Below are 55050 nucleotides of genomic sequence, written 5' to 3'. Positions count from 1 at the left end.
TGCGCATGTCGTAGGGGCGGTTGCCGTCGGCGGGGACGAGGTCGAGGAGGGTGTCGTTGCGGCGCTCGACGGGGTCGTCGTTGACGGCGGGGGGCGGCATCTCGCGGTTGTTCTGGGGGAGCAGCGAGAGGAGGTAGCGGACCTCCTCGATGCAGGACTGCTCGTCGTCGTAGACGAAGTGGGAGACGCCGGAGACGCCGGCGTGGACGTCGGCGCCGCCGAGGCCGTTCTGGGTGATCTTCTCGCCGGTGACGGCCTGGACGACGTCGGGGCCGGTGATGAACATCTGGGAGGTCTCGCGGACCATGAAGACGAAGTCGGTCAGCGCGGGGGAGTAGGCGGCGCCGCCGGCGCAGGGGCCGAGCATGACGGAGATCTGCGGGATGACGCCGGAGGCCTTGGTGTTGCGCTGGAAGATGCCGCCGTAGCCGGCGAGGGCGGTGACGCCCTCCTGGATGCGGGCGCCGGCGCCGTCGTTGAGCGAGACCAGGGGCGCGCCGGCCGCGATGGCCATGTCCATGATCTTGTGGATCTTCTGCGCGTGGGCCTCGCCCAGCGCGCCGCCGAAGATCCGGAAGTCGTGCGCGTAGGTGAAGACGGTCCGCCCGTGCACGGTGCCCCAGCCGACGATCACGCCGTCGGTGTGCGGCTTCTTCGCCTCCAGGCCGAAGCCCTGGGCGCGGTGCCGGCGCAGCGGCTCGACCTCGCGGAAGGAGCCCTCGTCCAGCAGCAGGTCGATGCGCTCGCGGGCGGTCAGCTTGCCCTTCGCGTGCTGGGCCTCGGTGGCCTTGTCGCTGGGGCCGCGCCGCACCTTCTCGCGCAGTTCGTGCAGCTCGGCGACCCGCCCGCGGGCGTCGGCCGCGACCTCGGGGACCTCGCCGTCGACTGGCGCCTCATGCACAACCGTCATCTCGAACCACTCCAAGGGTGAGGGAACTGTCCGACAGCCAACGTCTGCTGTGCCCCCGGCTGCGAATCACTTTCTTCACTTATGACTGTACGAGGGGCCGTGCGTTGGTTTCGGCGTCGATTCCGTACAAGGTCAGGTCCGTTTAGATGTCAGGCCTGGACAGAAGCGGTGGTGTCGAAGCCGGAGCGCTGGGTGTCCGTTCGCATACCGGGGGCTGTCGGTCAGGTGATGGCCCGATGATCTGAACATGAAGAAAAGTGCAGGTCAGGGCCGTCGTTCAGTAATGTAGGGCGGCTCTCTTGCGCCTTGCTCAAGCCCTGCTCAAGTCCGGTCGGGCACCGGTGCGGATCCGTGCTAGAGGGCGCCGAGTCGTAGGGAAGCGCCAAAAACGCCACAGCCCACCCGATGCCGTCCGGGTGGGCTGTCCGGGGGATCCCCCCAGTGGCTCCGATCAGCTCTTTCGGCCGTCCTCGGGCTCGTCCTCGCCCCGAAGCTCCTGCTCGCGGCGGCGCAGATCGGCCTCCCACTGCTTCAGCATGTCCTCGTGATCCTTGTCGCTCTTCTTCAACGAGGCGAGGAATTCGGGGTCGTCGTCCGGTGCGAGCGGGCGGCCGTCGCGCCGGACCGGCTGCCCCGGACGGACGTCGGCGTCGTCGGGCGCCCCGGTCCGCAGGAGGCCGCGCTGCTTGCCGGCCACCAGCCAGGCGATCGGACCCACCGGCGGGAACAGCAGCACGATGAGCACCCACACCGGCTTGGGCAGGTGCTTCACCTGGTCCTCGGGCGTGGTCAGGCAGTCGATGAACGCCCACACCCAGAGCGCGAGCGGAAGGATGATGGTCAGAAGAATTCTCAGCACGGCGGCGATCTCCCTGCGGGGCGGTCGGGGCGGGTGCCTTCCCGGGGCCCTTGACGGAGCCAGGCTATCCGGTGGCGGATACTGACAGGCATGGCATACGACGATCTCCGCTCGTTCCTGCGGGCACTCGACCGTGAGGGCGACCTCAAGCGCATCAAGGCAGAGGTGGACCCGCACCTGGAGATCGGCGAGATCGTCGACCGGGTCCAGAAGGCCAAGGGCCCCGCGCTGCTCTTCGAGAACGTCAAGGGCTCGACGATGCCGCTCGCGATGAACGTCTTCGGCACCGAGCGGCGCCTCGCCAAGGCACTCGGCCTCAAGGGCCCGGACGACATCGCGGAGAAGATCGCCGGCCTGCTCAAGCCCGAGCTGCCGCAGGGCTTCACCGGCTTCCGGGACGCCTTCGGCAAGCTCGCCTCGATGGCGCACGTGCCGCCCCGGCACGTGAAGTCCGGTGACGCGCCGGTCCAGGAGGTCGTGCTCACCGGCGACGACGTCAACCTGGACGAGCTGCCCGCCCTGTTCACCTGGCCGATGGACGGCGGCTCCTTCTTCAACCTGGGCCTCACCCACACCAAGGACCCGGACAGCGGCATCCGCAACCTCGGGCTCTACCGGCTCCAGCGGCACGACCGCCGCACCATCGGCATGCACTGGCAGATCCACAAGGACAGCCGCAACCACTACGCGGTGGCCGCGAAGCGCGGCGAGCGGCTGCCGGTCGCGATCGCCTTCGGCTGCCCGCCCGCCGTGACCTACGCGGCCACCGCGCCGCTGCCCGGCGACATCGACGAGTACCTGTTCGCCGGCTTCGTCGCCGGGGAGCGGGTGAAGATGGTCGACTGCAAGACCGTCCCGCTCCAGGTCCCGGCCGACGCCGAGGTCGTGCTGGAGGGCTGGCTGGAGCCCGGCGAGATGCTCCCCGAGGGCCCGTTCGGCGACCACACCGGCTTCTACACCCCGCAGGAGCCGTTCCCGGCGCTGAAGATCGACTGCGTGACGATGCGCCGCCGTCCGATCCTCCAGTCCATCGTGGTCGGCCGCCCGCCGACCGAGGACGGCCCGCTGGGCAAGTTCACCGAGCGGTTCTTCCTGCCGCTGCTGAAGATCATCATTCCGGACATCGTCGACTACGACCTGCCCGAGGCCGGCGGCTTCCACAACTGCGTGATCGTCTCGATCGACAAGAAGTACCCCAAGCACGCCCAGAAGACGATGCACGCCATCTGGGGCGCCCACATGATGTCGCTGACCAAGCTGATCATCGTGGTGGACTCCGACTGCGACGTGCACGACTACCAGGAGGTCGCCTGGCGGGCCTTCGGCAACGTCGACTACAGCCGCGACCTCACCGTCGTCGAGGGCCCGGTCGACCACCTCGACCACGCCTCCTACCAGCAGTTCTGGGGCGGCAAGGCCGGCATCGACGCGACCCGCAAGCTCCCCGAGGAGGGGTACACCCGGGATGGCGGGTGGCCCGAGATGGTCGAGTCGGACCCGGCCACGGCCGCCCTGGTGTCCCGCCGCTGGAAGGAATACGGACTGTGAGCACCGCTGCCGTCGAGACGCCCGGGCGTACGAAGGCCTTCCTGCGGCTGGTGATGATCGAGCACTCGGTCTTCGCCCTGCCCTTCGCCTACACCGCCGCACTGACGGCGATGTTCCTCGCCGACAAGCGGGTGCACTGGGGCGAGCTGTTCATCGTCACCGTCTGCATGGTCGGCCTGCGCACCTTCGCCATGGCCGCCAACCGGATCATCGACCGCGAGATCGACGCCCGGAACCCGCGCACGGCCTCGCGCGAACTCGTCACGGGCGCGGTGTCGCTGAAGACGGCGTACGCCGGGTCGGCCGTGGCACTGATCGTCTTCCTCGGCGCGGCGGCGATGCTCAACCCGCTCTGCCTGGCGCTCGCGCCGGTCGCCGTCGTGCCGATGGTGGTCTACCCGTACGGCAAGCGCTTCACCGACTTCCCGCAGGCCATCCTGGGCCTCGCCCAGGCCATGGGCCCGGTCGGCGCCTGGCTCGCGGTGACCGGCACCTGGTCGTGGGACGCCCTCGTGCTGGGCGTCGCGGTCGGCGTGTGGATCGGCGGCTTCGACCTCATCTACGCCTGCCAGGACGTCGAGTCCGACCGGCACGGCAAGGTGCGGTCGGTACCGGCCCGCTTCGGCATCCCGGCGGCCATCTGGGGCGCGCGGGTGTGCCACGTCGTCACGACCCTGCTGCTGGGGTGGTTCGCGATCCTGACCCACGCCGGCGCGGCGTTCTGGGTCGGCCTGGTCGTCGTCGCGGGCGCGTTCGTCTACGAGCACACCATCGTCAAGCCGAACGACCTGTCCAAGCTGAACCGGGCCTTCTTCCAGACCAACGGCTTCGTGGGCATCTCGCTGTTCGCCTTCGCCCTGCTGGACCTGATCATCCGGGGCCTGGGGATCTGAGCGGCCCGGCCGCCGGCCGGGCACGCCCTAACGGAACAGGGCGGCGTGATCCGTGGCCCAGGTGCGGAAGTTGCGGGGTGGGTGGCCGGTGAGGTCCTGGACCGTCGTGGTGGCCGGGTTCGGGGTGGTGATGCGGGCGTGGATGAAGTCCAGTGCGCTGTCGACGGCCGCTCCGGGCCGGCCGGCGGCGGACATGCGGCGGCGGGCCGCCTCGCGGGGGATCTCCTGCCACTTCACCGGGCGGCCGGCGGCCTCGCCGATGATGTCCACCTGTTCCGCCTGGGTGGGGCACTCCGGGCCAGTGAGCAGGTAGCGCGCGCCGTCGTGGCCGTCCTCGGTGAGGGCGCGGACGGCGACCGCCGCGATGTCCCGCTCGTCCACCGGGTTCAGTCCGGCCGCGCCGCCGTAGCCCTGCACCGCGCCCCCGGAGCGGATCTCCTCCGCCCACTGGAGCGCGGCGGTGAACCCGTGCGCCCGCAGCACCGTGTGCCGGACGCCGCTCCCGGCGAGCAGCGCCTCCACCTCGGCCTCGGCCCGGACGGCCGTCGAGGAGAGGAGCACCACCCGCCCGGCCTCCCGGGCCAGCACCCCCACCGCGTCCGCCGCCTCGTCCGCCGTGGGGAACGGCCACCCCAGCAGTACCGCGCCCGCCCCCTGGACCGCCGCCTCCAGCGATGCCGGGTCGAGCAGGGCCCGCTGCGTCAGCGTCCGCACCCGCACCCCGGCGGCGGCGAGCTGCAGCCCGACGTGTCGCTCGACCGCTCCGGGGACGCCGACCGCCAGCACAGATGACGTGTCGTCAACTCGCTTCTCTGTCATGTCTCGAACGTAGGCGAGAACCATGAGACGCCCCATGCTTGCGGGTCTCCGGTTCATGCGCCATCGTCTACCGGGCGTGCGCCAACTCGCGTGCGCCCCCGAGTGCTTCGCGCGCTGATTGATCGTCAATCCGGTTAACACCAGCTGCTATCAGCGTGTTACGTTCCGTGGCGCAAGCGGAAAAGAGAAGACCCCGGCGGTGCTACCAACACCCCGGGGCCTGGCACCAGGAGCAAACCCTCCCCATGCAGATTCATCGTAGCGCGCACTCGCGCTTTTTCTCCGTCCTTCCGAACGGACTCCTCCAGGACCGCGGCCTCAGCTACACCGCCCGAGGACTCCTCGCGGACCTCCTCTCCCGCCCGGACGGCTGGCGCGAGGACGGCCGGGCCATGGCCGACAGCAGCCCGCAGGGGCGTGGCGCGATCCGCCGGACGCTCAACGAGCTGAAGGACGCCGGGTATTACCGGGTCGAGAAGGTCCGGATGCCCGACGGCACGATCCGGACCGAGGTGCACGTGTACGACACTCCTCAGCGTCCGGGGCCGCCGAGTGCCCCACCCCCGGCCTCCGGTGAGCCCGATACCGGCCCCTCTGACGCCCCTCCCGTAAAGAACCCGGAAGAAGTACCCACCCTCCCCGCCGCGTTGACCGAGACCGATCCACACGTCCGGGAGGCGGTGGCCGCGCTCCACCGGGTGATCCGCCGGGAGCCCCGACTGCGCCTCGGCGAGGCCGAGGCCGCCGCCCTCGCGCCCCTCGTCGCCGAATGGCTGGCGAGGGGCCACACGGACGCGGACCTCGCCCACGCCCTGCTCCCCGATCTGCCGCGACCCCTGCACTCCCCGGTCGGCCTGCTCCGCAACCGCTTGCAGCGCAAGCTCCCGCCGCCGCGTGAACCCGCCGTCGCCGCACCTGCCCGCTCCGAATGCGCGGAGTGCCGCGATCCGGTGCCCCGCCCCGGCATCTGCCGCTCCTGTGCCGGCCTCGTCCCCCGACGAGTCGCCCCGGACCCGGCCACCGCCCGTACCGGCGCCGCCCGAGCCCGCGGGGTTCTCCTCGCCGCCCGCAGACTCGCCCTGGCCCCCGTCACCTGACCGGCTGTCGGCTGCGCACAGGAAGTCGGCGAGTCCGACTTCCTGCGCGCTCGCCTGGGGCGGCTACTCCGAACGGTCGGAGAGGAAGGCCTCGTACTGGGCGGCCGTGAGCAGCTGCTTCAGCTCCTCGGGCTTGGTGACGGTGAGCTCGACGATCCAGCCGTCGTCGTACGGGTCCGTGTTGATCAGCTCGGGTTCGTCGTTCAGGTTCTCGTTCACCGTGGTGACCGTTCCGGTGAGCGGCATGAAGATGTCGCTCACCGACTTGACCGACTCCACCGTGCCGAACACGTCGCCGGATTCGATCGTCTTCCCCAGGGTGGGGACGTCGGCGAAGACGATGTCACCGAGCTGCTTCTGCGCGAAGTCGGTGATGCCCACGCGGGCCTTGTCCTTGCCGGTCGTCCGAACCCACTCGTGGTCCTTGGTGTACTTGAGGTCTTTCGGGATGTTTGCCATGGGGATCTCCGCGAGGTCGAGGTGACTGCACTGACGGGTCGTCAGTCATGCGGAGGAGCCTGCTACAGGTCTCCGCCCCCGGCCGTGAAGCTCGCCCGAACGGCCGGTCGCCGACCTGTACGGCGGCCGGCTAGGCCGTGGGGCGCCGGGCGAAGGCCGGGGCGTGTTCGGGGCGGGGGCCGAAGGCGATCAGGCGGGAGATGCCCAGCCGGACCGCCGGGACGTGGCGGACGAGCGCGGCGAATCCCATCGGCGGGCCGGACCGCCGGCCGGTGAGCGCCGGGACGAACATCACGCCGTGCAGGATCCGTTGCAGCCGCTGGATGACCACGGTCGGCATCTGCCGCCGCTGCTGCACCCGGGCGAGCGCGGCGGTGGTCGGGCGGCCGCGCAGCAGCGGCTCGGCGAGCAGCGTGGCGGCCGCGACGGCGTCCTGGATGGCGAGGTTGATGCCCACCCCGCCGGCCGGGGACATCGCGTGGGCGGCGTCGCCGATCAGCAGCAGTCCGTCGGTGTACCAGCGGTCCAGCCGGTTGAGCCGGGCGTCGAGCATGTGGACGTCGTCCATGCCCGCCAACTGGTCGACGCGGTCGGCGTACTGGGGCAGCAGCCGGGCGATCCGCTCGCGGAAGCGTTCCACGCCCTCGGCGCGGAGCTGCGGGTCGGAGCCCTTGGGCTTGAAGTAGGCGATCTGGAAGTAGCCGTCGCGGGCGATGCTGAGGGCCAGTTCGCCGTTGCCGAAGCCGGCGACGAGGCTGGGCGGCGCGGCCTGCTCCTCCGCGTGCCGGGGCAGCCGGAACCACCAGACGTCGAAGGGCACCGGGTACTCCTCGGCCACCAGCCCGGCCGCCTTGCGCAGGGTGGAGTGCCGGCCGTCGGTGCCGACGGTGAGGTCGGCGCGGAGCTCGCCCTGCTCGCCGTCCCGGGTGCGGTAGCGCACGCCGGCCACCCGGCCGTTCTCCTGGATCAGCCCGGTGGCCTCGGTGTTCATCCGCAGGGTGAAGGTGGGTTCCTGCCGGGCTTCCTCGACCAGGAAGTTGAGCAGGTCCCACTGCGGCATCATCGCGATGTAGTTGTACGGCGCGGGCAGCCGGTCGTAGGCGCTCAGCGGGACCTGGCCGACGCCGGGCACCGGCACCACCAGGTTGCCGAGCCGGCTCTGCGGCAGTGCGGCGAACTTCCGGCCGAGGCCGAGTTCGTCCATCAGTCGCACGGTGGAGGCGTGGACGGTGTCGCCGCGGAAGTCCCGCAGGAAGTCCCCGTGCTTCTCCAGCACGGTCACCTCGACACCCGCCCGGGCCAGCAGCAGGCCCAACATCATTCCGGCCGGTCCGCCCCCGGAGATCACGACGCTCATGGCTCTCTCCCTTGCTGTGCTCGGTTGATCACCTTCCGTGTGGAACTTGCATTTACAGAGTCTCTGGAACTGTCTCAGGTGTCAAGTAGTATGCTGCTTCACATGAAGGATCTGGTGGCGGCCGCCCTCGCGGCGGCGAAGGACCGGGGCCAGGACGTCGCGGACGTCCCGCTGACGGCGATCGCCGCGACGGCCGGCATCTCCCGCAGCACCCTGCTGCGCAGGCTCGGCGGCTGCCGGGCACCGCTGGACGAGGCGGTCCGACAGGCGGGCGTCGACCCGGGCGGACGGCCGCCGGTACGGGAGCGCGCGATCGCGGCGGCGGCCGGGCTGGTGGCCGAACGCGGCCTGGGCGGGGTCACCCTGGACGCCGTGGCGGACCGCGCCGAGTGCTCGCTGCCCAGCCTGCACACCGTCTTCGAGGGCCGGGACGGCCTGCTCACCGCCGTCTTCCTCCAGTACGGCCCGCTGCCGGACCTGGAAGCGCTCGCCGCGAACCCGCCGGAGTGCCTGGAGGACACCGTCCGGGCGCTCCACCGCGCCTTCGCCGCGGCCTTCGACCGCCGGCCCCGGGTCATGCCGGCGGTCTTCGCCGACCTGTTCGCCCGCCCGGACGGCCCCGCCTCCCGGATGATGGCGGCCCACCTGCCGCGGCTGTTCGACGGCCTCGGCCGGCTGCTGCTGCCGTACATCGAGGCCGGACGGCTGCGTCCGCTGCCGCTCCCGGTGCTGGCCCAGCTGCTGTTCGGCCCGCTGGTCAACCACATCCTGCTGCGGCCGGTCCTTGAACCGGCCTTCGGCGCCGGGCTGCCCTCGCTGGAGGAGTCCATCGACCTCTTCGCCGAGACCTACCTGCGGGCGGTCGCCCTGCCGTAGCGGGGCCGGGAGACTGCCTGATCCGTTTCCGGGGCGCACCTCCCGGAAAACGCCGAGCCCCGGCTCGCCGGGCGAAGCCGGGGAGCCGGGGCTCGGACGGGGGCGGTCAGGCGCTGCGGCGGCGGCGCGCGACGAAGAGCGCGCCGATGCCGCTGACGAGCAGGGCGGCGGCGCCCGCCGCGGTCTTGATGACGCCGTCCGACCCGGTGTGGGCGAGCTGGCCGCCCGCCAGCTGGGTGCCGACGGTGCCGGTGGTGCCCGTGGTGGCGGCGGTGTCGGTCTCGTCGGCGGTGCCGGTGGTGTAGGTGGTCCGGATGGCGGGGCCGGTGCCGATGCCGGAGGTGTCGGCGGGCGCGGCGGTGAGCTGGATCGCGGTGCCCTGCGGGCCCGCGCTGGCGGCGTGGGCGGTGCCCTCGTTGATGTGGGCGGACGGGTTGACGGCGGTCTGGCCGAGCGGGGCCTCGGCGGTGTAGGCGAGGCGGACGTGCTTGGTGATGGTCGCGCCTGCGGTGAGGCCTTCGCCGCTGATGAGGTAGCGGACGGGGCCGCCGGACTGGGGGCCCGGGGTGCCGGGCACGGTCTCCCAGGCGCCGTCGGCCTTCTGCAGCTCCAGGGTGCTGTGCGGGTCGGCCCACAGGATGGTGGCGAGCTTGCCGAACCGGGAGGCGCTGGGGTTGTTGACGGCGACGTCGAACTCGACCGGGGCGCCGCCGACGACGGCGGTGGTCGGCGCGTTCTTGAGCTGGACGGCCAGCGACTTCACCGCGACGTCCTTGGTGTCCTCGGCGAGCACGGTGTCCTCGGCCGCCGGGTCGACGGCGGCGGAGTAGAGCTTGGTCGGCTGGTTGTAGCCGCTCGCGTCGTTGTTGCCCACGGCGGCGAGCCGCAGCTGGAAGGTCTTGGTGGCGCCGGCGGGGACGGTCAGGCCGGCGACCTTGCCGCTGAAGTCGAAGGTCTTGTCGCTCTGCTTGAAGGTCAGCTCGACCGGCTTCCAGGTGCCGTCGGCGTCGCGGTACTCGATGGCGAACGCGTCGTGCACCCGGGCGTGCACGTTGCTGACGTTGAGCTTCAGGGTGCACGGCGCCTCGGCGGTGCCCGGGTTGGTGACGGTCTCGGAGAACTCGACGGGCTCGCCGCCGAACCCGATCGAGGACGGCTCCTGGATGGTCAGCGCCGGCTTGGTGGCGCCCAGAGCGGGGGTGGCCGGGGCGGCGGTGACGTCGATCGCGACGAACTGGGGGCCGACGATCGCCTGCATGGCCCCGGCGCCCTGGTCGAGCATCGCCCACGGGTGGATGTAGGCCGTGCCGAGCGGGGCGTCGGCGGTGAAGGCGAAGCGGACGTGCCGGGTGTCGCTGCTGCCGGCGGCGATGGTCCTGTCGTCGGTGAGGTGGTACGTGACCCGGTCGGAGCCCGGCTGGCTGCTGGGGGTGCCGGTGATGTTCTCCCAGCTGCCGTCGGCCTTCCGCACCTGGAGCGTGCTGTGCTTGTCCGCCTCCACGACCTTGTCGACGCTGGTGTAGCGGGAGGCGCTGGGGTTGTTGACGGTGACGTCGAACTCGACCGGGGCGCCGCCGGCGACGGCGGTGGTCGGCGCGTCCTTGACCTGAAGGGTGATGGCCTTGGCCGCGACCTGGTCGGTGCTCTCGGCGAGGACGGTGGTGCCGGTCGCGTCGAGGACGGCGGAGCTGAGCGTGACGGTCGAGTCCTGGTTGGACCAGTAGGCGGCGAGCTCCGTGGTGAGGCGCAGCTGGACGGTCCTGGTGGCGCCGGCGGCGACGGTCAGGCCGGGAACGGTGTCGGCGACGGGCTTCCAGGTGCCGTCCGCGTCGCGGTAGTCGACCTTGATGGCGTGCGTCGCGATGGGGCCCGCGCCGCTCGTGCCGATCTTCAGGGTGAAGGAGGCCTCGGTGGTGCCGGGGTTCGTGATGGTCTCGGTGAACTCGACCGGCTGTCCGCCGCGGCCGACCGTCGCCGGCGCGTTGACCTTCAGCGCGGGCTTGTCGGCCGTGGCCTGGGCGGTCGGCGCGGCGGGGGCGGTGGCCGCGGTCGGGGCCTGGGCGGCGTACGCGGCCGGGGAGGACAGGACCGCGCCGGTGGCCAGCAGCACGCCGAGGGTGGCGGCGGTGAGGACGGTGGAGCGGGAGCGACGGGCGCGGACAGCAGGCATGGAAATACCCCCCAGGGTGTTCTGCCGTCGGCATTTCAGCCGCCGGCCGGTGCATGTGGTTGAAGTCGGACCCGAAGTTCGAGGGCGTCGCCCCCAGCGCCTCTCGCGGTCCGGGTTCGGCGGGCTTCCCCGCCTCTCACTGACATAGACGTGCGACGGCCGCTGGGGTTGCAGCTGATCCAAAAGTTTTTTCGAGAATCTCCGAGACCGCTCTGACCTGCGGTTCTTCTCCGCAGCTCCCGTCGGTCTCAGTGCAGCGCGAGCTCGTCGCCCACGCTCAGCCGCCCGGGGGCGGCGACCTCGGCGAGGGCGTCGAGCCGGCCGTCGTGGGCGTGCACGATCGCCTTGAGGATCTCGGGGGCGTGTGGCAGCCCAGGCTGCGGGGCGCCGGTCATCGCGCAGCGCTCGCTGGAGCGGACGAAGGCGAGGCGGGCGCCGGTGCCGCCGTGGCCCTCCCGGCCGAACCAGTCGTCCTCGACGAAGGGCGGGGTGCCGGGGGGAGTCCGCAGCAGGATGTTGGGGCGGAACCGGCGCTCGTCGACCACCGTGAAGGGGGCGGCCTCGCGGACCCAGTCCAGGGTGGCGGTGGTGAGCACGCTGACCGGCAGCTGGTCGAAGTGGGAGACGGCGTCCTCGCGGGCGAGTTCGACGTCCTCGCGCTGGAGGTAGGCGCGCAGGAACGCGGCCGGGTCGGTGACCGGGCGGCCGAGCGGGTCGAACAGCTCGGGGCCGTCTATCCGGTGGCCGAGGCGGGCGGAGAGGCGGAGCAGGCCGTCCATCCGGCGGAAGCGGCGGGTGTTCTTGCCCGAGCCGAGCTTGCCGTCCGCGTCGCGGACGGCGTAGAGGCGGTCGCCGGCCAGGCCGCGCTCGTCCACCTCGACGGAGTCGAGCCGTTCGCCGCCGGTGGACTTCACGGGGTAGCGCCAGAGTCGCTCGATCACTCCGATGATCTCTGCCATGGGCGGACAGCGTAGCGGCGGCGCCGGGGGATGGTCTAGACCAAGTCCCGTGCGGTGACTGGCCGGAACGGCCCGGGGTGTGTCCTCGGACGCCCGCTTGCACGCCGACGACACGCCTCAGCCCAGCCGCGCCACCGCCCGGACCGGCGCACCGTCCGCCGCCGCCAGCCGCAGCGGGAACAGCGACACCTCGACCGGCCGCCCGGCCTCCTGGGCGTCCAGCAGCGCCCGCAGATCGGTCAGGTTCTCGGCGATCACCCCGCCGCCGGGCGCCCCCAGCAGCACCCGGTGCGCGGCGAGGGTCGGCTCGTCGGCCCCGGGCTGGTCGTGCTCGTCGGTGAGGTCCGCGAGCAGCGCGGCGACCGCCGGGTCGCCCGGGCCCGGGTCGGGGGTGGGGTCGACGCTCAGCGCGTCCACCCCGACGGTCCGCACCCCGGCGGCGACGATCGCCTCGGCGGCGGCCGCGGTCAGGCTGGGGTGGGCGAGGTAGGCGTCGGTGCCCCAGTGCCGGGCCCAGCCGGTGGCGAGCAGCAGGACGGACCCCTCGCCGACGCGCGCCAGGGCGGGCGCGAGCAGCTCGGGGGTGACGGCGGCCCGGGGCTCCAGCCCGCGCAGGTCGGCGAGCACCGCGGGGCCGGTGAACCGCTCCAGCGGCAGCCCGTCCAGGGTCGGCCAGGTGACGTCCACGTGGTACGGCGCGTCCACGTGCGTCCCGGACTGCGAGCCGAGGTGCAGGGCCAGCACGTTCACCCCGGCGGTGGCGGTGGTGAGCGCGGGCTCCAACAGGACGGCCGGATCGCCGGGGTAGACCGGCATCGCGGTGGTCACCTGATGGGTGAGGTCGACGAGGGTCGCTGCCATGCCCCCATCCTTCCAGGGGAGCCCGCGGATGAGGCCCGACCGGGTGAGTCCGGATAGAAATGGGACATGGGAACAGTGAAGCGTCAGCCGTGGGTGGTCGGGGTCTCTGGTGCGTCGGGGACGCCGTACGCCGCCTCGGTGATCCGGGCGCTGCTCGCCGCCGGGGAGCCGGTGGACCTGATCGTCAGCCGAGCCGCCCGGCTCACCATCCTCGACGAGACCGGCATCTCCTTCCGGGACGCCCACTGGCGCGCCGACCTGGCCGCCTGGCTGGGCTCCGACGAGGGCCTGGACGACGTCCGCTACTGGCCCGCCGGGGACTTCGCGGCCGGCCCGTCCAGCGGCTCGTACCCGGCCAAGGGCATGCTGGTGGTGCCCGCGACCACCGGCGCGGTGGCCGGGATCGCGCTAGGCCTGAGCAAGGACCTGCTGCAGCGGGTGGCCAGCGTCACCCTCAAGGAGCGCCGCCCGCTGGTCGTGTGCGTGCGCGAGACGCCACTCAACGGGGTGACGTTGAAGCACCTGGTGGAGCTCGACGCGCAGGGCGCCGTCGTCGTCCCCGCCTCGCCCGGTTTCTACGCCGGCGGCTCGACCGTGCGGGAACTCGTCGACTTCGTGGCCGGCCGGGTGCTGGACGCGGTCGGCGTCCCGCATTCCCTGTACCTGCGCTGGGAAGGGGAGTTGGGGGCGGCGGTCCGCCGGGCCGACGAGAACGGCAGCGTGTCGACTGAGGGGGAGTGAGGAGGCCTGGGGCGGGAGAGTATCTTCTCTGCGATATCCGGGTTGTTCCGCGCATGGCGCCTTGGAATCCGGATAATGATCTGTGGGTCTGGTGAGGTTCGGAAGGACGCGGACGGTATATGGACACGGTGGACAGACAACTCATCCAGGCGCTCCGGGAGAACGGCCGCGCGTCCTACGCCGAGCTGGGCCGACTGGTCGGACTCTCCGGCCCGAGCGTCACGGACCGGATCAACCGACTGGAGCAGGCCGGCGTCATCACCGGCTACCGCGCGACGGTCAACCCGGCCTCGCTCGGCTTCGGCGTCACGGCCCTGATCGGCCTTCAGCTGACCGACGCCGCCGATCACGAGGACGTCGCGCACCGGCTCAAGGACCTCAACGAGGTCGAGGACTGCTGGTTCATCGCGGGTGACGACTCCTACATGCTCAAGGTCCGGGTGGCCGACGTGGCGGGCCTGGAGTCGGTGGTCAAGCGGATCTCGGGCACGAAAGGCGTGGCCCGCACCCGCACCACCGTCGTACTCTCCACGAAGTGGGAGAACCGGGTGAGCGAACTCCCTCCCGAAGGAGAGTGACGGATGGCACTGGTCGGTCTGGAGGAGCTGCGCGCCGCTCGGCAGCGGATCGCGGGGGTGGCCGTGCGCACCCCGCTGGTTCCCGCCCCGTGGGCGGACGAGGGGGAGCGCCGGCTCTGGCTGAAGCCCGAGAACCTCCAACCGACCGGGGCCTTCAAGACCCGCGGCGCGTACAACCGGCTGGCCGCGCTCACCGAGGCCGAGCGGGCCCGCGGCGTGGTCGCCCAGTCGAGCGGCAACCACGCGCAGGCGGTGGCGTACGCGGCGGCGCTGCTCGGCATCAAGGCCGTCATCGTGATGCCGGACACCTCGCCGGCCGTGAAGGTGGAGTCCACCCGGGGGTTCGGCGCCGAGGTCGTCCTGGTGCCGCCGGAGGAGCGGGACACCCTGCCCGCCGAGCTGGCCGAGCGGCACGGCTACGTCTGGGTGCCGCCGTACGACGACCCGTTCATCATCGCGGGCCAGGGCACGGTCGGCCTGGAGATCGCCGAGGACGCCCCGGCCGGGCTGGACACCGTCCTGGTGCCGGTCAGCGGCGGCGGCCTGATCTCCGGGACGGCGGCCGCGCTCAAGCTCACCCGCCCGGGCATCCGGGTGATCGGCGTGGAACCGGAGCTCGCCGCCGACGCGCAGGCCAGCTTCCGGGCCGGCCGCCGGCTGGCCTGGCCGGTCGCCGACACCTACCGGACCATCGCGGACGGGCTGCGCACCCCGTCGGTCGGCGAGCTGCCCTTCGAGCACCTGACCGCGTACGTGGACGACATCGTCACCGTCACCGAGGACGAGATCCGCGCCACCGTCGCCCTGCTGGCCCGTCGCGGCCGGCTGGTCGCCGAGCCCTCCGGCGCGGTCGCCCCGGCGGCCTACTTCCACCGCGCCGCCGAGACCGGGGGCCGGACGATCGCGGCCGTGGTCAGTGGTGGCAACATCGACCCCGCACTGCTCGCCGAGCTGCTGTCGGACCGTCCCGAGCCGAAGGGCGCGCCGGTGCCGAAAGCGACGAGCGACTAGCGACGCAGGAGCGCCGGAGCGAGGAGTGTCGGCACCGGGTCGGAGCGGTCCGGAGGCGAGCGGACGAGTGACGTACGCTCGGGTCCGGCAAGGAATCGAAGTCGGAGGAGGCGGGGCACCGCATGGACGCAGGGCTGAAGCGCGAGCTGGAGGCGAAGGTCTACGCGGGTGAGCGGCTGACCCGCGAGGACGGGATCGCGCTCTACGAGAGCGACGACCTGGCCTGGCTGGGCGGTCTGGCCCACCACGTGCGGACGCGGAAGAACGGCGACGTCGTCCACTTCAACGTCAACCGCCACCTCAACATGACCAACGTGTGCAGCGCGTCCTGCGCGTACTGCTCGTTCCAGCGCAAGCCGGGCGAGAAGGACGCCTACACGATGCGCATCGAGGAGGCCGTCCGGCTCGCCAAGGCGATGGAGGTCGACTCCCTCACCGAGCTGCACATCGTCAACGGTCTGCACCCGACCCTGCCCTGGCGCTACTACCCGCGCTCGCTGCGGGAGCTCAAGGCGGCCCTGCCGAACGTCTCGCTGAAGGCCTTCACCGCCACCGAGATCCACTGGTTCGAGAAGATCAGCGGCCTGCCCGCCGACGAGATCCTGGACGAGCTGATCGACGCCGGCCTGGAGTCGCTGACCGGCGGCGGCGCGGAGATCTTCGACTGGGAGGTCCGCCAGCACATCGTCGACCACGACACCCACTGGGAGGACTGGTCGCGGATCCACCGCCTCGCCCACAGCAAGGGCCTCAAGACGCCGGCCACCATGCTGTACGGCCACATCGAGGAGCCCCGCCACCGGGTGGACCACGTGCTGCGGCTGCGTGAGCTGCAGGACGAGACCGGCGGCTTCCAGGTCTTCATCCCGCTGCGCTACCAGCACGACTTCCACGACTCCAAGGACGGCGTCGTGCGCAACAAGCTGATGGCCCGCACCGAGATGGCCACCGGCGCCGAGGCGCTGAAGACCTTCGCGGTCTCCCGGCTGCTCTTCGACAACGTCCCGCACGTCAAGGTCTTCTGGGTGATGCACGGCGTCACCACCGCTCAGCTGGCGCTCAGCCACGGCGCGGACGACATGGACGGCTCGGTGGTCGAGTACAAGATCACCCACGACGCGGACAACTTCGGCACCCCGAACAAGCTGGGCCGCGACGACCTGCTCGACCTGATCCGCGACGCCGGCTTCCGCCCGGTCGAGCGCAACACCCGCTACGAGATCATCCGCGAGTACGAGGGCCCGGACCTGGGGCGCCGCGAGGCCCCGCAGGCCATGCGCCTCTGACCCTCGACCTCCCCGCCGCCCGGGCCCCGGCCCGGGCGGCGGCGTTTCTTCACCGCCCCCGCACCTGCCCCGGGTTTACCAACCGGTACACCGTTTGGCAGGATCGGCGGTATGTCCGGTTCTCATCGCGCCACCACGTACCCGTCGTACGAGCCGATACCGGAGCCGGTGTACGGGGTGCCGCAGCAGCCGTACGGGGCGGGAGAGGCGTACCAGCAGCCCGTCCGGCAGGACCACTACGGCGAGTACGGGCAGCCCCCGCAGGCCCCTGACGGGTACTTCGAGGCGTACGAGCAGCCGTTCCAGCCGTCCCAGTCGTACGCCGCCGGGCCCGAGCCGGTGTACGCCCCCGAGCCCGCGTACGTCCCCGACCCGGCGTACGACGCCGGGTCCGTGTACGACGCCGAACCGGTGTACGCGTTCGAGCCGGAGCCCGTCCGGCAGCCCGCGCCCCTGCCCGTCGCGGCGCCCGTGGGTGCCCGGGCGGCCGCCCGGGGGCACCGCCGGAAGGCGAAGAAGAAGCGCCACGGCAAGGCGGTGATGGCCGGCACCGCGCTGCTGGTCGCGGCCACCGCCGGCTGGTACACCGTCGGCCAGGACGACGCCAAGCCCGTCGCCGCGGCCGCCGACGGCCCCGGCCCGGAGGGCGTCAGCACGCCCGACCAGCCGGCGCCCGCCGCCCGGGCCGCCGCCGACCGGCAGGCCCAGACCCCGGCCGCAGCCCGCAGCCAGGTCCGTTCGGACGGCTCGGTCGCCGCGATACCCGGCCTCGGCGCCGACTTCGTCGCGAAGATCCCCGCCGAGACCACCCAGGTGGTGCTCGCCTCCGGCCAGGACAAGAACGGCAACAAGAACACCGTCACGCTCTGGACCCGCACCCCCGAGGGCCGCTGGCTGGCCGGCGAGACCTGGCAGGGCCACAACGGCAACAACGGCTGGACCGCCGACCACAACGAGGGCGACCTGCGCAGCCCGATCGGCGTCTTCGCGCTCACCGACGCGGGCGGCCGCAAGGCCGACCCGGGCAGCAAGCTCCCGTACGACAAGGACCCGAGCTTCGTGGTCTCCGGGACGGGCTTCTTCGGCGACCAGCTGGCCGGTTCCTTCGACTACGTGGTCGCGATCAACTACAACCGGGTGCCCGGAAACTCCCCGCTGGACCCGCGCCGCCCGATGGGGGCGAAGAAGGGCGGCGGGATCTGGATCCACGTCGACCACGACGGCCCCACCCACGGCTGCGTCTCGATCCCCGAGGACAAGATGGCCGAGCTGATCCGCACCCTGGACCCGGCGGCCCACCCGGTGATCGTGATGGGCGACGCCACCTCGCTGGCCGCCTGACCCCGGCGTTCCGACCCCACCCCGACCCTGGCCCGCCCCCGGCCCGACACCGGCGTTGCGGCGGCGTCCGCGCGGCGTTCCGGGCGGTGCGGGGCCCGTCAACGGCGGCGGTGCCCGCCCCCTCGTCCGCCCCGGCGTCGATCCCGGCGCGCCCGGAGGCCAGTCGCCGCAACGCCCCTTGTCGGGCTCCTACAGATCGCGGGGGCGGATCCTGTAGCCGGGCGCGCCCAGCTGACCAGTGGGTAACCCGGTTCCATGGCACTATGAGCGGTTCGCGCATTGTGGCACTCGGCCACTACCAGCCCCCCAAGGTCCTCTCCAACGACGACCTGGAGGCGCTCGTCGACACCAACGACGAGTGGATCCGTAGCCGGGTGGGGGTCAGAACCCGGCACATCGCCGAGGGCGAGACCCTGGTCGACCTCGCCACCGAGGCCGCGCAGAAGGCGCTCGCCAAGAGCGGTCGGACGGCCGACGAGATCGACCTGATCGTGGTCGCCACCTGCACCGCGATCGAGCGCAGCCCCAACACCGCCGCCGCCGTGGCCGCCCGGCTCGGCGTCCGGGCGCCCGCCGCGTACGACATCAACACGGTCTGCTCCGGCTTCTCGTACGCCCTGGCCACCGCCGACCACGCGATCCGGGCCGGCGCGGCCCGCCGCGCGCTGGTGATCGGCGCCGAGCGGATGTCCGACACGCTGGACTGGACCGACCGCACCACCTGCGTGATCTTCGGCGACGGCGCCGGCGCCGCGGTGGTCGAGGCCCAGGAGGACGGCGCCGAGCCCGGCATCGGCCCGGTGGTCTGGGGCTCCGAGCCGGAGAAGGGCGACGCCGTGGTGATCACCGGCTGGGACCCGGTGATCAGCCAGCAGGGCCAGTCGGTGTTCCGCTGGGCCACCACCCAGCTCGCCCCGCTGGCCCGCCGGGCCTGCGAGCAGGCCGGGATCGACCCGTCGGAGCTGAAGGGCTTCGTGCCGCACCAGGCCAACCTGCGGATCATCGACTCGATCGCCGCCAAGCTGGGCCTCACCGACGCGGTGGTGGCCCGGGACGTGGTCGACTCCGGCAACACCTCGGCCGCCTCGATCCCGCTGGCCTTCTCCAAGCTGGTCGAACGCGGCGAGCTGTCCCCGGGCGACCCGGTCCTGCTCTTCGGCTTCGGCGGCGGGCTCGCCTACGCCGGCCAGGTGGTCCGCTGCCCCTGACGGCGCGGAGCCGGGCGTACGGGGCCCCTGGGGCCCCTTAGGGCCCCTGAGGGGCCGGAACGTGAACATGCCGGTGGGCGGGCACCCTGTGTGAGGGGTGCCCGCCCACCGGCATGTCTGGCGCGCGTGCGGTACGTCGGCGGACCTCCCCCGAGGACACGGCCGCCGTCCGTCGTACCCCGGACAGGAGGCCGGGGCTGCGCGCGGAGCGGATGGTCGGTTGAGCGGATGGTCTACTTGGGCGGCTTCTTGCCGGTGACGCCCAGGTACACCAGGGGAGCGAGGTTGGGCTTGAGGTCCTTGACCTTGACGCCCCAGGAGGTGAAGGCCTTCTGGTGCTCGGCCGCCGAGGCGAGCAGCGAGACCAGGGCCCCGGCGACGGCGTTCGGGTCGAGCGACTTGTCGGCCTGGCCCTTCGCCTGGAGTTCCTTGACGGCCTCCGCGAGCGGCTTGGCGACCGCGTTGAGGACCGTCATGCGGATCTTGAAGAACCGCTTGTCCCCTTCGGCGGCACCGAGCGTGACCACTCGGAGAATGGCGTCGTTCTTGCGCCAGAAGGCGAGGAATCCGTCGACCAGTTCTTCCGAAGTGGTCGGACCGGACTTCCCTGCCCAGGACTTTCCGGCCACCAGCTCTTTGAGGGTGTCGGCGTCCTTGGCCATTTCCTCGGCGATTTCGAGGACAGCGCCCTCGACATCCGGGAAGTACTGGTAGAAGGTCGCGGGGGAGGTACCCGCCATACGGGCGACGTCGATGACCTTGACGTCCCGGTACGGCGACGTGCTGAGCATCTCGCGGAGGCAGTCGAGCAGCTTCTGCCGCGTTTCCTGTCCGCGTCGCCCGGCGACGCGACCGTCGACGGTGCGAACTTGTCCTGTCATGCCGTCAGCTTACCGTGGCACGATCTTGGCGCGATTCGGTGATGCGACTATTACTCCGCACGGGGGGTTGCTATAGGGGCATGAACCACTTCGGACGGATATTCACCGCGCTCCGCAGGTGTCGTTGAAGCCCCCCCGTGTGCTTTTGACCCCACAGCGTGACGGCGAGTCCGCTGAGGGGTGGTCGAGTGACAGAGCGTGACGACGGGCGGCGCCGAAAGATCGGCGCCGAAGTGGAGGGTCAGGACGTCCGGGTGCAAACCGCGGCCGGAACGGGCGTCAGAATCCGGCCGTTCCGTCATCACCGGCCGGACGGCGGCGCTCCCGGGGCCGCCGTCGGCTCTGGGCGGGGGAGGTTGGAGATGCGCCGGGCGGCATTGGAGAATCGGGTCCGGCACCACGCGGCGGGTGCGGAAAACGGGGAGGTGGCAGCGGAGTGGACCAGCTGACGGCGCACGATCCGAGGCGGATCGGGCCCTTCGAGGTGCTGGGGCGGCTCGGCGCGGGTGGGATGGGGCTGGTCTACCTGGCGCGCTCCGCCTCCGGCCGGCGGGTGGCCATCAAGACCGTCCGGGCGGAACTGGCCGAGGACGAGCTGTTCCGCGTCCGCTTCGCCCGCGAGATCGAGGCGGCCAAGACGGTCGGCGGTTTCTACACCGCGGCCGTGGTGGACGCCGACGCGGACGCCCGGGTGCCCTGGCTGGCCACCGCGTACATCCCGGCCCCCTCCCTGGAGGACCTGGTCGAGGAGTGCGGTCCGCTGCCGGTGGACGCCACCCGCTGGCTGATCGCGGGCATCGCCGAGGCGCTGCAGTCCATCCACGCGGCCGGGCTGATCCACCGGGACCTCAAGCCCTCCAACGTGCTGGTGGTCGAGGACGGCCCGAAGGTGATCGACTTCGGCATCGCCTCCGGCGTCTCCAGCACCCGGCTCACCATGACCAACGTCGCGGTCGGCACCCCCGCCTACATGTCCCCCGAGCAGGCCAAGGACAGCCGTAACGTCCGGGGCGCCAGCGACGTCTTCTCGCTCGGCTCGCTGATGGTGTTCTGCGCGACCGGGCACCCGCCCTTCGGCGGCTCCAACCCGGTCGAGACGGTGTTCCAGCTGCTGCGCGAGGAGCCGGACCTGTCCGGGATGCCGCGCGAGCTGATGGACCTGGTCCGCGCCTGCATGCGGCCCTCGCCCGAGCACCGGCCCAGCCCGGCGCAGATCCAGGCCGAACTGGCCCCGCACCTGTTCTCCCGGGACGACGCCGCCGGCGAGGTCGGCGACTGGCTCCCCGTGAACGCGCTGGAGCTGATCGAGCGCAAGCGCGGGCGCCGCCCGAGCGCGCCGCCCCGGGCCGTCCAGCTGCCGGCCGGCGCGCCGCCGCCCCCCGCCGGGCCGCCGCCCGCCGGCCCGCTCCAGCCCCACCAGCCGCCGCAGCCGCACCAGCCGGTCCCGGTGCAGCGCCCCGTCCTGGACGACCCGCGCACCCACCCGGGCGGGGGGCACGCGCCGCCGCCGTCCGGGCCGGTGCACACGGGGCCGCGGCGGGGCCCGGTGTCCGACGGCGAGATCCCGACCGCGAAGATCGCCTCCCCCAACAAGCACCGCGCGCCGGGCGGCGGCGGGGCCGTCGAGGTGCGGCTGTCCGGAGCCTCGGTGCGGATAGGCCCCGGGCCGCGGGCCGAGCACGAGCAGTCCGGCCCGGGCACCGCCCCGGCGGAGACCGACTGGGTCCGCCGGGTCACCCCGCCGCCGGTGCCGGCCGCCCGCTGGCGCCCCTGGCGGTTCCGGATGTCCAACGACGTCTGGGGCACCCCCGTGGTCGCCGACGGCACGCTCTTCGTCTCCAGCTTCGAGGTGCACGCGCTGGACATCGCCTCCGGCGAGCGGCGCTACAAGACCCGGGACGTCGCCTGGGCGCTCGCGGTGGACGCCGGCCGGGTGCACGCGGCCGACGGCCCGCACCTGTACACCGTGGACGTCGCGGACGGCACCGAGCGCTGGCGCACCTCACTGGACGGCTGGGTCTACTCGCTCTCCGCCGCCGACGGGGTGCTGTGCTGCGGCGTCCGCGGCGGCGGCGTCCAGCTGCGCTCGGCCGCCAGCGGCGCCGAGCTGTGGCGGGCCGACGACGCTCAGCAGGACTACGAGAACCCGCAGTCCGGGCCGGTCCTGGTGGCCGGCGCGGCCTACTACTACGGGGCCGGGCGGCTGCGCTGCATCGACCCGCGCGGGGCCGGCCTGCGCTGGTCCTTCCCGGTCGGCGAGGACGTGCCCTCGCACCCGGTCGAGCGCGGCGGCGTGCTGTACGTGACGGCCGGCTCCCGGGTGTACGCGCTGGACGCGGCCAGCGGGGCCGAGCGCTGGCGCTTCGAGGCCCCGGTGGTGCTGTTCACCCCGCCCGCGCTGGACGCCGACGCGGTCTACGTGGCCGACTACCTCGGGACGGTGTACGCGCTGGACGCGGCCACCGGCCGGGACCGCTGGCGCGGGGTCACCGGCAACCGCCAGGGCGCCGAGCCGGTGGTGGTCGGGGACGGCATGGTGCTGGTCGGCAGCGGCGGGGTGCTGTACGCCTTCGAGGCGGCGAGCGGCCGGGAGCGCTGGCGCTACACGGCGCGCGGCGAGATCGTCGGCTCCCCGGCGGTGGCCGACGGCCTGGTGCACCTGGGCAGTCGGGACCACTCGCTGCACACCCTGGACCTGGCGAGCGGTCAGCTGCGCTGGGAGCTCGGCACCAAGGGCGAGCTGACCGGCTCGCCGGTCGCGGTCGGCGGCCGGGTCTTCGTCGGCTCCAAGGACCGCTGCGTGTACGCGCTGGACGCCTTCTACGGCACGGCCGTCCCGGCGCGCTGAGCCGGCGCGGCGGCGGGGCGGGCGCCCCGCCGCCGTCGGACGCGTCCGGTCAGGCCTTGCGGGCCCCGGGGTGGCGGCTGCACCAGCCGTCCCACGCGGAGGCCACCATCTCCGCCACGTCGTGGCGGGCGCCCCAGCCCAGCTCGCGGCGGATCAGGTCGGCCGAGGCCACCACCCGCGCGGGGTCGCCGGCGCGGCGCGGGGTCACCTCGGGGGTGGTGTCGTAGCCGGTGACCTTGCCGATCACCTCCAGCATCTCCTTGACGCTGACGCCCTCACCGCGGCCGATGTTGAGCACCAGCGAGGTCTCGCCGGCCGGGTCGGCGGCCAGCCGCTTGGCGGCGGCGACGTGGGCCGAGGCGATGTCGGAGACGTGGATGAAGTCGCGGACGCAGCTGCCGTCCTGGGTCGGGTAGTCGTCGCCGAAGACCCGCGGGGCCTCGCCGGCGGTGAGCCGCTCGAAGACCATCGGGATCAGGTTGAAGACCCCGGTGTCGGACAGCTCCGGGGAGGCCGCGCCGGCCACGTTGAAGTAGCGCAGCGCCACGGTGGAGATGCCGTGGGCCTTCCCGGCCGCGGCGACCAGCCACTCGCCGGCCAGCTTGGTCTCGCCGTACGGGCTCATCGGGGCGCACGGGGTCGACTCGGTGACCAGGTCGACGTCCGGCATGCCGTAGACGGCGGCGGAGGAGGAGAAGAGGAAGCGCTTGACCCCGCCCTCGGCGGCGGCCTCCAGGACGGTCTGCAGGCCGATCATGTTCTCCCGGTAGTAGAAGAACGGCTGCTCGACGGACTCGCCGACCTGCTTCTTGGCGGCGAAGTGCAGGATGCCCTCGATCGCGTGCTCGCGGATGGCGGCGTCCAGGACGGCCCGGTCCAGGGTGGAGCCCTCGACCAGGGCGACGCCCTCCGGCAGGCGGGAGGCGTCGCCGGTGCTGAGGTCGTCCAGGACGGCGACGCGCTCACCGGCGTCGAGCAGCTGGCGGACGACGTGCCCGCCGATGTATCCGGCACCGCCGGTGATCAACCAAGTCATGGGCCGATTCTAGGGTGTTCGGGTTTCCGGGGTGAGTGCCGGGCGAGTCGAGCCGTCAAATCGGACAAATCGGTGAAATGCTGACAAAGATTTCCGTGTTCCCAGCGTGGTGACGAATCGGAGGCAGCCAAGGTGAGCCGAAAGAAGGAACACGCCCGCCCCCTGCCGGCCGGGCCCCGGCCGACCGGACCCAGGACGGTCCACGGCCGTTTGCTCGTGCCCGGCGTGGTGGCCGTGCTGGCCGCGCTGGCGCTGGCCGGGTGCAGCAGCGGCTCCTCCTCGTCCGCCTCGCAGGCCGCGGGCTCCCCGTCGGACTCCGGCTCGGCCAGGCCGGCCTCGTCGGCCCCCGCGCGGTCGGCCGACGGGAACCAGTTGCAGGACGACTACCAGCGGGTCATCGCCGACGTGCTGCCCTCGGTGGTGCAGATCACCACCGGCGACAGCCTCGGCTCCGGGATCGTCTACGACGACAAGGGCGACATCGTCACCAACGCCCACGTGGTGGGCACTGCGACCACCTTCACCGTCACCCTCGCCAACAGCACCAGGTCGCTGGACGCCACCCTGGTCGGCAGCTACCCCGACACCGACCTCGCGGTGATCAAGCTGAGCAGCCCGCCGAGCGGCCTCAAGCCGGCCGTCTTCGGGGACTCCGGCAAGGTCCAGCTCGGCCAGATCACCCTCGCCATGGGCAGCCCGCTCGGCCTCTCCAGCAGCGTCACCCAGGGCATCGTCTCGGCCACCGGACGGACCGTCTCCGAACCCAGGGGCGGCGGCTCGCCCGGCGCCACCATCGGCAACATGGTGCAGACCTCGGCCGCGATCAACCCGGGCAACAGCGGCGGCGCGCTGGTCAACCTGGACAGCCAGGTGATCGGCATCAACACGCTCGCGGCGACGGAACCCGAGGCCAACGGCGCGGCCGCGCCCGGCATCGGCTTCGCCATCCCGGCGTCCACCATCACCAACATCACCGACCAGCTGATCAAGCAGGGCAAGGTCACCAACTCCGGCCGGGCCGCGCTCGGTATCACCGCCCGGACCAGCTTCGACCAGCAGTTCAAGCCCGCCGGCGCGGTCATCGTGGCGGTCACCGCAGGCGGCCCGGCCGCCTCGGCGGGGATGCAGGCCGGCGACGTGATCACCAAGATCGGGGACGCCGCGGTCGACTCGCTGAACGCGCTCACCACCGCGCTCGCCTCGCTCACCCCGGGCGACAAGGCCACCGTCACCTACACCAGGGACGGCAACAGTCGGACCGCCGACGTCACCCTCGGCACCCTGGAGAGCCCCTGAGGACCCCGTCCGGCCGGGCCGCACGCCGCGCAAGGGCTCCGCGGACCGGCCGCCCCACCGGAACGGCGCCGGGACCTCGTCACTGCCTCGACGAGGTCCCGGCGCCGTGCCGCGCTCCGGCTCAGCGCCGTGCCGCGCTCCTGCTCAGCGGCGGGCGGTGCGGGTGCGCCAGGGCAGTTCGACGGTGATGCTGCTCGGGCCGCCCTCCGGGCTCTGTACCAGGAGCACCCCGTCCACCGCGCGGATCCGCTCGGTCAGCCCGGCCAGGCCGCTGCCCGGGTAGGGGGCGGCGCCGCCCTTGCCGTCGTCCTGGACCAGCACCATCAGCTGGTTGTCGGAGCGCCAGACGTCGACCGAGGCGGTGCGGGCGCCGGCGTGCTTGGAGACGTTGGTCAGCAGCTCGCTGACGGTGAAGTACGCGATGCCCTCGACCGCCGAGTCCGGGCGCTCGGGCTGGCCGTCCGGCCCCTTCAGGTCGACGTTCACCTTGACCCCGCCGGGGACGGTGCAGCGGGCGGCGACCGAGGACAGGGCCGCGTCCAGGCCGCGGTCGGTGAGCACCGCCGGGTGGATGCCCCGGGCCAGGTCGCGCAGCTCCTGGAGGGCCAGCTTCACCTCGCCGTGCGCGTTGTCGACCATCTTCGTGGCGGCCGCCACGTCGTCCTCGGTCTCGACCTCGCGCAGCCGCTCCTTGGCCATGCCCAGGTCCATGGCCAGCGCGACCAGGCGGGCCTGGGCGCCGTCGTGCAGGTCGCGCTCGATCCGGCGCAGGTCGGCGGCGGCGGTGTCGACCACCATGCCGCGGTCGTCCTCCAGCTCGCGCACCCGCTCGGCCAGGGCGCCCGGGAAGAGCAGCGACTCGACCAGGATCCGGTCGATCGCCGCCAGCGCCCGGATCACCCAGGGCAGCACCGGCCACATCACGGTGACCGCGACCAGGGTCACCGTGAAGCTCAGGATGCCCCAGGGCAGCATCAGCACGTTGTAGAGCGCCGATCGCCAGTTCAGCAGGTCGGTCAGGTGGGCGATGGTGAAGCCCACCACCCCCGGCCGGCGCTGCTGCACCGGCTCCGGCTCGTGGATCGCGGAGTCGTACGCGGCCCGGGCCCGCCAGCGGCCCAGCCCGCCCAGGGCGCGGGAGACGGCCAGCCCGCCGGCCAGCAGCGGCAGGCCGACCACGGTGATCGACATCCCCAGACCGGCCGAGAGCGTGATGGCGGTGAGCGAGAAGCCGGCGACGCCGAGCGGCAGGTTGAGCAGCAGCTGGCCGACCTGCCGCCACATCTGTGCGCCGTACAGCGGCGGGCGGACCATCTGAGCGTCCTGCTCCTTGATGGCGTCCACGGTGCGGCGGTGCAGCGGCTTCATCTGGATCTACCGTCCCTCTTGGTCGAGCTGGTGGACCAAGCTTCCCGAACCCGGGGCGGAAGATGCCATGGGGGTGATACATCTTCCCGGACGGGGGTTATCCCTACCCCCGTCCTGGTCGTCGGGCCACTGCCCGGTGCTCGCGGGAGTGTCCACCGGACGTCTTGCGGAGCGGGCAGGGTTCGGGCGGAGCGGAGCCGTCCCCTTAGACTCACGCATTGGCCATGGTTATGACCGTGCGAGGAAACGTCGTAGAACTGCCTTGAGGGGTTGTTCACGGCCGAGGTGGAGGGCGAAGGCATGGAGGGGCAGCATGCGGCTGCCGTCGCGGCCGACCCGGCGGTCGGCGGCGGCTACTTCGACGCGTACGCCGCGATGGGCCTGCTGGCCGTCGTCGGGGTGCTCTTCGTCGCCGTGGCGTTCACCGCCAACCGGCTGCTGCGGCCGGTGGTCTACTCGCCCGAGAAACTCCTCGCCTACGAGTGCGGGGTGGACCCGGTGGGCGAGGACTGGGCGCACACCCAGATCCGCTACTACGTGTACGCCTTCCTGTACGTGATCTTCGCGGTCGACGCGATCTACCTGTTCCCGTGGGCGACGGTCTTCGCCACCGCCGGGTACGGCGCCGGAACGCTGATCGAGATGTTCCTCTTCATCGGCTTCCTCGCGGTCGGCCTGCTCTACGCCTGGAAGAAGGGCGTTCTGGAATGGACGTGACGCACTCCCACTCGCACGGCGCCCAGGACGGCCCGGTCCCGCTCGGCCTCCCTGACCCGTCGCGCCCCGGCGCCGTCGAGCGCCGTGGCATCGGTCCGCTGGCCCGGCTCGCGCCCGACCCGGTCAAGATCGTGCTCAACTGGGGCCGCCGCTACAGCCTCTGGTGCTTCAACTTCGGCCTGGCCTGCTGCGCGATCGAGTTCATCGCCGCGTCCATGGCCAAACACGACTTCATCCGGATGGGTGTCATTCCGTTCGCGCCCGGACCCCGTCAGGCCGACCTGATGATCGTCTCGGGGACGGTGACCGACAAGATGGCGCCCGCCGTCAAGCGCCTCTACGAGCAGATGCCCGAGCCGAAGTACGTCATCTCCTTCGGCGCCTGCTCCAACTCCGGCGGCCCGTACTGGGACTCCTACTCGGTGACCAAGGGCGTGGACCAGATCATCCCGGTCGACGTCTACGTGCCCGGCTGCCCGCCCCGGCCCGAGGCGCTGCTCCAGGGCATCCTCAAGCTCCAGGAGAAGATCGCCGCCGAGTCGCTGCCCGACCGCTACACCGCGCCCGCGGCGGCGCTGCGCCGCCCGCTGGTGACGGGGCCTTCGACCGAGGGAGGGGTCTCGTGACTTCCGCCGAGCAGTACGCGGCGTCGGTCGGGGAGTGGGCGACCGGCGCCGAGGCTTACGGGCTGGTCACCGTCGACGTCCCCGCCGAGCACTGGATCGAGGCGCTCACCAGTGCCCGCGACACGCTCGGCCTGGGCTACTTCGACTGGCTGAGCGCCGTCGACGAACTGGCCGAGGGCTTCTCCGTGGTCGCCCACCTCGCCTCCGCCGACGCCCCGGGCGTGCGCCACCTGGCGCTGCGCACCCGGGTGCCGCGGGACAAGGCCGCGCTGCCCACCGCCGTCCCGGTCTACGCGGGCGCCGCCTGGCACGAGCGCGAGACCCACGAGATGTTCGGCATCGACTTCCCCGGACACCCCTACCTCGCCACCCTGCTGCTGCCGGACGGCTTCGAGGGGTACCCGCTGCGCAAGGAGTTCGTGCTCGCGGCCCGGGTCGCCAAGGCCTGGCCGGGCGCCAAGGAGCCGGGCGAGTCGGACCACGGCGACGGGCCCGCCCGGCGCAAGATGCAGCCGGCCGGGGTGCCGGACCCGAACGAGTGGGGGCCGCTGAAGGGCACCCTGCCGCCGGTCGCCGAGCGGCCCGCGCGCGGTGCGCGGGCGGCGGGCGCGGCCGGGCGGACGCCCCGGGCTGCTGGTGCTGCTGGTGCTGGGACCGGTGCTGCTGCTGCCGGTGCCGAGGGTGCGGCGGTGCGGGCGGACCGGCCGCGGCGGACCAGGACGGTGGCGGAGGGGTCGGCGAGTCAGGCGGGGGCCGAGGCCGCTGGTGCCGCTGCTCCGACCGCTGCTCCTGCTCCTGCCGCTGCTTCGGCCGCTGGTGAGGCGGCGCCCGTGGTGCGGGCGGACCGGCCGCGCCGGGTCAGGTCGGTGTCCGACGGATCGGTCAGCCAGGCTGCGGAGCCGGCGGCCGCCGAGGCCGCTGTGCCCGCCGAACCGAAGGCCGAGGGCTCGGCGTCGCCGCGGACCCGGTCCTCGGACGCGCCCTGGCACAACCCGGTGCCCGCGCACGACGAGCCCGCGAAGCCCGCCGGGGCACAGGCACCGGCCGAGCCCGCGAAGCCCGCGGAGCAGCCTGCCGAGGAGCAGGCGTCCGCCGAGCCGGCGAAGCCCGCCGTGCCCGCGGCTGAGCAGGACGAGACGTCGGCCGGACCGGCCGGCCAGGACGGAGACGGCGCGTGAACCTGCTCGACACGGTGCTGCGCTGCGTCGCCACCCTGGTCGTCTTCCTCACCTTCCCGCTGGTCATCGGCCAGACCGAGCACAAGGTCATGGCGCACATGCAGGGCCGGCTCGGCCCGATGTACGCGGGCGGCTTCCACGGCTGGGCGCAGCTCGTCGCGGACGGCGTGAAGTTCGCGCAGAAGGAGGACATCGTCCCGGCCGGGGCGGACCGCAGGATCTTCCAGCTGGCGCCCGCCGTCTCGCTGCTGCCGTACCTCTTCGTGCTGCTGGCGATCCCGGTCGGCCCGAACGGCTTCGTCGGCCAGGCGATCGACGCCGGCCTGTTCTTCGTGCTGGCCGTGATGGGCGTCGGCGTGATCGGCAAGCTGATGGCCGGCTGGGCCTCGGCGAACAAGTTCTCGCTGCTCGGCGGCCTGCGCACGGCCGCGCAGCTGATGTCGTACGAGCTGCCGATGGTGCTGGCGGCGGCCTCGGTGGCGATGGCCGCCGGGACGCTCTCGCTGCCCGGGATCGTGGACGCCTGGGAGTGGTACTGGCTGCCCTGGCAGCTCATCGGCGCGTTCGTGTTCTTCACGGCCGGTCTGGCCGAGCTCCAGCGCCCGCCGTTCGACATGCCGGTCGCCGACTCGGAGATCATCTTCGGCGCGTACACCGAGTACACGGGTCTGCGCTTCGCACTGTTCCTGCTGTCCGAGTACGTGGGCATCCTGGTGGTGTCGGCGCTGACCGCGGTGCTCTTCCTGGGCGGCTGGCACGGCCCGCTGTCGGACCAGCTCGGCTGGCTCTGGATGATCCTGAAGACCTTCGCGCTGGCCTTCGTGGTCATCTGGCTGCGGGTCACCTACCCGCGTCTGCGCGAGGACCAGCTGATGCGCTTCGCGTGGACCGTGCTGATCCCGCTCGCCCTCGTCCAGCTGGCCCTGACCGGCGTCATCAAGGTGGCGATCTCATGAGTTTTCCCGGTGCCGGCCTGGCCAAGGGCCTGGCCGTGACCCTGCGGACGATGACGAAGAAGACCGTCACCGCGCAGTACCCCGACGTGCAGCCGGTGCTGCCGCCGCGTTCGCGCGGCGTCATCGCGCTGCTGGAGGAGAACTGCACGGTGTGCATGCTCTGCGCGCGCGAGTGCCCGGACTGGTGCATCTACATCGACTCCCACAAGGAGACGCTGCCGGCCGCCGAGCCGAACGCGCGGGCCCGCACCCGCAACGTGCTGGACCGGTTCGCCATCGACTTCTCGCTCTGCATGTACTGCGGGATCTGCATCGAGGTGTGCCCCTTCGACGCGCTGTTCTGGTCGCCCGAGTTCGAGTACGCCGAGACCGACATCCTGGAGCTGACCCACGAGCGGGACAAGCTCCGCGAGTGGATGTGGACCGTCCCCGCGCCGCCGGCGCTGGACCCGGCGGCCGAGGAGCCCAAGGAGATCACCACCGCGCGCAAGGCCGCGGACAAGCTGGCGGCCGCCGCGGCCGCCGCAGCCGCCTCGGCGGCCTCGGACGAGGGGGAGGCCCAGTGAGCGCCGCCACCCTGCTCGCGGCGACCGGCTCGCTGGAGCCGGCCGCCCGTTCGTTCCTGTCCCCGACCGGGGTGGAGATCGTCTTCCTGCTGGTCGGCATCGCCGTGCTCGGCTCGGCCGTGGTCGCCGTCAGCACCAAGCAGCTGGTGCACGCCGCGCTCTGGCTGGTGGTCGCGCTGGGCGGGCTGGCGGTGGAGTTCCTGCTGCTCACCGCCGAGTTCATCGCCTGGGTGCAGGTGCTGATCTACCTCGGCTCGGTGATCGTCCTGGTGCTGTTCGGGCTGATGCTCACCAAGGCGCCGATCGGGCGCTCGCCGGACGCCGACTCCAAGAACCGCTGGGTGGCCCTGGCCGTGGCGCTCGCCTCGGCCGGGACGCTGGTGACGCTGGTCGTCGACGCCTTCCGGACCTCCTGGATCGACCTCGGCGCGGGGGGCGGCTCGGCCGCCGTCACCGGGGCGAGCCTGTTCCGCCACTGGGTGCTGCCCTTCGAGGCCCTCTCCGTGCTGCTGCTGGCGGCGCTGGTCGGCGCGATCGTGCTGTCGCGCGGGTCGAAGCGGCGGGTGCCGCCGCCCCGGGCGGGCCGGCTGCGGGCCGGCCGGCCGGTGGGCTCGAACGGGACGGTCGCCGCCACCGTGCCCCGGCCGGCGCCGGAGAGCCCGGCGGCCGCAGAGGCCGCAGAGGCTGCGCCGTCCGCGCCCGCTGCGCCGTCCGGGCCGTCCGCGCCGTCCGCGTCGGAGGAGAGCTGATGCACCTCGCCTACCCCGTCGTCCTCGCCGCGCTGCTGTTCAGCGTCGGCGTGTACGGCGTGCTCGCCCGGCGCAACGCCGTCCTGGTCCTGATGTCCGTCGAGCTGATGCTCAACGCCGTCAACCTCAACCTGGTCGCCTTCGACACCTGGCTGCGCGACTCGCTGCACGCCGGCCAGGCGCTCACCCTGTTCACCATCACCGTCGCCGCCGCCGAGGTCGGGCTGGGGCTCGCCATCGTCCTGCTGCTGTTCCGGGCCCGGGGCACCGCGGACATCGACCGGGCCACCGCGCTCGGCGATCCGGCGGAGTCGCTCGCCGAGGAGACGCCGGCCGGAACCGAGGCGCTGAAGGGCCAGGCCGCCGCATGAACCTCGCCCTGCCCGCCCTCGTCCCCGCGCTGCCCGCACTCGGGGCCGCCGCGACCCTCGCCGTCGGCAAGAAGGCGCCCGGCCTGGCCCGGCCGCTGGCCATCGTGCCGGTCGCCGTCTCGGCCGTGCTCGCCCTGGTCGTCGCCCTCCAGCTCGGCACCGGCCAGGCGCTGGACGCCGCCACCCGGCTCACCCCGACCGGCGGCCCGGACATCGCGCTCGCCCTCCACCTGGACGGCTTCAGCTCGCTGATCTCCGTGCTGGTCGGCCTGGTCGCCACCTGTGTGCAGGTCTACTCGACCGCGTACCTCAGGAAGGACCCGCGCTACCCGTCGTACGCCGCGCTGGTCTCGCTGTTCACCGCGGCGATGTTCCTGGTGGTCTACTCGGGCGACCTGATCGTGCTGCTGGTCGGCTGGGAGGTCATGGGCATCTGCTCGTACTTCCTGATCGGCCACCACTGGGAGACCGAGGACGCCCGCTCGGCCTCGCTCAAGGCCTTCCTGGTCACCAAGCTCGGCGACGTGCCGTTCCTGTTCGGGATCTTCCTGCTCGGCGCGGACGCCGGCAGCTTCCGGATCCCCGACGTGCTGGCCGCCGCGACCGACGGGCGGCTCGGCCACCCGACGCTGATCGCCCTGCTGCTGCTCGCCGGGGTGGCCGGCAAGAGCGCGCAGTTCCCGCTGCACACCTGGCTCCCGGACGCCATGGCCGGCCCGACGCCGGTCTCCGCGCTGATCCACGCCGCCACCATGGTCGCGGCCGGCATCTACCTGGTGGCCCGGCTGCTGCCGGTGTTCCTGCTGTCGGGCGCGGCGCTGGTCGTACTGGCCGTGATGGCCGCCGTGACGATGATCGGCTCGGCGCTCTGCGCGCTCGCCCAGGACGACCTCAAACGGGTGCTCGCCTACTCCACCGTCGGCCAGCTCGGCTACATGGCCGGGGCGCTGGCCGCCGGCGACCGCGAGGCCTCCGTCTTCCACCTGGTCAGCCACGGCGCCTTCAAGGCGCTGCTGTTCCTGGCCGCCGGCGTGGTGATCCACGCCGCGCACACCAACTCGATCTCCGCGATGTCCCGGATCCCCGGGCTGCGCAAGCGCGTCCCGGACGCCTACTGGACGATGGGCATCGCGCTCGTCGCCCTGGTCGGGCTGCCGCCGTTCTCCGGCTTCTTCAGCAAGGAGGCGGTGCTGACCGCCGCCGAGCACGCCGCCAACGGCGAGGCGCTCACCAACGGGCTCGGCCCGGCCTCGGCCGTGCCGGAGGCCGCCGGGTGGATCGTGCTGATCTCCGCCGGACTCACCGCGCTGCTCACCGCCGCGTACGCGACCCGGCTCTTCCTGGTCAGCTTCCACAGCCCGCAGGCCGAAGGGGCGCAGGCTGCCGCAGCGTCGCGGACCGCAGCCTCCCAGGTCGGCGCGGCGCCGGCAGTGGCGTCCGCGGCCGGGCACGAGGCGGACGCGCCGTACTCGCCCGAGCTCGACGAGGCCGACCCGGCCACCGCCGAGCCGCCCGCGATGCGCTGGCCGCTCTGGGTGCTGGCGATCCCGACCATGGGCTTCGGCGTCGCCGGGCTGCGCTCGGACTGGCTGCCCGCGCTGCTGGACGGCGGCTCGCTGCGCCCCTCGGCCGTCACCGCCGTCATCGGCACCGGGCTCGCCGTGGTCGGCGTGCTCGCGGCGTACGGCGCCTGGCGCTCGGCGACCGCGCGGCTGGCCACCGGCCGCCCGGCCCCGGCCGATGCCGGCCGGGTGCCCGAGCAGGCCGGAGCCCCGGCCGCCGAGGTGATCGTCGCCGACCCCGGGCGCACCCTGCTCGGCCCGCTGTTCGGCCCGGCCCGGCACGGGTTCGGCGTCGACCGGCTGTACCACGCGGTGTTCGTCCGCCCGGTGACCGCAGCCGCCCGGCTGGTCCGCTTCCTCGACCGCGAGGTCGTCGAGACCTACGTGCGCGGCAGCGGGGTCGGCGCCAACCTGCTCGGCCGGGCCGTCCGGCTCGCGCAGACCGGCAACGCGCAGACCTACCTCAGCGCGCTGCTCGCCGGCGTCGTCCTGCTGGCCGTCCTGGTGGCGGTGTAGCGGATGCCGTACCCCCTCTCCCCGGTTCCCCCGATTCCGACCGCCGCCCGTAGGAGCCCCCGATGAACGCAGTCCTCATCGCCCTCCTGGTGCTGCCGCTGCTCGGCGCCGCGCTCACCCTGGCGCCGGTGTTCGGCCGGGAGCCGGCCGCCGCCGACCGGCGGGCGCTGCGGCTGAACACCGTCGTCACCGGCGCGGTGCTGCTGCTCACCGTCGCCCTGGCGGCCGGTTTCGACCACGACGAGCCCGCCCGGATGCAGGCCACCACCGACGTGTCCTGGATCCCGGCCCTCAACGTGCGCCTCCACCTCGGCGTGGACGGCATCTCGCTGCCGCTGATCGTGCTGACCGCACTGCTCACCTTCCTCTGCGCGCTGTACTCGGAGAAGCGGCTGCCGGGCGGGGACGCCCGGGGCGAGGCCCCTGAGGGGCGCCGTCCGTCGGCGAAGGCCTTCGTCGGGCTGTTCCTCCTCCTCGAAGTCGGCATGCTCGCCACCTTCGCGGTGCTGGACCTCCTGCTCTTCTTCCTGGCCTTCGAGATCGTGCTGATCCCGATGTACTTCCTGATCGCCCGCTGGGGGAGCGGCGCGAAGGCCCCGGCCGCCAACCGGTTCATCCTGTACACGCTGCTCGGCTCGGCCGTGATGCTGCTCGGCTTCCTGCTGATCGGCAGCAAGGCCGGGACCTTCGACATGCAGGCCCTGGCCGCCGCGCACGGCAACGGCCTGAGCCACACCACCCAGGTGATCGCCGCCCTGGCGATCATGGTCGGGCTCGCGGTCAAGGCCCCCGCCTGGCCGCTGCACAGCTGGCTCCCGGACGCGCACACCGCCGCCCCGACGGTCGGCTCGGTGCTGCTCGCCGGCGTGCTGCTGAAGATGGGCACGTACGGTCTGGTCCGCGTCCTCCTTCCGGTCGTGCCCGACGGCACCGCGACGCTCGCCCCCTACCTGGGCGCGTTCGCCGCCGTCGGCATCGTCTACGGATCACTGGCCTGTCTGGCGCTGGCCCGCCCCGGCGCCAAGGGCGACCTCAAGCGCCTGATCGCGTACTCCTCCGTCGGCCACATGGGCTTCGTGCTGCTGGGCATCGCCTCCCTCACTCCGGTGGGCGTCAACGGCGCGCTGTTCGCCAACATCGCCCACGGTCTGATCACCGGTCTGCTGTTCTTCCTCGTCGGCGCCCTCAAGGACCGCTACGGCACGGCGGACCTCGACACCCTCTCCGGCGCCACCGGCGCCGCCCTGTACGGCCGCGCCCCGCGGATCGGCGCGCTGCTCGCCTTCGCCGCCGTCGCCAGCCTCGGCCTGCCCGGCCTGGCCGGCTTCTGGGGCGAGCTGCTCGCCATGTTCGGCGCGTTCGACCCGGCCGCCGGCCTGTCGCGCCCCGCGTTCGTCACCTACATGGTCCTGGCCGGTCTCGGCACCCTCCTCACCGCCGCCTACCTGCTGATCGTGGTCAAGCGCGTCTGCATGGGCGACCCCGAGCAGCCCGCCCCGGTGGACCAGGTCGCCGACCTGCGCCCGTACGAGGCCGTCAGCTGGACGCCGCTGGCTGCCCTCACCCTGCTCGCCGGCCTCTGGCCCGCGCTCCTGCTCGGCCTCTCCGACCCCACCGTCAAGCACCTCCTCGGGGGTGGCTGACCGTGCTCGGAGCCCAGATCGCCGCACTCGGACCTCACTCCACGGGGCAGCACACTGTGACCTCCCTCGCCGTAGCCAACCCGGGCAGCCTGATCCAGTCCGTGGACTGGGTGGCGATCGCGCCCCCGCTGATCGCCGCGGTGGCCGCCCTCGCCGTCCTGCTCACCGACCTGTTCCTGCCCGAGCGGCACCGGAAGTGGCTCGGCCGCCTAGCCGCGGCCGGACTCGCCCTCGCCCTCATCGCACTCCTCCCCCTCACCGGGGGATCACCCCGGGCGACCTTCTGTGTGCAGAACGTAGCAGGGGGGTCTGACAACGCGGGCTGCTCGTACGTCGCCGACCACTTCGCCCTGGTGTTCCAGCTGCTCGCCCTCGGCGGTGCGCTGATCGCCGCGCTGCTCTCCGCGCACACCGTCGAGGAGGAGAAGCTGCCCGGCGGCGAGTACTGGTTCCTGCTGCTCTCCAGCGCCACCGGCGCCGCGCTGCTGCCCGCCTCCCGCGACCTCGCCACCATGGTGATCGCGCTGGAGGTCGCCTCGCTGCCCGCCTTCGCCCTGGTCGCGCTGCGCCGGGACGGCCGGGGCGCCGAGGCCGCGCTCAAGTTCTTCGTCTCCTCCGTCACCGCCACGGCCGTGATGCTGCTCGGCGTCGGCTTCGTCTACGCGGCCAGCGGCAGCCTGCACCTCGGCGCCGTCGCCCAGGGCCTGGAACACGCCCCCGCGCAGCTCAAGCCGCTGGCCGAGGCGGGCGCCGTGCTGACCCTGGTCGGCTTCGCCTTCAAGGTCGCCGCCGTCCCGTTCCACTTCTGGGTGCCCGACACCTACACCGGCGCCCCGCTGCCGGTGGCCGGCTACCTCTCGGTGGTCGGCAAGGCGGCCGGCCTGTCCGGCCTCGCGCTCGCCACCACCATCGCCTTCCGCCCGTACGCGCACACCTGGGGCCTGGCGCTCGCCGTGCTGGCCGCCGTCACCATGACGGTGGGCAACGTCGGCGCGCTGCGCCAGCGCTTCGACACCCGCTACAGCGCGGTGCGGCTGCTCGCCTGGTCGTCCGTCGGCCAGGCCGGCTACCTGCTGGTGCCGCTCGCCGCCGCCGGCTACGCGCCCACCGGGGTCGACCCGCTCGGCGCCACCGCCGCGTACGCGCTGATCTACGGCGTGGTGAACCTCGGCGCGTTCGGCGTGGTCGCGGCGGTCGGCCGCCGGGCCGGGACCAGCGTGGACGACTTCCGCGGCCTGTTCGCCCGGCGCCGCTGGACGGCCCTCGCGCTCGCCTTCTTCCTGCTCTGCCTGGCCGGACTGCCCCCGGGCGTGATCGGCCTGTTCGGCAAGGTCGTGGTGTTCCGCGCGGCCGTCGACGCCGGGCTGGGCTGGCTGGCCGTCGTGATGGCCGTCAACGTGGTCATCGCGCTGTACTACTACCTGCTCTGGACGACCCGGCTGTTCGCCCCGGCGCAGGGTGCCGGGGAAGGTGCCGAACCGGGCGCCGCTCCGGTCGGCGGGGCCGGGGCCGAAGGCCGGCTGCCGGCCAGCCTGACCGCCACGCTGGGGCTCACCGCCTCGGTGGCCGTGGTCCTCTCCTTCGCCCCGCAGCTGGTCCTCCAGGTCGCCGGCGGAAGCCTGTTCTGAGCGGGTACCCGCCCGGCCGGCCGCCGCGGTCCGGCCCGGCGGGGTGCCGCGGCGGTGTCACGCCGGTCACAAGGGAACAAGGCCCAGGCCCCCACCCGTTGACCGGGCAAGAGGGACGAGGCAGAAAGGGCTTCCCCACCGCACCATTGGAGGGCCTGACGTGCATCGCCGGCACAACGGACTGAGGACCGCCGTCCTGCTCGGCGGCCTCTCGGCGCTCATCTTGGTGATCGGCGGATTCTTCGGCCGAACCGGCTTGGTGATCGCCCTGCTGGTCGCCCTCGGCACCAACGCCTACGCCTACTGGAACAGCGACAAGCTCGCGCTGCGGGCCATGCGGGCCCGGCCGGTCAGCGAGATCGAGGCGCCACGGCTCTACCGGATCGTCCGCGAGCTCTCCACCGCGGCCCGCCAGCCGATGCCGCGCCTCTACATCTCCCCGACCCCCGCGCCGAACGCCTTCGCCACCGGCCGCAACCCGCGCAACGCGGCCGTCTGCTGCACCGACGGCATCCTGCAGCTGCTGGACGAACGCGAGCTGCGGGGCGTGCTCGGGCACGAGCTGAGCCACGTCTACAACCGGGACATCCTGATCTCCTCGGTCGCCGGGGCGCTCGCCTCGGTGGTGATGTTCCTGGTGAACTTCGCCTGGCTGATCCCCTTCGGCCGCAGCGACGACGACGACGGGCCCGGCCTCTTCGGCATGCTCGCCATCATGATCCTCGGCCCGCTGGCGGCCGGGCTCATCCAGCTGGCCGTCAGCCGCTCCCGCGAGTACCAGGCCGACGCCGACGGCGCCCGGATCACCGGCGACCCGCTCGCCCTGGCCGGCGCGCTGCGCAAGCTCGACGCCGGCACCCGCCGGCTGCCCCTCCCGCCGGAGCCGCAGATCCAGACCGCCAGCCACATGATGATCGCCAGCCCCTTCCGCCCCGGCGAGGCCGGCGCCCGGCTCTTCTCCACCCACCCGCCGATGGCGGAGCGCATCGCCCGGCTGGAGCGGATGGCGGGCTACGGGCGCTGAGGCCCGCTCCGCGCGGGGCCGGAAGCCAGGCCGGAGGTCAGACCGGCAGGTCCTCGTGGGCCCGGCGGAGGTCAGGCCGGCAGGTCCTCGTAGGCCCGGCGGAGGCGGTGGATCCCCTCGACGGCGTGCGCGGAGCTCTCGGCGGCGGCGTAGCTGAGGCGCAGGTGCGGGGCCGGGGGTTCGGCCGCGTGGTACGGCCGGCCGGGGGTGACCTGGACGCCGGCGCGCAGGGCGGCGGCGGTGAGGGCGCCGTCGTCGACACCGTCCGGGAGCCGCAGCCACAGGTGGTAGCCGCCGGGCCGGTAGGTGCCGAGCAGGCCGGGCAGTTCGCGGTGCAGGGCGGCGACGGTGGCGGTGCGGCGGGTCCGCAGTTCCGCCCCGAGGGCGCGCAGGTGGCGGGCCCAGCCGGGGTCGGCGACCAGTTCCAGCGTCGCCTCCTGGAGCGGCCGGGGCACGAAGAAGCTGTCCACCACCTGGGTGGCCCGCAGCCGGGCCAGGGCCGGGCCGCGCGCGGTGAGCGCGCCGACCCGCAGATTGGGCGAGGCGGCCTTGGTCAGCGACCGCAGGTGCACCACGACCCCGTCCTGGTCGTCGGCGGCGAGCGGGCGCGGCAGCGCGGGGGCGTCCGCGTGGACGAGCAGACGGGCGAAGTCGTCCTCGACGACGAACGCGCCGGCCGCGCGGGCGATCCGCAGCACCTCGGAGCGCCGGGTGGGTGAGAGCACCGCGCCGGTCGGGTTCTGGAACAGCGGCTGGCAGACGAAGACCCGCGCCCGGGTGGCCTCGAAGGCGTCGGCCAGCAGGTCGGTGCGCACGCCGTCGGCGTCGACCGGGACGGGGACGGGCCGCAGCCCGGCCGCGCGGACGACCGCCAGGATGCCCGAGTAGGTCGGCGACTCCACCAGGACGGGCGCGCCGGGCGCGGCGAGCGAGCGCATGGCCACGGTGAGCCCGCCCTGGCCGCCGGAGGTGATCAGGACGTCCCCGGCGCCGATCGGCCCGCCGGTGCCGCCGATGTCGCGGGCGAACCAGCCGCGCAGCTCGGTGAGGCCGTCGGTGGGCGGCCGGTTCCAGGCGCCCGGGCGCCGTCCGGCCCGGGCGAGGGCGGTGGCCAGCAGGCGTTCGGGCAGCAGCGAGGCGTGCGGGTAGCCGCTGTTGAGGTCGATGACGTCGGGCGGGGGCACGCGGAGGGTGGCGAACACCGGGGCGGCCAGCAGGTCGCGGGGGCCGGAGTCGGCGCTGAGCGCGACCTCCTGCCAGGAGAGGTCGCCGGGACGGGTGGCGGGCGCGGCGGTGCCGGCCGGGCGCCCGGCGAAGGCCGCCGCCCGGAACACCCCGGCGCCCGGCCGGGAGACCACCAGTCCCTCGGCCGCGAGGACCGCGATGGCCCGGGAGACCGTCACCGGGCTGACCTGGTGGCGCTCCACCAGCACCCGGCTGGACGGCAGCTTTCGCCCCTCCGGGTAGCGCTCGACCTCCCGTCGCAGCCTGTCGGCGAGTTCGGTCACACTGCTACGCTCGTTCATGACGGCACAAGATAGCGCTACCCGCCCGTCGGCGGTAGCACCGCGAAGCCCCGCCTCCGGCACCGCCCTGGCCGCCCTCGGGGTGGCCTCCTTCTCCCTCAGCTTCCCCGCCACCGCGTGGGCCCTGACCGGCTTCGGGCCGTGGACCGCGACCGGGCTGCGCGGCGTCGTGGCCGGCCTGCTCGCCGCGCTCTACCTGGCCGCCGTCCGCGCCCCGCTGCCGCCCCGGCGGCACTGGCCCGCCCTGCTGGTGGTGTCGGGGGGCTGCGTGCTGGGCTTCCCGCTGCTGACCACGCTCGCCCTGCGGACCTCCTCGACGGCCCACTCGGCGGTGGTCATCGGGGTGCTGCCGCTGGCCACCGCGGTGTGCGCGGCGCTGCGCACCGGGCGCCGGCCGTCCCGGGCGTTCTGGGCGGCGGCGCTGGCCGGGGCGGCGGCGGTGCTCACCTTCACCCTGCTGCAGAGCCACGGCCGGCCGACCACCGCCGACCTCTACCTGTTCGCGGGGCTGCTGGTGTGCGCGGCCGGGTACGCGGAGGGCGGCCGGCTCTCCCGGGACCTGCCGGGCGCGCAGGTGATCGCCTGGGCGGTGGTGGCCGCGCTGCCGCTGACGCTGCTGACCACCGCCCTCGCGCTGCCCGCCGAGCCGGTCCACCTTGGGGCGAAGGCGCTGACCGGGCTGGCGTACACGGCGGCGGTGTCGCAGTTCGGCGGGTTCGTGCTCTGGTACCGAGGGATGGCGGAGATCGGGGTGCCGAGGGCCAGCCAACTGCAACTCGCCCAGCCGCTGTTGACGCTGGTCTGGTCGGTGCTGCTGCTGGGCGAGGACCTGCCGGCGGCCGCACCCGTCACGGCGGTGGTGGTGCTGGTCTGCATCGCGGTCACCCAGCGGGCCCGGACCTGAGACGGGCCCGGGCCCGAGGCGCGTCCGGACCTGAGGCGGGCCCGGGCGGCGCGGACCGCCGGGCCGTCAGAGCGTGGTGCCCTCCTGGGGGCGGTAGACGCAGAGCGCGCAGATGATGAAGACGTCCAGCGCGATCACCACGAGCGACCAGAGCGGGAAGTACGGCAGGACCAGGAAGCTGTCGAGGGCGCTCAGCGAGGTGAAGAAGATACCGGCGTAGCGGGCCCAGGAGGCGCCCTTGAGCAGGAACGCGCCGGTCACCGCGACCAGCACGCCGACGACGATGTGGACCCAGCCCCAGCCGGTGAGGTCGAACCGGAAGACGTAGCGGGGGGTGTGCACGAAGAGGTCGTCGTTGGAGACCGCCATGATGCCCCGGAGGGCCTCCATGATGCCGTTGATCAGCATCAGCACACCGGCGAACATCACCAGGCCGGGCGCCCAGTCGCGGAACTCGTTGCCCGGCGGCGGCGTGCTGGGGCCGGTGTACCAGGTCCGCCCGGGCTGCTCGGGGTCGGTGCGCGGGGGCTGCCCGGGCTGCTCGGGGCCGGTGTGAGAGGGCTGCTCCGGCTGCGCGGGGTCGGGCGACGGGCTGCTCATGGACTCCTCCAGGGGCCGAACAGGCCTACGGGCGGACCGTACGGACTTCGACCGTCCGTCGGGCCGGGGCGCCGGGCAACCGGGCCGGGGCCGTTCGGGCGACGCGTCGTGCGCGGGAAGCCCGGCCCGAACCGGTTCACGCCGGGCCCGCGCTCGTTAGGATGAGCGGGTGCCCTGCCGGCTCCGGGGCGCGGCATCCGGAGGGAGTGGGCCGTCATGGCAGACGAGAGGCACGCTCCGGCGGCCGTGGAAGCGCCCGTCCGAAGGCGCGGCCAGGGCGAGTTGGAGGCACAGGTACTCGCGGTGCTCCAACGGGCGCCGGGCCCGGCCACCGCGGGGTGGGTCCAGGAACGCCTGGAGGGCGACCTGGCGTACACCACCGTGATGACCATCCTGTCCCGGCTGCACGCCAAGAGCGCCGTCTCGCGGTCCCGTTCGGGCCGCTCCTACCTGTGGCAGGCCTCCTCCGACGCGGCCGGGCTGGCGGCCCTGCGGATGCGCCGGATGCTCGACGGAGAAGCGGACCGGGACGCCGTCCTGGCCAGCTTCGTGAGCGCGCTGCTCCCGCACGACGAGGACCTGCTGCGGGCGCTGCTGGACGCCGCGTCCGTCGATCCGGCAGCGGCCGACCGTGAGAGCTGACCCGTGGGCTTCTTCGTCTTCCTCCCGCTCATCCTGCCGCTGACCGCGGTCCCGATCGCGCGTCTCACCGAGCAGCACCTGCACCCGCGCGGTGCGGCCCGGCTGATGACCGTGATCAGCGCGGTGATGGCGGTGTGCAGTGTGCTCTGCCTCGGCCTGATCGGCGTGGTGGGCACCGCGCAGATCCCCGGCAACCCGCTGCCGGACAGCTGGTCCGACCCGGAGGTGCGGGCCGCGCTGCCGTACCACGAGACGTTCGGGACGGCCGCGATGTGGCTGCTGGTCCTGGTGGCCGCGGCCTGCGCCCGGACGGTCGGCCGGCACCTGCGGGTGCGCTCCCGGGCCCGGCGGGCGCTGACCGGGCTGCCGGCGGGCCCGGAGTCGGCCGGCGACCTCGCGGTGCTGCCGGACCGCAGCCCGTACGCGTACGCGCTGCCCGGTTCGCCGGGGCGGGTGGTGGTCTCCACCGGGATGCTGGCCGGGCTGCCCGAGGACGAGCGGGAGGCGCTGCTCGCGCACGAGCGGGCACACCTGCGCCACCGCCACCACCGGTACCTGCTGACCACCCAACTGGCCGCCTGCGTGAACCCGTTCCTGCGGCCGCTGCAGTACGCGGTGGCGTTCAGCGCGGAGCGCTGGGCGGACGAGGAGTCGGCGCAGGAGGTGGGGGACCGCCGGATCACCGCGCGGGCGGTGGCCCGGGCGGCCCTGGTGTCGCACGCGGCGCCGGCGCCCGGCTTCGCGGCCTTCGCCGCCCCGGCGCCCACGCCCGGTCCGGTGCCGCGCCGGGTCGCCGCACTGCTCGGTCCGGTGCCGACGTCCCGCAACTGGCCTCCGGCGAAGACCCGGGCGGGCCTGGCCGCGATGGTCGCCGCGGCCGGTACGGCGGCGTCGGCGCTGTGCGCGCTCAACGCCGCCGTGGCCCTGCTGGTGGTGCTGAAGGCCGTCACCCCGCTGTAGATCAGCCGGGTCAGTCAGGCCAGGCAGGTCGGGCAGGTCAGGCGGCGGCGAGCGCGTCCAGGGCGGCCTCGGCGTCGGCCAGGGACTTCGCGGCGATCGGCTGCAGCCCGGCCAGGGCGGGGATGTCGTCGGCGCGGGTGAGTTCGGCCGGGACGATGTGCAGGTGCTCGGCCGGGACGCCGAGCCTGGCGAAGTAGGCCCGCAGGTACGGGGTCTGGAAGTCGAAGGCCTCGCGCGGGGTGCCGGGGCCGTAGCCGCCGCCGCGGGCGGCCGCGACGACGACCCGGGTGCGGCGCAGCAGGCTCTCGCCGGTGGCCGGGTCGGTGTAGACGCCGGGGAAGCTGATCCGGTCGATCCAGGCCTTGAACACGGCCGGGACGGTGAGGTTGTACATCGGCACGCCGAGCAGCACGGTGTCGGCGGCGAGCAGCCGGTCGACCAGCGGGTGGGTGAGGGACCACTCGTGTTCCTCGTCCGGGCCCTCGGCGAGGGCGGCGACGTCGGAGGCCGGGATGGTCCCCTTGCGTTCGACGCGGCGGCCGAGCATGGCGTACCCGGCGCCGATCGCGGCGACCGGCTCGGCGGCGAGGTCCCGGTAGACGTACCGGCCGGCGGAGCCGTGCCGGGCGCGCCAGGCGGCGGCGAACCGGGCGGTCAGCGCGCGGCTGACCGAGTCGCCGAGGCTGATGCTGGAGTCCAGGTGCAGCAGGGTGGTGGTGGTCACAGCGTTCTCCCGTCACTTCGGTGCTGGGTGGATCGTCATCGGTGTGACGGGCGGGGCCGAGGAAAGGTGACCGATGGACCGGGACGAGGTGCTGGCGGCGCGGTTCGAGGCCGAGCGGGGGCGGCTGCGGGCGGTCGCCCAGCGGATGCTCGGGTCGACGGGCGAGGCGGAGGAGGCCGTCCAGGAGGCGTGGCTGCGGCTGGACCGGGCCGGCCCGGACGGGGTGGACAACCTGCCGGGCTGGCTGACCACGGTGGTGTCGCGGATCTGCCTGGACGTGCTGCGGGCCCGCGCGGTGCGCCGTGAGGAGCCGGCCGGTGACGCGCTGCCGGACGGCCTGCCGGACCCGGCGGCCGGCGCGGGGGCCGAGGGCGCGGACCCGGAGCGGGAGGCGCTGCTGGTCGACTCGGTCGGCCGGGCGCTGCTGGTGGTGCTGGACCGGCTGGGGCCGGCCGAGCGGGTCGCCTTCGTGCTGCACGACGGCTTCGCGGTGCCGTTCGAGCAGATCGCGCCGATCGTCGGCCGGAGCCCGGTGGCCGCCAAGAAGCTGGCCAGCCGGGCCCGGCAGCGGGTGCGCGGGGCGGCCGCGCTGCCGCCGGAGCGGCTGGCCGGGCACCGGCGGGTGGTGGAGGCGTTCCTGTCCGCCGCCCGGGGCGGGGACCTGGCCGCGCTGCTGGCGGTGCTGGCGCCGGACGTGGTGCGCCGGGCCGATCCGGCCGCGCTGCCGGCCGGGCGCTCCCTGGTGGCCCGGGGTGCGGAGACGGTGGCCCGGGAGACGACGGTGTTCGGCCGGCGGGCCCGGTTCGGCGCGGTGGCGCTGGTGGACGGGGTGCCGGGGATCGTGATCGCCCCGGGCGGGCGGTTGCGGCTGGTGCTGCGGGTGGCGGTGGCGGACGGCCTGGTGGCCGGCTACGAGGTGGTCGCCGACCCGGCGCGGCTGGCGGCCCTGGAGCTGGCCGTGCTGCCGGAGTGACCGGGCCGCCCCACCGGATCCCGGACGCGTTCCGGTGGCTGCCGTCGGGCCCGGCGGCAGCCACCGGGCGCGGCCTACTCGGCGAGCCGGACGATCATCTTGCCGGTGTTGGCGCCGCGCAGCATGCCGAGGAAGGCGTCCACCACGTGGTCGAAGCCGTCCACGATCGTCTCGTCCGGGACCACCGCGCCGGAGCGCAGGTGCGGGACGAGGAACTCGTACAGCTCGGGGAGGGCGTCGCGGTGGTCGCGGACCAGGAAGCCCTCCAGCCGCAGGCTCCGGCCGACCACGTCGAAGAGGTTGCGTGGGGCGGCGGGCGGGTTCCCGAGGTGGTTGTACTGGGCGACGGCGCCGCACCAGGCGATCCGGCCGTGGTCGCGCATGGCGCTGATGGCGCCCTCCAGGTGGTCGCCGCCGACGTTGTCCAGGTAGACGTGCAGCCCGTCGGGGGCGGCCTCGCGGAGCCGGTCGGCGATCGGCCCGTCGTGGTAGTCGAAGGCGGCGTCGAAGCCGAGGCGCCCGGTGAGGTGGGCGGCCTTGGCGGCGGAGCCGGTACTGCCGATGATCCGACCGGCGCCGAGCAGCCGGGCGAACTGGCCGGCGGCCGTGCCGACCCCGCCGGCCGCCGCCGAGATGAAGACCGTCTCTCCGGGCTGCAGCCGGGCGATCCGGGTGAGGCCGACCCAGGCGGACAGACCGGTGCCGCCGAGCACCGACAGGTGGGCGCTGAGCGGGACGCCGCCGAGGTCGGGCAGCGGGTTCGCGCTCTCGGCGGTGACCACCGAGTGGGTGCGCCAGGCCTGGCGGTGGAAGACCAGCGCGCCGACCGGCAGGGCGTCGGCCCGGGACTCCACCACCCGGCCGAGGGTGCGGCCCTCCAGCGGGGCGTGCAGTTCCCAGCCGCCCTCCTCCATCTCCTCGCGCATGTACGGGTCGACGGACTGGTGGGTGTTCTCGACCAGGGCCTCGCCGGCGGCGAGCGCCGGGACGCGTTCCTCGACGAAGGCGAAGTTCCCGGCGGTCGGGGCGCCGTCGGGTCGGGACACCAGGTGGACGGCGCGGGCGGTGGGGCGGGGCATCGGGCTGCTCCGAACGGGAGGCGACGGGTGGATGCGCCCACGGTAGGAAGCGGGCGAGCGGCCGGGCAGGGGCCCGCGTCGATGGAACGGCGGCTTCCATGAACGGAATCGATGGCTGCCGGTAGATTCGGACGCATGACCGATCTCGCCCCGCACGAGCTGCGGATCCTGGTCGCGGTCGAGGAGGAGGGCAGCTTCACTGCTGCCGCCGCGCGCCTGGACACCACCCAGTCCGCGGTCTCGCACGCCGTGCGCGCCTGCGAGCGGAAGCTCGGCGCGGTGCTCTTCGACCGCGGGCGCCACGGCGCACGCCCCACCGACGCCGGCGCGCGGGCGGTGGCGTACGCCCGCCGGATCCTGCGACTGCTGGCCGCGATGGGCCCCGAGGTGCGGGGCTCGGGCACGGCGGGGTCGCTGACCGGCACGCTGCGGATCGCCGCCTTCCGCAGCGCCGCCGCCCACCTGCTGCCGCCCGTGCTGTCCGGGCTGGCCGCTCGCCACCCGGGGCTGACGGTGCAGGTCCGGATCGTCCGGGAGCTCGGCCGCGGCACTGCCGGAGAGGTCGCCGACGGCCGGGCCGACCTCGGGCTGGCCACCCTGGACGCCGACGGCCCGCCACCCGTCCCGGGCCTGGTCGCGGTGCGCCTGTACGAGGAGTCGTACGCGCTCGCGCACCAGCGGGGCCATCCGGCGCCGCGCGGGCTGCCGCTGGTCGACTGGGACGAGAACTGCGATTCCCACACCCGGGACTGGTGGCGGCGGCAGGACTGGATCCCGCCCGCGACCATCGACGTCGAGGACGACACGGTGGCCGTCTCGCTCGTCTCGCAGGGCCTCGGCATGGCGATCATGCCCCGGACCGCGCTGCTCGGCGCCCCGGCCGGCCTCGCCGTCGCCGACCTCGGGCCGCACCCGCCCAGCCGGTTCGTCGGGTACGTCACCACGCCCGAGCTGGTCGGGGCGGCCGCCGTCCGGGCGCTGATCCGCGAGCTGCGGTGGCTCCCGCTGCCGGCGGGGCTGACGGCCGTCTGACGAGCCGCCTGTCCGGCTCCGGCCGCGGGTTCGGAACCGGAACCGGAACCGGCGGCTCAGCCGTCCAGCGCGTCCCGGAGTCGGCGGAACTCGGCGGCCAGCGCGTCCAGCGTGTAGTGCGCGTTGAGCCCGCTCGGGTTGGGCAGCACCCACACCGCGGTGTCGCCGATGCCCTCCGGCTGGCGGCCGATCGCGGCCCGCCGCTGCCCGAAGGCCGTCCGGTAGGCGCCGATGCCGAGCACGGCCAGGACGCGCGGGCGCAGCCGCAGCACGCGTTCGGTGAGCGCGGCGCCGCCCTCGCGCAGTTCGTCGGCGGTCAGTTCGTCGGCCTTGGCGGTGGTGCGCGGGGCGACGTTGGTGATGCCCAGGCCGAGCGCGGGCAGTTCGCCCTGCTCGTCCGGGCGGAACTGGCGGGTGGTGAAGCCGGAGCGGTGCAGGGCGGGCCAGAAGCGGTTGCCGGGGCGGGCGAAGTGGTGCCCGGTGGCGCCGGACCACAGGCCCGGGTTGATGCCGCAGAACAGCACCCGCAGCCCGGGCCCGGTGACGTCCGGGATGGTGGTGTCCTTGGCCGCCTGGAGCTGTTCGGCGGTGGGCTTCACGGGAGGGAGGGGCTGGTTCGGCACTCGGCCAAGTCTGCCCGCTCCCTGATGAGCCGGGTACGCCGGTCCCGCAGCCAGCGGAGCCCGAACACCACCAGTGCCGCGTACGCCCAGCCCGCGAAGATGTCCACGATGAAGTGCTCGGCGCCGTACACCAGGGTGAACGCCATCGCGAGCGGATAGGCGACCAGCAGCGCCCGCAGCCAGGGGCGGGCCGTCGGCCAGAAGAAGAACAGCAGCATCGCGGGGTAGGCGGAGTGCAGCGAGGGCATCGCGGCGACGTCGTTGGCGAACTGGCTGCCGTTCTCGACCAGCGAGTTGGCCTGCGGCAGCCCGCTGGTGGAGATCACGTCCCACACGACCCGGGTGAGCCCCGGCAGGTTGCCCTCCTGGGCGACCAGCCACGGCGGGTCGGCCGGGTAGAGCAGGTACGTGGCGAAGCCGGCGAAGGTGAGCAGCAGGTAGCAGGCGAGCAGTTGCCGGAACCGGTCGTGCCGGCGCCGCCAGAGCACCGCGAGCAGGACGAAGACCAGGAAGAAGTGCGAGAGGTAGACGACGGTCGCCGCGTAGTCGTACCAGTGCGGCGAGCCGGGCGTCCACAGCGCGTGCTGGAGCCGGACGGTCCAGGTCTCGCCGAAGCCGAGCACCTCGTCGGCGCGCAGTTGCGGCAGCCAGTGCGGGGCCCACGGGGTGTGCGCGCCGTAGCCGCGCAGCAGCGAGTACGTCCAGACCGCGGCCATCACCGGCACCCAGTCGCGCAGCACCAGCAGGAAGCCGCGGCGGCCGTGCCCGCTGTGCACGGCCGCCGTCAGCAGGGCGCCGATCAGCCACAGGAACACCACGTCGTTGGCGAAGGCCATGCCCTGGGTGCGCAGGTACCAGACGAGCGCGGTCAGGTAGACCGGCCAGGCCAGCAGCCGGAGTCTGGACAGACCGGTACGGCGGGGGCGGGCGGTCACGGGTCGCAGTCGCCCGGCCCGCGCCGGGTTGGGCGGGGCCGGGCTGAGCAGCTTCGTCATGCTCACCGAAACTACCAACGCAAGCTTGGAGGACTCTGGGTGAACCATGACCGCCTCGTAAGAAAATCGCATGGTCGGGCCGCCGTTCTGACGGCGGAGCAGCGGGGTGACGGCCCCGTCATGAGACGAAGCCCAGTTCGTGCGGGGTGTTGTTGAGCCGGCGTCCGCCGGTGGGGGTGACGGTGACGATGTCCTCGATCCGCACCCCGAAGCGGCCGGGCAGGTAGACGCCGGGCTCGATGGAGAAGCACATGCCGGGCACCAGCGGCCGCTCCTCGCCCTCGACCAGGTACGGAGGTTCGTGCGTGGTGAGGCCGATGCCGTGCCCGGTGCGGTGGATGAAGTACTCGCCGAAGCCGGCCTCGGTGATCACCCGGCGGGCGATCCGGTCGATCTCCTGGCAGCTGACCCCGGGTCGGACCGCCTCGAACGCGGCCTGCTGGGCGAGCCGGACCACGTCGTGCACCTTCTGGACCTCCGCCGGCACCTCGGTGCCGACGTGGACGGTGCGGGTGGTGTCGGAGCCGTAGCCGTCCTTGAGCCCGCCGAAGTCCAGCACCACGGTGTCGCCGGGCCGGATCACCCGGTCGCCGGCCTCGTGGTGCGGGTCGGCGCCGTTCGGGCCGGAGCCGACCACGGTGAAGTCGACCTGGCTGTGCCCGTACTTGATGAGCAGTGCGCCGAGGTCGGCGGCGACGTCGGTCTCCCGGCGGCCGGCGAACTCGACCTCCAGGATGCCCCGGTAGGCGGCGTCCGCGGCGCCGCCGGCCGCGGCCAGCCGCTCCAGTTCCTCGGTGTCCTTGACCGCGCGCAGCATCGGCAGGGCCTCGGTGAGCGAGGCGAAGCCGGTGCCGGGCAGCGCGGCCTGGAGGCCGAGCAGGTGCATCGCCCAGGCGTTGTCGGAGATGCCGTACCGCCCGGCCGGGTCGAGCAGCGGGCGGACGGTGGCGTACGGGTCCTCGCCGTCGGTCCAGTCGAGCAGCCGCAGGGCCGGGGCGCCGGGCGCCCGCTCGGCGTCCGGGCGCTCCAACCTGGGGACGACCAGCGCGGGTTCGCGGCCGGCGGTGATCACCAGGGCGGTGAGCCGCTCGGTGATCGCGGTGGGCTGGTAGCCGCACAGGTAGACCAGGTCGGGGCCGGGGGCGACGACCAGGCCGGACAGTCCGGCGGCGGTCGCTTCGGCGGCGGCCCGGGCCGTCCGGGCGGTGTGGTCCTCGGTGGTGAAGGGTCGAGGCACGGTCGGTTCCTCCTCGAAGGCCGGGCGGGCTACTTGCGGACGGTGTCCCGCAGGTTGAGGTCGTCGATCTTGTCCTGGATCTCGGCGAGCCGGTCCGGGCAGTACACCGAGAGCACGATCGCCTCGGCCCGCACCGCGTCGCGGTCGGACAGCACCGGCCGTCGGCCCGGCCCGTCGGCGCCGTTGGACATGCCGGACGTCCACTGAGCCTGGGTCAGCGCGTTCGACGGGTTCGCGCAGACGGCGCCGCCGTCCTCGCCCAGGGTGTGCACGATCTGGTCCCGCGCGGGCACCGGGTAGCCGGCCGAACCCAGCGCCCGGGCGAGCTGCCCGGCCTTGCGGTCGGCCTGGTCGGTGGCGTGCAGCTGGGTGAACGAGAGCAGGCCGGTGATCAGCATCGCGACCAGCAGCCCGATCGCCCCGAGGTAGATCCAGCGGTGCCGGGAGGCCATCGGACCGGTGGTCATGCCGCACCGCCCGTGGCGCCGCGCAGCTCGGCCGACTCCTGCGCGGCCAGCTCCGCCGCCGCCTCCGGGGAGCGCCAGCCGGGCTTGCGCAGCCGTAGGAACAGGTACGGCACCAGCAGACCGAGGACCAGCAGACCGCCGCCGACGATCCCGACGTACGTCCAGACGCTGCCGCTGCCGAACTGGGACGACGGTACGAAGCCGATCGCCATCGCGCACGCCGAGGCGAGCAGCCCGACCACGCAGATCGGCACCAGCGCCGGGGCCCGGTAGCCGCGCGGGTGGTCCGGCCGGGTGCGGCGCAGCCGGATCGCGGCGGTGAACATCAGCAGGTAGACGATCAGGTACACCTGCGTGGTGATCACCGAGAAGATCCAGTACGCGCTGGAGACGTTCGGGATCAGCGCGTACAGCAGGGCGATCGCCGTGGTGACCACGCCCTGGGCGACCAGCAGGTTCTGCTGGACGCCCTCCCGGTTCAGCCTCTGCAGGAACGGCGGCAGGTAGCCCTCCTGCCGGGAGATCATCAACAGGCCCTTGGACGGCCCGGCCAGCCAGGTCAGCATGCCGCCGAGCGAGGCCGCGATCAGCGCCACCGCGATCACCGGGGTGAGCCAGCCGACGTGGAAGTACTGGAAGAAGGCGTCGAAGGCCTGCATCACGCCGGCCGTCAGGCTCAGCTCGCTGGACGGCACCACCCAACTGATCGCCAGCGCCGGCAGGATGAAGATCAGCAGCACCATCGCGGACGCGGTGAACATCGAGCGCGGGAACTCCCGCGCCGGATCGCGCAGCGAGGAGACGTGCACCGCGTTCATCTCCATGCCGGAGTAGCTGAGGAAGTTGTTGACGATCAGCACCAGGCTGGCCAGGCCGGTCCACTGCGGCAGCAGGTGCGCGGAGTCCATCGGCGCGGCGGAGCCGTTGCCCTGGCCGAGGAAGACGAAGCCGAGCACCACCAGCAGCGTGCCGGGGATCAGCGTGCCGATCACCAGGCCCATCGAGGACAGGCCGGCCACGGCCTTCGTCCCGCGCGAGGAGACCCAGACGCCGGTCCAGTACAGCACCATGATCACCACGGCGGTGTACGGGCCGTTGCCGGCCAGCTTCGGGTTCACCACGTACGCGATCGTCGACGCCACGTACGCCAGCAGCGACGGGTAGTAGAAGATCGTCATCGCGAACTGGCACCAGACGGCGAGGAAGCCCAGCGGCTTCGACAGGCCCTCCGAGACCCAGCGGTAGACGCCGCCCTCCCAGCCGGACGCCAGCTCGGCGGAGACCAGCGCGGTCGGCAGCAGGAACACCAGCGCCGGGACGAGGTAGAGGAAGACGCAGGCCAGGCCGTAGACGGCCATGGTCGGGGCGGAGCGCAGGCTGGCCACCGAACTCGTGGTCATCAGGGCGAGCGTCAGCCAGGACATCCGGGGTGCGGTGACCATCCGGGCGGCCACCGCGCCGGTCCGCTCGCGGGCGGTCGGGCCGTCAGGGCTCCTCGGGCCGCCGGGGCCTTCCTGGCCGCCGGGGCTCCTCCGGCCGCCCCGGCCTCCCCGGCCGCCGGGGTCGCCCTGGTCGCCAGGGCTGCTCGGGTCACCGGACCTGCTGGGACCGTCGGGGGCGGCGGCCTCGCCGGGGCCGCCCCGGCCGGGCGAGGGCGCGTCCGTGGAACCCATCTGTCCTCCTCCGGTACGGCCCCGGTCGGCTGCGCGACGTCCGGGCGGGAGGCGCCCCGGACGCGGACGCCGCCCGGGAGGGGCCCCGGGGCGGGCCGTACCCGGCCAGTTCACCCGGTTGCCGAGGCCGCCGCATGCGGCGTGCACCCGCGCGGGTGAGCGACTGTCAGGGGCGGGCCGCCGGATCCTGCGGGGCCGGCCAGGCGGCGCGGCGCAGCGTACGGCTCACGGTCGCGGGCAGCAGGGCGGCCGCGAGCAGGACGCTGATCGCGGCCAGCGCGACGGCGGGGGAGAGGTGGTCCAGCAGCAGGCCGCTGCCGAGCGTCCCGGCCGGCATGCCCGCGGTCAGCAGCGTCATGGTCGCCGCGATCACCCGGCCGCGGAGCGCGTCCGGCACCTGCCGGAACACCAGCAGGTCCAGCATCACCCGCAGGGACGGAACGCCGATCCCCACCACGAACAGCGCGGCGAACACGGTGACCACCCCGCCCGGCAGCAGCGGCGCCAGCGACACCGGCACGGCGGTCCAGGCCACCACCAGCAGCAGGACGCCCGGCCCGGCCATCCGGTGCAGCCGGGACACCAGGACCGTTCCGGCCAGCGCCCCGACCGCCTCGCCGGCCAGCGCCAGGCCGATCCCGGCGCTGCCCGTACCGCCGTCCCGCAGCAGCACCATCACCGGCAGCATCAGGGCCGTCCCGGCGAGGTTGACCACCAGCAGGACGGCCAGGGCGGAACGCAGCAGGGGGGAGGCGGCGAGCAGGCGGAACCCGGCCAGGGCGCCGCCGGACTCGGGGGCCGGTTCCGCGCCGCCCGGTTCGCGGTTCGGCTGCGCGGCGGTTTCGCCGCTCGGCTGCGCGTCGGTTTCGCCGCTCGGCTGCGCATCGGCGGGGTGGTTCGGTCGGGCGTCGGCTTCGCGCTTCGGCTGTGCGTCGGCGGGGCGGCCGGGGAAGCGCACCACGATGGCGGCCACCAGCGCGAGCAGGGAGGCGAGCGCGGTGCCGAGGAACGGCACCGCGCTGCCGAGCCCGTACAGGAATCCGGCCAGCGGCGGACCGGCCAGCGCGGCCCCGGTCATCCGGGCCTCGTCCTGGGCGAGCGCCTGCGGCAGCTGCTCCGGCGCCACCACCGAGCGCAGCGCCAGCAGCCGGATCGGGCCGCTGTACGCGATGGTCGCCCCGACGGCGGCGGCGACGATCAGCAGGTGGGCCAGGGTCAGCCGGTCGAAGGCCATGGCCACCGGGACGGTCGCCGTGACGAGCAGCCGGGTGGCGTCGGAGGCGATCAGCACCCGGCGGCGGTCGAGGCGGTCGGCGACCACGCCGCCGTGGACGCCGAGCAGCAGGGTCGTGACCATCTGTACGGCCCCGAAGGCCCCGGCGGCGGTGGAGGACCCGGTGAGCGCGAGGACCAGCAGCGGGAAGGCGGTGTCGCCAACCCGCATGCCGAGCGTCGCGGCGGCCTGGCCGGCCCAGAGCGCCTGGAAGCGAAGGTTCCGTCGCAGCGGAACAAGCGGCGTGGACTCCGCCGCCTCTCGCGCCTCTGACACCTCTCCCGTCTCTGCCACCTCTCCCGCCTCTGCCGCCGTCCTCGACTCGTCAGCCGCCGTCCTGTTCCCCGCCATGGCCCACCCCGCCGTTCGCGATTCCGACATCATTCACGCTGTCGTGAATGATGTCGGAAGCATGATTGGTTGCGCAAGGGTGAGCGCTCACCAGAGCGTGATTGCGTGCGGCGCGGCCGATCTGCCAAGGTGGTGCCCGTGGCCGAGCACGATCTGGAACCCGCCGACGGCGGCGAGCAACCCACCACCTGGGTCAAGGAACGCCAGGTGGCCGATGTCGCCGTGCTCAAGGCGCTGGCCGACCCGCTGCGGCTGGCCATCCTCGGCGCCCTGAAGTCCGGCGAGGAACGCCCGCTCACCGCCAAGGAGATCGCCGCCACGCTCGGCGAACCGCAGACCAAGCTCTACCGCCACATCAAGCAGTTGGAGAAGGCCGGGCTGGTCATCGTGGCCGGCACCCGACTGGTCTCCGGCATCGTCGAGAGCCGCTACGCCGCCGCCCAGGAGTCGATCCGGCTCGCCCCGGAGATGTTCACCGCCGACTCCCCGGGCCGCTCCGAGGCGTACGACGCCATCCTGGCCGCCATGGACCGGGTCCGCGGCGACTTCCGGGCCCATGTCCTCGGCGGGCGGCTGGACTTCAGCTCGCCCCGGGACGGATCGGTCGGGCCGCCCGGACTGTTCGTGCACTCGACGCTGCGGCTCAGCCCGGACCGGCTGATCCGGCTGCGGACCCAACTCGCCGCAGTCATCGACGAGCTGAACGAGGAAGCGCCCAGCACGGCCGAGGACGCGGTGGACGTGACGGTCTTCACCCTGCTCTACGGACTCCAGCCGGGCACGGAATCATAAACTCCGCGCCGACTGTCGGTGCGGTGGGACACGATGACCGGCATGTCCTATGAACTCCAGGCCCTGATAGGAACATTCGAACTGTTGGCGGTGGCCGCGGCGGAGACCTCGACGGCCCGGGTGGTGCCACTGGCGCAGGGGCTGGCCCTGATACCGGTCACCCCCGCGGTGCTCTCCGCCCTCCAGACCGACGGCGGCTCGACGAAGCCCGCCGAGGCGGCCGGCTTCGGCTGGCACCCGGGCGGCTTCGAACTCCGGCTGGCCGCCTGGTCCAAGGCCGGTCCGATCGCCTGCGTCGAGGCCGAGTACTTCGGCGGCAGCGGCACCCAGCGCGCCGCCGTCTGGGAGGACGGCCGGATCGTCCTCGGCCCGCTCACCAAGGGCGAGTTCGAACCCTTCCCGCCCGAGGGCTCCCCGATCTCCCGTGCCCTGCGGCGGATCGGCGCCCGCACCGAGGCCGGCCGGGTGGACGAGTTCGAGTCCGTCGGCCTGTCCGCCCACCGCGGCACCAGCGGCTGGGCGGCCGCCGACTGACCCGTCGCCGGCTGAGGTGCCGTCGGATGACTCGCCGCCGGGTGGCCCATCGCCGGCCGTCGCTCGTCGCTCGGCGTAGCTGCGGCGGCTGCGTCAGGAGTGCTGCCCCACCGTGTGAAGCAGGCGGTCCCGCCTGACCCGCACTTGAGAGGGAGCAGCACCCATGCGTGCCACCCGGATGGTCGCCGCGCTGATCGCGGCCCTCGCGCTGACCGTGGTCACCACGGCGTTCGCCACCGCCGCCGACCGCCAAGCCGAGGCCCCGCGCACCACCCTCGCCTCCGCCCCGAACCCCGCCGCCATCCCGGCGCCCGCCGACCTGGTGGTCGCCGCCCCGCTCCTGCCCCCGGACCTGGCCCTGCCGACCGTCCCGGTGCCCGCCGCCCCGGCCCTGCCCGCGACCCCGGACCCGAGCGCGGCCCTCGGGACTCTCGGCGACGTCATCAACCAGATCGCCGGCCTGCTCGCGCAGGCCACGTCCACCACCCCCGACCCCGCGGCCGTCCAACAACTCGTCGCCACCCTGCAGAGCCTGATCTCCCAGCTCTCGACCGCCCCGACGGCGACCACCCCGACCCTGCCCAAGGCCTCCGGCCCGGCCACCCTGCCGGACCAGCTCGCCGCCCTGCGCGCCCAGGCCCGAGCCCTCGCCACGGCCACCCGCCCCCACCCCGCCGCCGGCTGACCCCACCCACGCGCAGGGCCCCGCCCCCGGGAGCTCAAGCTC

The 55050-nt window shown here is 73.5% G+C and carries 52 protein-coding genes (1 of these 52 only partly in view); 31 read left to right on the top strand and 21 right to left on the bottom strand.

Features of this window, described 5'->3' with window-relative positions:
- Both ACFVTF_RS33605 and ACFVTF_RS33600 read right to left on the bottom strand, forming a co-directional pair.
- Positions 1–910: the 5' portion of an acyl-CoA carboxylase subunit beta gene (locus ACFVTF_RS33605; RefSeq protein WP_371518332.1), read on the bottom strand. 692 nt of this gene lie to the left of the window's left edge; only the first 910 of its 1602 coding nucleotides appear in the window; it begins with the start codon at positions 908–910; its stop codon lies off the left edge, out of view.
- Between the two features lie 451 nt (positions 911–1361).
- Positions 1362–1769: a PLD nuclease N-terminal domain-containing protein gene (locus ACFVTF_RS33600; protein WP_387817839.1), complete on the bottom strand. Its 408-nt coding sequence runs from the start codon at positions 1767–1769 to the stop codon at positions 1362–1364.
- Positions 1770–1859: 90 nt separating this feature from the next.
- Here ACFVTF_RS33600 and ACFVTF_RS33595 point away from each other — a divergent pair, with 90 nt between their 5' ends.
- Together ACFVTF_RS33595 and mqnP are read left to right on the top strand one after the other, a co-directional pair.
- Positions 1860–3317, top strand: coding sequence for a menaquinone biosynthesis decarboxylase (locus ACFVTF_RS33595; protein ID WP_371518335.1), 1458 nt, complete (start codon positions 1860–1862; stop codon positions 3315–3317).
- Positions 3305–4210, top strand: coding sequence for a menaquinone biosynthesis prenyltransferase MqnP (mqnP, locus tag ACFVTF_RS33590; RefSeq protein ID WP_387817852.1), 906 nt, complete (start codon positions 3305–3307; stop codon positions 4208–4210). Before ACFVTF_RS33595 ends, mqnP begins: the two co-directional genes overlap by 13 nt.
- 27 nt (positions 4211–4237) lie before the next feature.
- Here mqnP and ACFVTF_RS33585 read toward each other — a convergent pair whose 3' ends face one another.
- Positions 4238–5029 (bottom strand): hypothetical protein, encoded by a 792-nt coding sequence (locus ACFVTF_RS33585; protein WP_387817838.1) that lies wholly within the window; start codon positions 5027–5029, stop codon positions 4238–4240.
- Between the two features lie 245 nt (positions 5030–5274).
- On the opposite strand from ACFVTF_RS33585, the gene ACFVTF_RS33580 reads away from it, so the two are divergent.
- A complete protein-coding gene (locus tag ACFVTF_RS33580; RefSeq protein ID WP_387817837.1) occupies positions 5275–6126 on the top strand; it encodes a hypothetical protein in 852 nt (283 codons plus the stop codon).
- A gap of 63 nt (positions 6127–6189) precedes the next feature.
- Here ACFVTF_RS33580 and gcvH read toward each other — a convergent pair whose 3' ends face one another.
- Positions 6190–6585, bottom strand: a complete 396-nt coding sequence (gene gcvH, locus ACFVTF_RS33575) for a glycine cleavage system protein GcvH (RefSeq protein WP_387817836.1) — start codon at positions 6583–6585, stop codon at positions 6190–6192.
- Between the two features lie 130 nt (positions 6586–6715).
- Complete coding sequence (locus tag ACFVTF_RS33570) at positions 6716–7942, bottom strand: FAD-dependent oxidoreductase (protein WP_371518340.1); 1227 nt, start codon at positions 7940–7942, stop codon at positions 6716–6718.
- A gap of 102 nt (positions 7943–8044) precedes the next feature.
- Between ACFVTF_RS33570 and ACFVTF_RS33565 the strand changes: the two genes are divergently transcribed.
- Positions 8045–8818, top strand: a complete 774-nt coding sequence (locus tag ACFVTF_RS33565) for a TetR/AcrR family transcriptional regulator (RefSeq protein WP_387817835.1) — start codon at positions 8045–8047, stop codon at positions 8816–8818.
- Between the two features lie 106 nt (positions 8819–8924).
- On the opposite strand, the gene ACFVTF_RS33560 is transcribed toward ACFVTF_RS33565, so the two are convergent.
- The 3 genes from ACFVTF_RS33560 to ACFVTF_RS33550 form a co-directional block, all read right to left on the bottom strand.
- The gene (locus tag ACFVTF_RS33560) at positions 8925–10988 is read right to left on the bottom strand and encodes a hypothetical protein (protein ID WP_387817834.1); all 2064 of its coding nucleotides are present in this window, start codon (positions 10986–10988) and stop codon (positions 8925–8927) included.
- A 248-nt stretch (positions 10989–11236) separates the two neighbouring features.
- Positions 11237–11947, bottom strand: a complete 711-nt coding sequence (locus tag ACFVTF_RS33555; RefSeq protein ID WP_387817833.1) for an MOSC domain-containing protein — start codon at positions 11945–11947, stop codon at positions 11237–11239.
- A 117-nt stretch (positions 11948–12064) separates the two neighbouring features.
- Complete coding sequence (locus ACFVTF_RS33550; RefSeq protein WP_063348889.1) at positions 12065–12808, bottom strand: cyclase family protein; 744 nt, start codon at positions 12806–12808, stop codon at positions 12065–12067.
- A gap of 66 nt (positions 12809–12874) precedes the next feature.
- Between ACFVTF_RS33550 and ACFVTF_RS33545 the strand changes: the two genes are divergently transcribed.
- The 6 genes from ACFVTF_RS33545 to ACFVTF_RS33520 all read left to right on the top strand — a co-directional run bounded on the left by ACFVTF_RS33545 (position 12875) and on the right by ACFVTF_RS33520 (position 18973).
- Complete coding sequence (locus ACFVTF_RS33545) at positions 12875–13549, top strand: UbiX family flavin prenyltransferase (RefSeq protein WP_371518348.1); 675 nt, start codon at positions 12875–12877, stop codon at positions 13547–13549.
- A gap of 119 nt (positions 13550–13668) precedes the next feature.
- Positions 13669–14127, top strand: coding sequence for an Lrp/AsnC family transcriptional regulator (locus ACFVTF_RS33540; RefSeq protein WP_063348891.1), 459 nt, complete (start codon positions 13669–13671; stop codon positions 14125–14127).
- Positions 14128–14130: 3 nt separating this feature from the next.
- Positions 14131–15138, top strand: coding sequence for a threonine/serine dehydratase (locus ACFVTF_RS33535; protein WP_387817832.1), 1008 nt, complete (start codon positions 14131–14133; stop codon positions 15136–15138).
- Between the two features lie 122 nt (positions 15139–15260).
- Positions 15261–16424 (top strand): aminofutalosine synthase MqnE, encoded by a 1164-nt coding sequence (gene mqnE / locus ACFVTF_RS33530; RefSeq protein WP_063348893.1) that lies wholly within the window; start codon positions 15261–15263, stop codon positions 16422–16424.
- 111 nt (positions 16425–16535) lie between these two features.
- Positions 16536–17765 carry a L,D-transpeptidase family protein gene (locus tag ACFVTF_RS33525; protein WP_387817831.1) on the top strand — a complete coding sequence of 410 codons (1230 nt, stop codon included), beginning with the start codon at positions 16536–16538 and terminating at the stop codon, positions 17763–17765.
- A 263-nt stretch (positions 17766–18028) separates the two neighbouring features.
- A complete protein-coding gene (locus tag ACFVTF_RS33520; protein WP_063348894.1) occupies positions 18029–18973 on the top strand; it encodes a beta-ketoacyl-ACP synthase III in 945 nt (314 codons plus the stop codon).
- 233 nt (positions 18974–19206) lie between these two features.
- Here ACFVTF_RS33520 and ACFVTF_RS33515 read toward each other — a convergent pair whose 3' ends face one another.
- Positions 19207–19854, bottom strand: a complete 648-nt coding sequence (locus tag ACFVTF_RS33515) for a TetR family transcriptional regulator (RefSeq protein WP_030055725.1) — start codon at positions 19852–19854, stop codon at positions 19207–19209.
- Between the two features lie 436 nt (positions 19855–20290).
- Here ACFVTF_RS33515 and ACFVTF_RS33510 point away from each other — a divergent pair, with 436 nt between their 5' ends.
- Positions 20291–22702, top strand: a complete 2412-nt coding sequence (locus tag ACFVTF_RS33510; RefSeq protein WP_387817830.1) for a PQQ-binding-like beta-propeller repeat protein — start codon at positions 20291–20293, stop codon at positions 22700–22702.
- 49 nt (positions 22703–22751) lie between these two features.
- Here ACFVTF_RS33510 and galE read toward each other — a convergent pair whose 3' ends face one another.
- Entirely contained in the window at positions 22752–23738 is a 987-nt protein-coding gene (gene galE, locus ACFVTF_RS33505) for a UDP-glucose 4-epimerase GalE (RefSeq protein WP_350876964.1), read from the bottom strand.
- A 210-nt stretch (positions 23739–23948) separates the two neighbouring features.
- On the opposite strand from galE, the gene ACFVTF_RS33500 reads away from it, so the two are divergent.
- Positions 23949–25034 (top strand): S1C family serine protease, encoded by a 1086-nt coding sequence (locus tag ACFVTF_RS33500; RefSeq protein ID WP_387817829.1) that lies wholly within the window; start codon positions 23949–23951, stop codon positions 25032–25034.
- A gap of 144 nt (positions 25035–25178) precedes the next feature.
- Here the strand turns inward: ACFVTF_RS33500 and ACFVTF_RS33495 are convergent, their stop codons facing one another.
- On the bottom strand, positions 25179–26348 hold the full coding sequence (locus ACFVTF_RS33495) for a sensor histidine kinase (protein ID WP_387817851.1): 1170 nt from the start codon (positions 26346–26348) through the stop codon (positions 25179–25181).
- 429 nt (positions 26349–26777) lie between these two features.
- Here ACFVTF_RS33495 and ACFVTF_RS33490 point away from each other — a divergent pair, with 429 nt between their 5' ends.
- The 11 genes from ACFVTF_RS33490 to htpX all read left to right on the top strand — a co-directional run bounded on the left by ACFVTF_RS33490 (position 26778) and on the right by htpX (position 37938).
- The gene (locus tag ACFVTF_RS33490) at positions 26778–27119 is read left to right on the top strand and encodes an NADH-quinone oxidoreductase subunit A (protein ID WP_371522778.1); all 342 of its coding nucleotides are present in this window, start codon (positions 26778–26780) and stop codon (positions 27117–27119) included.
- On the top strand, positions 27110–27745 hold the full coding sequence (locus ACFVTF_RS33485) for an NADH-quinone oxidoreductase subunit B (protein WP_387817828.1): 636 nt from the start codon (positions 27110–27112) through the stop codon (positions 27743–27745). The genes ACFVTF_RS33490 and ACFVTF_RS33485 overlap by 10 nt, the downstream gene beginning before the upstream one ends.
- Complete coding sequence (locus tag ACFVTF_RS33480) at positions 27742–28923, top strand: NADH-quinone oxidoreductase subunit C (RefSeq protein ID WP_387817827.1); 1182 nt, start codon at positions 27742–27744, stop codon at positions 28921–28923. The genes ACFVTF_RS33485 and ACFVTF_RS33480 overlap by 4 nt, the downstream gene beginning before the upstream one ends.
- A complete protein-coding gene (gene nuoH, locus ACFVTF_RS33475; RefSeq protein ID WP_387817826.1) occupies positions 28920–29879 on the top strand; it encodes an NADH-quinone oxidoreductase subunit NuoH in 960 nt (319 codons plus the stop codon). Before ACFVTF_RS33480 ends, nuoH begins: the two co-directional genes overlap by 4 nt.
- Entirely contained in the window at positions 29876–30445 is a 570-nt protein-coding gene (locus tag ACFVTF_RS33470; RefSeq protein ID WP_371518359.1) for an NADH-quinone oxidoreductase subunit I, read from the top strand. Before nuoH ends, ACFVTF_RS33470 begins: the two co-directional genes overlap by 4 nt.
- Positions 30442–31194 (top strand): NADH-quinone oxidoreductase subunit J, encoded by a 753-nt coding sequence (locus ACFVTF_RS33465; protein ID WP_387817825.1) that lies wholly within the window; start codon positions 30442–30444, stop codon positions 31192–31194. The genes ACFVTF_RS33470 and ACFVTF_RS33465 overlap by 4 nt, the downstream gene beginning before the upstream one ends.
- Positions 31194–31565, top strand: a complete 372-nt coding sequence (gene nuoK / locus ACFVTF_RS33460; RefSeq protein WP_387817824.1) for an NADH-quinone oxidoreductase subunit NuoK — start codon at positions 31194–31196, stop codon at positions 31563–31565. Before ACFVTF_RS33465 ends, nuoK begins: the two co-directional genes overlap by 1 nt.
- Positions 31562–33643 carry an NADH-quinone oxidoreductase subunit L gene (locus tag ACFVTF_RS33455; protein WP_387817823.1) on the top strand — a complete coding sequence of 694 codons (2082 nt, stop codon included), beginning with the start codon at positions 31562–31564 and terminating at the stop codon, positions 33641–33643. The genes nuoK and ACFVTF_RS33455 overlap by 4 nt, the downstream gene beginning before the upstream one ends.
- Positions 33644–33705: 62 nt before the next feature.
- A complete protein-coding gene (locus ACFVTF_RS33450) occupies positions 33706–35286 on the top strand; it encodes a NuoM family protein (protein WP_387817822.1) in 1581 nt (526 codons plus the stop codon).
- 56 nt (positions 35287–35342) lie between these two features.
- Positions 35343–36914, top strand: a complete 1572-nt coding sequence (locus ACFVTF_RS33445) for an NADH-quinone oxidoreductase subunit N (protein ID WP_387817821.1) — start codon at positions 35343–35345, stop codon at positions 36912–36914.
- A 160-nt stretch (positions 36915–37074) separates the two neighbouring features.
- A complete protein-coding gene (gene htpX, locus ACFVTF_RS33440) occupies positions 37075–37938 on the top strand; it encodes a zinc metalloprotease HtpX (protein WP_350876984.1) in 864 nt (287 codons plus the stop codon).
- Between the two features lie 71 nt (positions 37939–38009).
- Here htpX and ACFVTF_RS33435 read toward each other — a convergent pair whose 3' ends face one another.
- Positions 38010–39464, bottom strand: a complete 1455-nt coding sequence (locus ACFVTF_RS33435; protein ID WP_387817820.1) for a PLP-dependent aminotransferase family protein — start codon at positions 39462–39464, stop codon at positions 38010–38012.
- Here ACFVTF_RS33435 and ACFVTF_RS33430 point away from each other — a divergent pair.
- Positions 39463–40368 (top strand): DMT family transporter, encoded by a 906-nt coding sequence (locus tag ACFVTF_RS33430; protein ID WP_371518369.1) that lies wholly within the window; start codon positions 39463–39465, stop codon positions 40366–40368. The genes ACFVTF_RS33435 and ACFVTF_RS33430 overlap by 2 nt on opposite strands.
- A 66-nt stretch (positions 40369–40434) precedes the next feature.
- On the opposite strand, the gene ACFVTF_RS33425 is transcribed toward ACFVTF_RS33430, so the two are convergent.
- Positions 40435–40968 (bottom strand): hypothetical protein, encoded by a 534-nt coding sequence (locus ACFVTF_RS33425; RefSeq protein WP_371518370.1) that lies wholly within the window; start codon positions 40966–40968, stop codon positions 40435–40437.
- A gap of 216 nt (positions 40969–41184) precedes the next feature.
- Here ACFVTF_RS33425 and ACFVTF_RS33420 point away from each other — a divergent pair, with 216 nt between their 5' ends.
- Positions 41185–41610 (top strand): BlaI/MecI/CopY family transcriptional regulator, encoded by a 426-nt coding sequence (locus tag ACFVTF_RS33420; RefSeq protein WP_371518371.1) that lies wholly within the window; start codon positions 41185–41187, stop codon positions 41608–41610.
- Between the two features lie 3 nt (positions 41611–41613).
- Positions 41614–42570: a M48 family metalloprotease gene (locus ACFVTF_RS33415; RefSeq protein ID WP_371518372.1), complete on the top strand. Its 957-nt coding sequence runs from the start codon at positions 41614–41616 to the stop codon at positions 42568–42570.
- A gap of 37 nt (positions 42571–42607) precedes the next feature.
- On the opposite strand, the gene ACFVTF_RS33410 is transcribed toward ACFVTF_RS33415, so the two are convergent.
- Positions 42608–43294, bottom strand: coding sequence for an FMN-dependent NADH-azoreductase (locus tag ACFVTF_RS33410; RefSeq protein ID WP_387817819.1), 687 nt, complete (start codon positions 43292–43294; stop codon positions 42608–42610).
- A gap of 73 nt (positions 43295–43367) precedes the next feature.
- Between ACFVTF_RS33410 and ACFVTF_RS33405 the strand changes: the two genes are divergently transcribed.
- Positions 43368–44267 (top strand): sigma-70 family RNA polymerase sigma factor, encoded by a 900-nt coding sequence (locus ACFVTF_RS33405; RefSeq protein ID WP_387817818.1) that lies wholly within the window; start codon positions 43368–43370, stop codon positions 44265–44267.
- Positions 44268–44341: 74 nt separating this feature from the next.
- Here ACFVTF_RS33405 and ACFVTF_RS33400 read toward each other — a convergent pair whose 3' ends face one another.
- The gene (locus tag ACFVTF_RS33400; RefSeq protein WP_387817817.1) at positions 44342–45346 is read right to left on the bottom strand and encodes an NADP-dependent oxidoreductase; all 1005 of its coding nucleotides are present in this window, start codon (positions 45344–45346) and stop codon (positions 44342–44344) included.
- A gap of 135 nt (positions 45347–45481) precedes the next feature.
- Between ACFVTF_RS33400 and ACFVTF_RS33395 the strand changes: the two genes are divergently transcribed.
- Positions 45482–46378, top strand: a complete 897-nt coding sequence (locus ACFVTF_RS33395) for a LysR family transcriptional regulator (protein WP_387817816.1) — start codon at positions 45482–45484, stop codon at positions 46376–46378.
- Between the two features lie 56 nt (positions 46379–46434).
- Here the strand turns inward: ACFVTF_RS33395 and mug are convergent, their stop codons facing one another.
- The 6 genes from mug to ACFVTF_RS33365 all read right to left on the bottom strand — a co-directional run bounded on the left by mug (position 46435) and on the right by ACFVTF_RS33365 (position 52922).
- Positions 46435–46977 carry a G/U mismatch-specific DNA glycosylase gene (gene mug, locus ACFVTF_RS33390; RefSeq protein ID WP_387817815.1) on the bottom strand — a complete coding sequence of 181 codons (543 nt, stop codon included), beginning with the start codon at positions 46975–46977 and terminating at the stop codon, positions 46435–46437.
- On the bottom strand, positions 46974–47996 hold the full coding sequence (locus tag ACFVTF_RS33385; protein ID WP_387817814.1) for a phosphatase PAP2 family protein: 1023 nt from the start codon (positions 47994–47996) through the stop codon (positions 46974–46976). The genes mug and ACFVTF_RS33385 overlap by 4 nt, the downstream gene beginning before the upstream one ends.
- Positions 47997–48114: 118 nt before the next feature.
- Entirely contained in the window at positions 48115–49233 is a 1119-nt protein-coding gene (locus ACFVTF_RS33380; RefSeq protein ID WP_387817813.1) for an aminopeptidase P family protein, read from the bottom strand.
- A gap of 29 nt (positions 49234–49262) precedes the next feature.
- Complete coding sequence (locus tag ACFVTF_RS33375) at positions 49263–49700, bottom strand: hypothetical protein (RefSeq protein ID WP_387817812.1); 438 nt, start codon at positions 49698–49700, stop codon at positions 49263–49265.
- Positions 49697–51142 carry an APC family permease gene (locus ACFVTF_RS33370; protein ID WP_387817850.1) on the bottom strand — a complete coding sequence of 482 codons (1446 nt, stop codon included), beginning with the start codon at positions 51140–51142 and terminating at the stop codon, positions 49697–49699. The genes ACFVTF_RS33375 and ACFVTF_RS33370 overlap by 4 nt, the downstream gene beginning before the upstream one ends.
- Before the next feature lie 397 nt (positions 51143–51539).
- Positions 51540–52922, bottom strand: a complete 1383-nt coding sequence (locus tag ACFVTF_RS33365) for an MFS transporter (protein ID WP_387817811.1) — start codon at positions 52920–52922, stop codon at positions 51540–51542.
- A gap of 213 nt (positions 52923–53135) precedes the next feature.
- Between ACFVTF_RS33365 and ACFVTF_RS33360 the strand changes: the two genes are divergently transcribed.
- The 3 genes from ACFVTF_RS33360 to ACFVTF_RS33350 all read left to right on the top strand — a co-directional run bounded on the left by ACFVTF_RS33360 (position 53136) and on the right by ACFVTF_RS33350 (position 55008).
- Complete coding sequence (locus tag ACFVTF_RS33360) at positions 53136–53789, top strand: ArsR/SmtB family transcription factor (RefSeq protein WP_371518379.1); 654 nt, start codon at positions 53136–53138, stop codon at positions 53787–53789.
- Between the two features lie 42 nt (positions 53790–53831).
- The gene (locus ACFVTF_RS33355) at positions 53832–54323 is read left to right on the top strand and encodes a hypothetical protein (RefSeq protein ID WP_387817810.1); all 492 of its coding nucleotides are present in this window, start codon (positions 53832–53834) and stop codon (positions 54321–54323) included.
- A gap of 163 nt (positions 54324–54486) precedes the next feature.
- Positions 54487–55008: a hypothetical protein gene (locus ACFVTF_RS33350; protein WP_387817809.1), complete on the top strand. Its 522-nt coding sequence runs from the start codon at positions 54487–54489 to the stop codon at positions 55006–55008.
- The last annotated feature ends 42 nt before the right edge of the window (positions 55009–55050 follow it).

It is taken from the genome of Kitasatospora sp. NPDC057940 (genome assembly GCF_042887425.1).
Classification (GTDB): Bacteria; Actinomycetota; Actinomycetes; order Streptomycetales; family Streptomycetaceae; genus Kitasatospora.
Note: the sequence above shows the minus strand (reverse complement) of the source record. Positions and strands in the feature narration are given on the sequence as shown.

Excerpts from the sequence above, each read along its gene's own strand:
- ACFVTF_RS33585 (WP_387817838.1), bottom strand. The coding sequence starts at position 5,029 with ATGACAGAGAAGCGAGTTGACGACACGTCATCTGTGCTGGCGGTCGGC.
- ACFVTF_RS33450 (WP_387817822.1), top strand. The coding sequence starts at position 33,706 with ATGAACGCAGTCCTCATCGCCCTCCTGGTGCTGCCGCTGCTCGGCGCC.
- ACFVTF_RS33495 (WP_387817851.1), bottom strand. The coding sequence starts at position 26,348 with ATGGTCCGCCCGCCGCTGTACGGCGCACAGATGTGGCGGCAGGTCGGC.
- ACFVTF_RS33425 (WP_371518370.1), bottom strand. The coding sequence starts at position 40,968 with ATGAGCAGCCCGTCGCCCGACCCCGCGCAGCCGGAGCAGCCCTCTCAC.
- galE (WP_350876964.1), bottom strand. The coding sequence starts at position 23,738 with ATGACTTGGTTGATCACCGGCGGTGCCGGATACATCGGCGGGCACGTC.
- ACFVTF_RS33580 (WP_387817837.1), top strand. The coding sequence starts at position 5,275 with ATGCAGATTCATCGTAGCGCGCACTCGCGCTTTTTCTCCGTCCTTCCG.
- ACFVTF_RS33550 (WP_063348889.1), bottom strand. The coding sequence starts at position 12,808 with ATGGCAGCGACCCTCGTCGACCTCACCCATCAGGTGACCACCGCGATG.
- ACFVTF_RS33355 (WP_387817810.1), top strand. The coding sequence starts at position 53,832 with ATGTCCTATGAACTCCAGGCCCTGATAGGAACATTCGAACTGTTGGCG.
- ACFVTF_RS33400 (WP_387817817.1), bottom strand. The coding sequence starts at position 45,346 with ATGCCCCGCCCCACCGCCCGCGCCGTCCACCTGGTGTCCCGACCCGAC.
- ACFVTF_RS33565 (WP_387817835.1), top strand. The coding sequence starts at position 8,045 with ATGAAGGATCTGGTGGCGGCCGCCCTCGCGGCGGCGAAGGACCGGGGC.
- nuoK (WP_387817824.1), top strand. The coding sequence starts at position 31,194 with ATGCACCTCGCCTACCCCGTCGTCCTCGCCGCGCTGCTGTTCAGCGTC.
- ACFVTF_RS33385 (WP_387817814.1), bottom strand. The coding sequence starts at position 47,996 with ATGACGAAGCTGCTCAGCCCGGCCCCGCCCAACCCGGCGCGGGCCGGG.
- ACFVTF_RS33485 (WP_387817828.1), top strand. The coding sequence starts at position 27,110 with ATGGACGTGACGCACTCCCACTCGCACGGCGCCCAGGACGGCCCGGTC.
- ACFVTF_RS33555 (WP_387817833.1), bottom strand. The coding sequence starts at position 11,947 with ATGGCAGAGATCATCGGAGTGATCGAGCGACTCTGGCGCTACCCCGTG.
- mqnE (WP_063348893.1), top strand. The coding sequence starts at position 15,261 with ATGGACGCAGGGCTGAAGCGCGAGCTGGAGGCGAAGGTCTACGCGGGT.
- ACFVTF_RS33420 (WP_371518371.1), top strand. The coding sequence starts at position 41,185 with ATGGCAGACGAGAGGCACGCTCCGGCGGCCGTGGAAGCGCCCGTCCGA.
- ACFVTF_RS33560 (WP_387817834.1), bottom strand. The coding sequence starts at position 10,988 with ATGCCTGCTGTCCGCGCCCGTCGCTCCCGCTCCACCGTCCTCACCGCC.
- ACFVTF_RS33370 (WP_387817850.1), bottom strand. The coding sequence starts at position 51,142 with ATGGTCACCGCACCCCGGATGTCCTGGCTGACGCTCGCCCTGATGACC.
- ACFVTF_RS33435 (WP_387817820.1), bottom strand. The coding sequence starts at position 39,464 with ATGAACGAGCGTAGCAGTGTGACCGAACTCGCCGACAGGCTGCGACGG.
- ACFVTF_RS33405 (WP_387817818.1), top strand. The coding sequence starts at position 43,368 with ATGGACCGGGACGAGGTGCTGGCGGCGCGGTTCGAGGCCGAGCGGGGG.
- ACFVTF_RS33515 (WP_030055725.1), bottom strand. The coding sequence starts at position 19,854 with ATGACAGGACAAGTTCGCACCGTCGACGGTCGCGTCGCCGGGCGACGC.
- ACFVTF_RS33350 (WP_387817809.1), top strand. The coding sequence starts at position 54,487 with ATGCGTGCCACCCGGATGGTCGCCGCGCTGATCGCGGCCCTCGCGCTG.
- ACFVTF_RS33570 (WP_371518340.1), bottom strand. The coding sequence starts at position 7,942 with ATGAGCGTCGTGATCTCCGGGGGCGGACCGGCCGGAATGATGTTGGGC.
- ACFVTF_RS33520 (WP_063348894.1), top strand. The coding sequence starts at position 18,029 with ATGAGCGGTTCGCGCATTGTGGCACTCGGCCACTACCAGCCCCCCAAG.
- ACFVTF_RS33535 (WP_387817832.1), top strand. The coding sequence starts at position 14,131 with ATGGCACTGGTCGGTCTGGAGGAGCTGCGCGCCGCTCGGCAGCGGATC.
- ACFVTF_RS33470 (WP_371518359.1), top strand. The coding sequence starts at position 29,876 with ATGAGTTTTCCCGGTGCCGGCCTGGCCAAGGGCCTGGCCGTGACCCTG.
- gcvH (WP_387817836.1), bottom strand. The coding sequence starts at position 6,585 with ATGGCAAACATCCCGAAAGACCTCAAGTACACCAAGGACCACGAGTGG.
- ACFVTF_RS33395 (WP_387817816.1), top strand. The coding sequence starts at position 45,482 with ATGACCGATCTCGCCCCGCACGAGCTGCGGATCCTGGTCGCGGTCGAG.
- ACFVTF_RS33375 (WP_387817812.1), bottom strand. The coding sequence starts at position 49,700 with ATGACCACCGGTCCGATGGCCTCCCGGCACCGCTGGATCTACCTCGGG.
- ACFVTF_RS33455 (WP_387817823.1), top strand. The coding sequence starts at position 31,562 with ATGAACCTCGCCCTGCCCGCCCTCGTCCCCGCGCTGCCCGCACTCGGG.
- ACFVTF_RS33540 (WP_063348891.1), top strand. The coding sequence starts at position 13,669 with ATGGACACGGTGGACAGACAACTCATCCAGGCGCTCCGGGAGAACGGC.
- ACFVTF_RS33545 (WP_371518348.1), top strand. The coding sequence starts at position 12,875 with ATGGGAACAGTGAAGCGTCAGCCGTGGGTGGTCGGGGTCTCTGGTGCG.
- ACFVTF_RS33430 (WP_371518369.1), top strand. The coding sequence starts at position 39,463 with ATGACGGCACAAGATAGCGCTACCCGCCCGTCGGCGGTAGCACCGCGA.
- ACFVTF_RS33490 (WP_371522778.1), top strand. The coding sequence starts at position 26,778 with ATGGGCCTGCTGGCCGTCGTCGGGGTGCTCTTCGTCGCCGTGGCGTTC.
- ACFVTF_RS33595 (WP_371518335.1), top strand. The coding sequence starts at position 1,860 with ATGGCATACGACGATCTCCGCTCGTTCCTGCGGGCACTCGACCGTGAG.
- ACFVTF_RS33525 (WP_387817831.1), top strand. The coding sequence starts at position 16,536 with ATGTCCGGTTCTCATCGCGCCACCACGTACCCGTCGTACGAGCCGATA.